48 protein-coding genes and 3 tRNA genes (1 of these 51 only partly in view) are annotated in these 56,724 nt (G+C 72.8%); 23 read left to right on the plus strand and 28 right to left on the minus strand.

Features of this window, described 5'->3' with window-relative positions; all coding sequences use genetic code 11:
- The 3 genes from ACWDGI_RS10680 to ACWDGI_RS10690 form a co-directional block, all read right to left on the minus strand.
- On the minus strand, positions 1–3,806 hold a 3,806-nt coding region (locus ACWDGI_RS10680), incomplete at its 3' end, for an amino acid adenylation domain-containing protein (protein ID WP_450757504.1).
- 265 nt (positions 3,807–4,071) lie between these two features.
- Positions 4,072–5,373 carry an MFS transporter gene (locus ACWDGI_RS10685; RefSeq protein ID WP_450757506.1) on the minus strand — a complete coding sequence of 434 codons (1,302 nt, stop codon included), beginning with the start codon at positions 5,371–5,373 and terminating at the stop codon, positions 4,072–4,074.
- Positions 5,374–6,033: 660 nt separating this feature from the next.
- The gene (locus ACWDGI_RS10690; protein WP_450757508.1) at positions 6,034–6,429 is read right to left on the minus strand and encodes a nuclear transport factor 2 family protein; all 396 of its coding nucleotides are present in this window, start codon (positions 6,427–6,429) and stop codon (positions 6,034–6,036) included.
- Positions 6,430–6,482: 53 nt separating this feature from the next.
- Between ACWDGI_RS10690 and ACWDGI_RS10695 the strand changes: the two genes are divergently transcribed.
- Positions 6,483–7,061 carry a PadR family transcriptional regulator gene (locus ACWDGI_RS10695; protein ID WP_450757510.1) on the plus strand — a complete coding sequence of 193 codons (579 nt, stop codon included), beginning with the start codon at positions 6,483–6,485 and terminating at the stop codon, positions 7,059–7,061.
- 51 nt (positions 7,062–7,112) lie between these two features.
- On the opposite strand, the gene ACWDGI_RS10700 is transcribed toward ACWDGI_RS10695, so the two are convergent.
- The 4 genes from ACWDGI_RS10700 to ACWDGI_RS10715 form a co-directional block, all read right to left on the minus strand.
- A complete protein-coding gene (locus ACWDGI_RS10700; RefSeq protein WP_450757512.1) occupies positions 7,113–8,261 on the minus strand; it encodes a C40 family peptidase in 1,149 nt (382 codons plus the stop codon).
- A gap of 105 nt (positions 8,262–8,366) precedes the next feature.
- Positions 8,367–8,849, minus strand: coding sequence for an RNA polymerase sigma factor (locus ACWDGI_RS10705; protein WP_450758453.1), 483 nt, complete (start codon positions 8,847–8,849; stop codon positions 8,367–8,369).
- A gap of 177 nt (positions 8,850–9,026) precedes the next feature.
- Positions 9,027–9,692, minus strand: coding sequence for a M15 family metallopeptidase (locus ACWDGI_RS10710; RefSeq protein ID WP_450757514.1), 666 nt, complete (start codon positions 9,690–9,692; stop codon positions 9,027–9,029).
- Positions 9,693–9,777: 85 nt separating this feature from the next.
- On the minus strand, positions 9,778–12,819 hold the full coding sequence (locus ACWDGI_RS10715) for an AfsR/SARP family transcriptional regulator (protein ID WP_450757516.1): 3,042 nt from the start codon (positions 12,817–12,819) through the stop codon (positions 9,778–9,780).
- Positions 12,820–13,214: 395 nt separating this feature from the next.
- On the opposite strand from ACWDGI_RS10715, the gene ACWDGI_RS10720 reads away from it, so the two are divergent.
- From ACWDGI_RS10720 to ACWDGI_RS10735, 4 genes are all read left to right on the plus strand, one after another.
- A complete protein-coding gene (locus ACWDGI_RS10720) occupies positions 13,215–14,150 on the plus strand; it encodes a hypothetical protein (protein ID WP_450757518.1) in 936 nt (311 codons plus the stop codon).
- Positions 14,151–14,346: 196 nt separating this feature from the next.
- Entirely contained in the window at positions 14,347–14,808 is a 462-nt protein-coding gene (locus tag ACWDGI_RS10725) for a hypothetical protein (protein WP_450757520.1), read from the plus strand.
- A gap of 199 nt (positions 14,809–15,007) precedes the next feature.
- Positions 15,008–17,056 carry a phosphocholine-specific phospholipase C gene (locus ACWDGI_RS10730; RefSeq protein ID WP_450757522.1) on the plus strand — a complete coding sequence of 683 codons (2,049 nt, stop codon included), beginning with the start codon at positions 15,008–15,010 and terminating at the stop codon, positions 17,054–17,056.
- A gap of 67 nt (positions 17,057–17,123) precedes the next feature.
- Complete coding sequence (locus ACWDGI_RS10735) at positions 17,124–17,780, plus strand: LURP-one-related/scramblase family protein (protein ID WP_450757524.1); 657 nt, start codon at positions 17,124–17,126, stop codon at positions 17,778–17,780.
- A 158-nt stretch (positions 17,781–17,938) separates the two neighbouring features.
- Here ACWDGI_RS10735 and ACWDGI_RS10740 read toward each other — a convergent pair whose 3' ends face one another.
- Positions 17,939–18,898 (minus strand): hypothetical protein, encoded by a 960-nt coding sequence (locus tag ACWDGI_RS10740; protein WP_450757526.1) that lies wholly within the window; start codon positions 18,896–18,898, stop codon positions 17,939–17,941.
- Positions 18,895–19,692, minus strand: a complete 798-nt coding sequence (locus ACWDGI_RS10745; protein ID WP_450757528.1) for a phosphatase PAP2 family protein — start codon at positions 19,690–19,692, stop codon at positions 18,895–18,897. Before ACWDGI_RS10745 ends, ACWDGI_RS10740 begins: the two co-directional genes overlap by 4 nt.
- A 250-nt stretch (positions 19,693–19,942) precedes the next feature.
- Between ACWDGI_RS10745 and ACWDGI_RS10750 the strand changes: the two genes are divergently transcribed.
- The gene (locus tag ACWDGI_RS10750) at positions 19,943–20,557 is read left to right on the plus strand and encodes a TetR/AcrR family transcriptional regulator C-terminal ligand-binding domain-containing protein (protein ID WP_450757530.1); all 615 of its coding nucleotides are present in this window, start codon (positions 19,943–19,945) and stop codon (positions 20,555–20,557) included.
- Between the two features lie 150 nt (positions 20,558–20,707).
- On the opposite strand, the gene ACWDGI_RS10755 is transcribed toward ACWDGI_RS10750, so the two are convergent.
- The 3 genes from ACWDGI_RS10755 to ACWDGI_RS10765 form a co-directional block, all read right to left on the minus strand.
- Entirely contained in the window at positions 20,708–21,766 is a 1,059-nt protein-coding gene (locus ACWDGI_RS10755; RefSeq protein WP_450757532.1) for a DUF2510 domain-containing protein, read from the minus strand.
- A gap of 344 nt (positions 21,767–22,110) precedes the next feature.
- Complete coding sequence (locus ACWDGI_RS10760) at positions 22,111–23,253, minus strand: anhydro-N-acetylmuramic acid kinase (RefSeq protein WP_450757534.1); 1,143 nt, start codon at positions 23,251–23,253, stop codon at positions 22,111–22,113.
- A 3-nt stretch (positions 23,254–23,256) separates the two neighbouring features.
- Entirely contained in the window at positions 23,257–24,543 is a 1,287-nt protein-coding gene (locus ACWDGI_RS10765) for an MFS transporter (RefSeq protein WP_450757536.1), read from the minus strand.
- A 181-nt stretch (positions 24,544–24,724) separates the two neighbouring features.
- On the opposite strand from ACWDGI_RS10765, the gene ACWDGI_RS10770 reads away from it, so the two are divergent.
- On the plus strand, positions 24,725–27,406 hold the full coding sequence (locus tag ACWDGI_RS10770; RefSeq protein WP_450757538.1) for an ATP-binding protein: 2,682 nt from the start codon (positions 24,725–24,727) through the stop codon (positions 27,404–27,406).
- A 97-nt stretch (positions 27,407–27,503) separates the two neighbouring features.
- Here the strand turns inward: ACWDGI_RS10770 and ACWDGI_RS10775 are convergent, their stop codons facing one another.
- From ACWDGI_RS10775 to pcaH, 5 genes are all read right to left on the minus strand, one after another.
- Positions 27,504–28,295, minus strand: a complete 792-nt coding sequence (locus ACWDGI_RS10775) for an SDR family NAD(P)-dependent oxidoreductase (RefSeq protein ID WP_450757540.1) — start codon at positions 28,293–28,295, stop codon at positions 27,504–27,506.
- Between the two features lie 64 nt (positions 28,296–28,359).
- A complete protein-coding gene (gene pcaDC, locus ACWDGI_RS10780) occupies positions 28,360–29,493 on the minus strand; it encodes a bifunctional 3-oxoadipate enol-lactonase/4-carboxymuconolactone decarboxylase PcaDC (RefSeq protein ID WP_450757542.1) in 1,134 nt (377 codons plus the stop codon).
- A complete protein-coding gene (pcaB, locus tag ACWDGI_RS10785) occupies positions 29,490–30,827 on the minus strand; it encodes a 3-carboxy-cis,cis-muconate cycloisomerase (protein ID WP_450757544.1) in 1,338 nt (445 codons plus the stop codon). Before pcaB ends, pcaDC begins: the two co-directional genes overlap by 4 nt.
- On the minus strand, positions 30,824–31,426 hold the full coding sequence (gene pcaG, locus ACWDGI_RS10790; RefSeq protein WP_450757546.1) for a protocatechuate 3,4-dioxygenase subunit alpha: 603 nt from the start codon (positions 31,424–31,426) through the stop codon (positions 30,824–30,826). Before pcaG ends, pcaB begins: the two co-directional genes overlap by 4 nt.
- A 6-nt stretch (positions 31,427–31,432) precedes the next feature.
- Positions 31,433–32,206 carry a protocatechuate 3,4-dioxygenase subunit beta gene (pcaH, locus tag ACWDGI_RS10795; RefSeq protein WP_450757548.1) on the minus strand — a complete coding sequence of 258 codons (774 nt, stop codon included), beginning with the start codon at positions 32,204–32,206 and terminating at the stop codon, positions 31,433–31,435.
- A gap of 284 nt (positions 32,207–32,490) precedes the next feature.
- On the opposite strand from pcaH, the gene ACWDGI_RS10800 reads away from it, so the two are divergent.
- Positions 32,491–32,955 (plus strand): MarR family winged helix-turn-helix transcriptional regulator, encoded by a 465-nt coding sequence (locus tag ACWDGI_RS10800; protein ID WP_450757549.1) that lies wholly within the window; start codon positions 32,491–32,493, stop codon positions 32,953–32,955.
- On the opposite strand, the gene ACWDGI_RS10805 is transcribed toward ACWDGI_RS10800, so the two are convergent.
- Both ACWDGI_RS10805 and ACWDGI_RS10810 read right to left on the minus strand, forming a co-directional pair.
- A complete protein-coding gene (locus ACWDGI_RS10805) occupies positions 32,952–33,929 on the minus strand; it encodes a DUF3048 domain-containing protein (RefSeq protein ID WP_450757551.1) in 978 nt (325 codons plus the stop codon). The two genes, ACWDGI_RS10800 and ACWDGI_RS10805, sit on opposite strands and share 4 nt — an antisense overlap.
- Positions 33,930–34,049: 120 nt before the next feature.
- Positions 34,050–35,114 (minus strand): ATP-dependent DNA ligase, encoded by a 1,065-nt coding sequence (locus tag ACWDGI_RS10810; protein ID WP_450757553.1) that lies wholly within the window; start codon positions 35,112–35,114, stop codon positions 34,050–34,052.
- A 154-nt stretch (positions 35,115–35,268) separates the two neighbouring features.
- On the opposite strand from ACWDGI_RS10810, the gene ACWDGI_RS10815 reads away from it, so the two are divergent.
- The 3 genes from ACWDGI_RS10815 (at position 35,269) to ACWDGI_RS10825 (ending at position 38,167) form a co-directional block, all read left to right on the plus strand.
- Positions 35,269–35,826, plus strand: a complete 558-nt coding sequence (locus ACWDGI_RS10815; protein WP_450757555.1) for a hypothetical protein — start codon at positions 35,269–35,271, stop codon at positions 35,824–35,826.
- Between the two features lie 164 nt (positions 35,827–35,990).
- The gene (gene ligD / locus ACWDGI_RS10820; RefSeq protein ID WP_450757557.1) at positions 35,991–37,010 is read left to right on the plus strand and encodes a non-homologous end-joining DNA ligase; all 1,020 of its coding nucleotides are present in this window, start codon (positions 35,991–35,993) and stop codon (positions 37,008–37,010) included.
- A 119-nt stretch (positions 37,011–37,129) separates the two neighbouring features.
- Entirely contained in the window at positions 37,130–38,167 is a 1,038-nt protein-coding gene (locus tag ACWDGI_RS10825; protein ID WP_450757559.1) for a LacI family DNA-binding transcriptional regulator, read from the plus strand.
- Between the two features lie 12 nt (positions 38,168–38,179).
- Here the strand turns inward: ACWDGI_RS10825 and ACWDGI_RS10830 are convergent, their stop codons facing one another.
- A complete protein-coding gene (locus tag ACWDGI_RS10830; protein WP_450757561.1) occupies positions 38,180–38,968 on the minus strand; it encodes a VOC family protein in 789 nt (262 codons plus the stop codon).
- Positions 38,969–39,188: 220 nt separating this feature from the next.
- On the opposite strand from ACWDGI_RS10830, the gene ACWDGI_RS10835 reads away from it, so the two are divergent.
- From ACWDGI_RS10835 to ACWDGI_RS10855, 5 genes are all read left to right on the plus strand, one after another.
- Positions 39,189–39,482 (plus strand): WhiB family transcriptional regulator, encoded by a 294-nt coding sequence (locus tag ACWDGI_RS10835; RefSeq protein ID WP_450757563.1) that lies wholly within the window; start codon positions 39,189–39,191, stop codon positions 39,480–39,482.
- A 220-nt stretch (positions 39,483–39,702) separates the two neighbouring features.
- A tRNA-Gly gene (locus ACWDGI_RS10840) sits at positions 39,703–39,774 on the plus strand.
- Between the two features lie 11 nt (positions 39,775–39,785).
- Positions 39,786–39,857, plus strand: a tRNA-Glu gene (locus tag ACWDGI_RS10845).
- A 30-nt stretch (positions 39,858–39,887) separates the two neighbouring features.
- On the plus strand, positions 39,888–41,216 hold the full coding sequence (locus ACWDGI_RS10850; protein ID WP_450757565.1) for an SDR family NAD(P)-dependent oxidoreductase: 1,329 nt from the start codon (positions 39,888–39,890) through the stop codon (positions 41,214–41,216).
- Entirely contained in the window at positions 41,213–42,385 is a 1,173-nt protein-coding gene (locus ACWDGI_RS10855; RefSeq protein WP_450757567.1) for a ribonuclease inhibitor, read from the plus strand. Before ACWDGI_RS10850 ends, ACWDGI_RS10855 begins: the two co-directional genes overlap by 4 nt.
- 3 nt (positions 42,386–42,388) lie before the next feature.
- On the opposite strand, the gene ACWDGI_RS10860 is transcribed toward ACWDGI_RS10855, so the two are convergent.
- Positions 42,389–44,203 carry an AAA family ATPase gene (locus ACWDGI_RS10860; protein ID WP_450757569.1) on the minus strand — a complete coding sequence of 605 codons (1,815 nt, stop codon included), beginning with the start codon at positions 44,201–44,203 and terminating at the stop codon, positions 42,389–42,391.
- Complete coding sequence (locus ACWDGI_RS10865) at positions 44,204–45,607, minus strand: DUF2201 family putative metallopeptidase (protein ID WP_450758455.1); 1,404 nt, start codon at positions 45,605–45,607, stop codon at positions 44,204–44,206. It lies immediately after the preceding gene.
- Between the two features lie 90 nt (positions 45,608–45,697).
- On the opposite strand from ACWDGI_RS10865, the gene ACWDGI_RS10870 reads away from it, so the two are divergent.
- Both ACWDGI_RS10870 and ACWDGI_RS10875 read left to right on the plus strand, forming a co-directional pair.
- A tRNA-Trp gene (locus tag ACWDGI_RS10870) sits at positions 45,698–45,773 on the plus strand.
- Between the two features lie 272 nt (positions 45,774–46,045).
- Complete coding sequence (locus ACWDGI_RS10875; RefSeq protein ID WP_450757572.1) at positions 46,046–46,669, plus strand: hypothetical protein; 624 nt, start codon at positions 46,046–46,048, stop codon at positions 46,667–46,669.
- Here ACWDGI_RS10875 and ACWDGI_RS10880 read toward each other — a convergent pair.
- From ACWDGI_RS10880 to ACWDGI_RS10900, 5 genes are all read right to left on the minus strand, one after another.
- Entirely contained in the window at positions 46,666–47,511 is an 846-nt protein-coding gene (locus ACWDGI_RS10880) for a hypothetical protein (protein WP_450757574.1), read from the minus strand. The genes ACWDGI_RS10875 and ACWDGI_RS10880 overlap by 4 nt on opposite strands.
- Positions 47,512–47,578: 67 nt before the next feature.
- Positions 47,579–48,553 carry an acyl-ACP desaturase gene (locus tag ACWDGI_RS10885; protein WP_450757576.1) on the minus strand — a complete coding sequence of 325 codons (975 nt, stop codon included), beginning with the start codon at positions 48,551–48,553 and terminating at the stop codon, positions 47,579–47,581.
- Positions 48,554–48,781: 228 nt separating this feature from the next.
- Entirely contained in the window at positions 48,782–49,558 is a 777-nt protein-coding gene (gene ddaH, locus ACWDGI_RS10890) for a dimethylargininase (RefSeq protein WP_450757578.1), read from the minus strand.
- A gap of 98 nt (positions 49,559–49,656) precedes the next feature.
- Complete coding sequence (locus tag ACWDGI_RS10895; RefSeq protein ID WP_450757580.1) at positions 49,657–51,294, minus strand: ABC-F family ATP-binding cassette domain-containing protein; 1,638 nt, start codon at positions 51,292–51,294, stop codon at positions 49,657–49,659.
- 295 nt (positions 51,295–51,589) lie between these two features.
- Positions 51,590–52,006, minus strand: coding sequence for an SsgA family sporulation/cell division regulator (locus tag ACWDGI_RS10900; protein WP_450757582.1), 417 nt, complete (start codon positions 52,004–52,006; stop codon positions 51,590–51,592).
- 203 nt (positions 52,007–52,209) lie between these two features.
- Here ACWDGI_RS10900 and ACWDGI_RS10905 point away from each other — a divergent pair, with 203 nt between their 5' ends.
- From ACWDGI_RS10905 to mmpA, 4 genes are all read left to right on the plus strand, one after another.
- On the plus strand, positions 52,210–53,313 hold the full coding sequence (locus tag ACWDGI_RS10905) for a WD40/YVTN/BNR-like repeat-containing protein (protein ID WP_450757584.1): 1,104 nt from the start codon (positions 52,210–52,212) through the stop codon (positions 53,311–53,313).
- 54 nt (positions 53,314–53,367) lie between these two features.
- The gene (locus ACWDGI_RS10910; RefSeq protein ID WP_450757586.1) at positions 53,368–53,700 is read left to right on the plus strand and encodes a plasmid stabilization protein; all 333 of its coding nucleotides are present in this window, start codon (positions 53,368–53,370) and stop codon (positions 53,698–53,700) included.
- Between the two features lie 168 nt (positions 53,701–53,868).
- The gene (locus ACWDGI_RS10915) at positions 53,869–54,558 is read left to right on the plus strand and encodes an endonuclease V (RefSeq protein WP_450757588.1); all 690 of its coding nucleotides are present in this window, start codon (positions 53,869–53,871) and stop codon (positions 54,556–54,558) included.
- Positions 54,559–54,618: 60 nt separating this feature from the next.
- Entirely contained in the window at positions 54,619–54,765 is a 147-nt protein-coding gene (gene mmpA / locus ACWDGI_RS10920) for a morphogenic membrane protein MmpA (protein ID WP_384474676.1), read from the plus strand.
- A gap of 4 nt (positions 54,766–54,769) precedes the next feature.
- On the opposite strand, the gene ACWDGI_RS10925 is transcribed toward mmpA, so the two are convergent.
- A complete protein-coding gene (locus ACWDGI_RS10925) occupies positions 54,770–55,948 on the minus strand; it encodes a saccharopine dehydrogenase family protein (protein ID WP_450757590.1) in 1,179 nt (392 codons plus the stop codon).
- A gap of 179 nt (positions 55,949–56,127) precedes the next feature.
- Between ACWDGI_RS10925 and ACWDGI_RS10930 the strand changes: the two genes are divergently transcribed.
- Positions 56,128–56,724 carry the 5' portion of a CaiB/BaiF CoA transferase family protein gene (locus tag ACWDGI_RS10930; protein WP_450757592.1) on the plus strand. The gene runs 552 nt beyond the window's last position, so 597 of the gene's 1,149 nt are visible here — the first part of the coding sequence; the start codon lies at positions 56,128–56,130; the stop codon falls past the right edge of the window.

The following is a 56,724-nucleotide window of genomic DNA, read 5'->3' on the forward strand; positions in this document are numbered from 1 at the left end:
GCGATGAGGGGCCAGAGGATTTCGACGGCGGAGTCGTCGAAGCTGAGGACGGTTTTGTGCAGGACGGTGTCGCCGGGGTGGAGGGGGTACTGGGTCTGCATCCATTGGATGCGGTTGGTCCAGCCGGTGTGGGTGGAGGCGACGCCCTTGGGGGTGCCGGTGGAGCCGGAGGTGTAGTACACCGACACCAGGTGATCCCCGGTGACACCGTTGTCCGGAGCCGTGGGCGCGGACTCGGTCAGCGTTCCCGGACCGCAGTCCAGGACCGCGAGCGTGCCGCCCGCGAGTGACTCGGCCCGCTGTCCGTCCACACAGATCAGGGGCGCCCCCGCGTCCGCGAGGAGGGTCACGACACGGCCCACCGGAAGGTCGGGGTCCAGCGGCAGGAACGCACCGCCCGCCTTCATGATCGCCAGAAGCGTCACGACCATCTCGGCGGACCGGTCCATCCAGAGGCCGACCGGTGTGTCCGCCGTAACCCCCGCCGCCCGCAGCCGCCCGGCCAGGTGGTTCGCGCGCCCCGTCAACTCGGCGTAGGACAGGGTGCCTTCGGAGTCGGTGACGGCCGGCGCGTGCGGGGTGCCCGCGGCCACGGCGTCCACCAGATCGGTCAGCAGCCCGCCGGAGAAGTCGACGCGCTCGCCCAGCCCGCCGCCGAGCGCCGGGCGCTCGCGGTCCGCCGCGTCCCCGGACACCAGCCCGATCCGGTCCATCGGCCGGTCCGGCTCGGCGACCGCCGACCGCAGCAGGGTGATGTACTGGTCCACCATCCGCCGCATCGTCGCCTCGTCGAACAGCGACGAGGCGTACTCCCAGATCAGCGTGATCCGGTCGCGGTCCGGGTGGTCCGCGCGCCCGGCGCGCTGCTGGGCCCGCGGCACCACCACGATGTTCATGTCCATCTTGGACGAGCCGTTGTGACGCTCCAGGACGGTGCCCCGCACACCCCCGAACTCCAGGTCCGGCACGATGGCGTTGTGGAAGCTGAACATCACCTGGAACAGCGGGTTGATGGACGGCACCCGGGGCGGCGCCACGGCCTCCACCAGCCGGTCCAGCGGTACGTCCTGCCAGTCCGAGGTCTCCACCAGCACCTGGTTCACCCGCTGCCGCAGCCCGTCGAAGCCCGGGGAACCCGAGGTGTCCAGCCGCAGCGGCAGGGTGTTCACCACCATGCCCAGCATCCGCTCGGTCTCCGCGAGCCGGCGGTTGGCGGCACCCGTGCCCACCACCAGGTCGCGCTGCCCCGAGTAGCGGCTCAGCAGGGCGGCGAAGCCCGACAGCATGGAGGCGAACAGCGTCACTCCCGAGCGCTCGCTGGACTCCCTGAGCGCACGGCTCAGTTCGGCCGGCAGCTCCACTCGCAGGGCCGCGCCCTCGAAGGAGGGGACCCGCGGTCGCGGCCGGTCCGTCGGCAGGTCCAGGACCAGCGGGGCGTCCTTCAGGTGCCCCTTCCAGTAGTCCAGATGACGGTCCAGCACCTCGTCGCGCATCCAGGCGCGCTGCCAGGCGGCGAAGTCGGCGTACTGGATGGGCGGTTCGGGCAGCGGGGAGGGCCGGCCCGCCGCCAGCTCCGGGTAGATCGCCCGGATCTCGTCGAGCAGCACGCCGAACGACCAGCCGTCGTGCACGAAGTGGTGCTCCACCTGGACCAGGGTGTGGTCGTCGGGCGCGTGCCGGATCAGCAGCCAGCGGGCCAGCGGCGGATCCGTCAGCTCGAAGGGCCGGCGGATCGTGTCCCTGACGACCTCCTCGGTACGGCGCTCCAGGTCCTCCTCCGGCACGTCCTCGAGGTCGACGACGGGCAGCCGTACCGCCATCGGCGGGCGGACCTCCTGCACCGGGACGCCGTCGACCGTCGAGAACGCCGTGCGGAAGATCTCGTGCCGGCGGACCACCTCGGTGATCGTGTCGCGCAGCGCGGACGCGTCCAGCGGGCCCCGCAGCCGGATGGTGGCCTGCGCGTTGTAGGCGAGGTTGCCGGGGGAGAGCTGCTCCAGGAACCAGATCCGCTCCTGCGGGAACGACAGCGGCAGCGGACGGTCCCGGGGGACCCGCACCACCGGCGGCAGCGGCGGCGCGCTGCGGCCCAGCCGGTCCAGCTCGGCGGCCATCCGGGCCACCGTGCGCTCCTCGTAGATGCTCGATATCGGCAGCTCGGTCCCGAACTCCGAACGCACCCGCGCCGCGAGGCGGCCCGCGAGCAGTGAGTGCCCGCCCAGCAGGAAGAAGTCGTCGTCGACGCCGACACCGTCGATGCCGAGGAACTCGGCGGCGATCTCCGCCAGCCGGCGCTCGGTCTCGGTCGCGGCCTGCGCCCCGCCCTCGCCCAGACCCAGCGACGCGCGGTCCAGGGCGGGCAGCGCGGCCCGGTCGAGCTTGCCGTTCGGCAGCAGCGGCAGCCGGTCGATCACCGCGATCGACGGCACCATGAAGTGCGGCAGCCGTTCCGCTGCGAACCCGCGCAGCTCCAGGGGCCCGGCCGACGGCGCCACGACATAGCCGACCAGCCGGTCCTCGTCGCCGACCCGGCCCACCACGACGGCGACGTCCTGGACGGCGGGGTGCTCGCGCAGCACCGCGGCGATCTCGTCCGGCTCGATGCGGAAGCCGTTCAGCTTGACCTGCTGGTCGATGCGGCCGAGGAAGTCCAGCTCCCCGTCCGGCGTCATCCGCACCAGGTCCCCGGTGCGGTAGGCCCGCTCGCCCGGGGCGTCCGGGTCGGGCACGAAACGGTCGGTGGTCAGCGCCGGGCGCCCGATGTACCCGAGGGCCACTCCCTCGCCGCCGACGACCAGTTCACCCGGCTCACCGGGCGGCACCGGACGCAGCGACTCGTCCAGGACGTAGAGGCGGACGCCGTCGATGGCCCGGCCGATGACCGGCTTGCCGCCGCCCGGCTCGGTCCGGGACACCGAGGCCCACACGGTGGTCTCGGTCGGGCCGTACGCGTTGAACATGGCACGGCCCGGCGCCCACCGGTCGACGAGCTGCTGGGGCAGCGCCTCCCCGGCGCAGACGATCGTCTCCAGGTACGGCAGCTCCTGCTCCGGCACCATGGCGAGCACGCTCGGGGGCAGCGTGATGTGGGTGATCCGGGTGTCGGCCAGGAAGTCGCCGAGCCCCGGACCGTACAGGACGTCCCGGCGCGGCGGCAGCACCAGCGTGGCGCCCGAGCACAGCGCCATGGTCAGCTCGAACACGGACGCGTCGAAGCTGGGCGAGGCGAACTGGAGGACCCGGTGGCCCGGGTGCACCGTGAAGGCGGTCTGCTGGGCGTCGGCCAGGTTGGCGAGTCCGCGCTGGGTGAGCGTCACGCCCTTGGGGCGGCCGGTGGACCCCGAGGTGTAGATGACGTACGCCGGGGACTCCGGGCGCAGCCGGGGCAGCGGGACGGGCTCGGCGGCCGGGGTGTCGTCCGCGGGGTCCGCCAGGGGCACGCCCAGACCGCGCAGCCACTCGGGGGCGGCCGCGTCGGCGACGACCAGTGCGGCGCCCGAGTCACGGATCATGTACGACAGCCGGTCGGCCGGGTACGAGGGGTCCAGCGGCAGCCAGGCGGCACCGGCGCGGGCGACGGCCAGGACGGAGGCCACGAGGTCGAGGGACGGCTCCAGGAACACGCCGGCCGTCGCCCCGGGACCCACACCGAGGGTCCGCAGCCGGGCGGCCAGTTCGGCGGCGCGGGCGTCGAGTTCGGCGTACGTCAGGTGCCGGTCGCCGAGTTCTGCCGCGGGCCGGTCGGGGGTCGCGGCGACTTGCCGGAGGAACTTGTCGAGGAAGTGTCCGGAATCTGCTGGTGTCACGGAAGTCTCCATGAGGGCTTTGACGGACGGGCGGTGGCCGGACGGCGGGGCGGCGCCCGCGCCCGGCCCGGGGGCCGGCCGCGGGCGCCGCCCCGCCGTCCCGGTCGCCTTGGTTCGGCGGATGCGGGCAGACGCGGGCGGACATCCGGGGGGTGTGTGCGACGGCGATCATCGATCGGTGAAACCACGCTAGGCGCGCCGCGACGCCCGAAACGGCACTGTCACAGGCACTCTGAGCGGCACTTCCCCATGCCGGTTGTGCCGCTCACGCCTCCTGGCCGGCCGGAGGAGGGGTCCTGCGGGACAGCGGCGAGGGCAGGATCCACAGACCGGCGGTGAGCGCGCCGGCCGCGGCGATCCACAACGTGGTCCGCAGCCCGAGCGGACCGGCGACGGCCCCGGCGATCAGCGCGGCGAGCGGCCGCATCCCGAGGTTCACCCCCTGGTAGGCGCCGAACACACTCGACCGCATGGCGTCCGGGACCAGCGAGGTCAGCAGGGTGGCCGCGGTGATGTCGATCCAGATGACGCCCAGGGCCGAGCCGAACTGGGCGCCGACGAGCATGACCAGGACCGCCGGCCCGGACCCGTGTGCCGCCGGGATCAGCAGCAGCGGCGCCGGTGTCGTCAGGCACCCGAGCAGGAACGTCCGGCCCACCCCGAGGCGCCGGGTCAGCGGGGTCGCGCACACGGCCCCCACCACGGCGCCGACGGCCCCCGCGCCCAGCACCGTGCCGAGCAGCCCCGCGCCGAGGCCCAGGGTCGTGGTGGCGTACAGGACGAAGAGGGTCGTCGTCACGAAGCAGAAGAAGTTGACCGTCGCCGTGGCGGCCAGCGCCGCCCGGATGGCCGGGGACCGGAGGATGAACCGACCGGCCGCCCGCAGCCGGACGCGGTCCTCGGACGGTGGTGCCTCCTCGGGTGCGATACGGGCCAGGAGGACCGCCGACACGAGGTACGACAGCGCGTCCACCAGCAGGGCGAACGGCGCCGAGAACAACTGCACCAGGAAGCCGCCCGCACTGGGCCCGACGACCTTCGCCATGGCCCGGCTGCCGCTGCCGAGCGCGTTGCCCGCCACGTAACCGCCCGGCGGCACCAGCGCCTTGAACAGCGGCGGGTTGCACACCTCGAAGAGCACCGAGAGCAGCCCGACGCCGAACGCCACCGTGAACAGACCGGTGAAGGTCAGCGTGGAGAGGGCATGGACGACCGGGAGGCTGACGAGCAGGGCGAAGCGGCCCAGGTCGGCGGCGATCATGACGCGGCGGCGGTGCCGGCGGCGGTCCGCCCACAGCCCGGCGTACGGTCCGAACAGCAGGTGCGGCAGCCAGACCGCGGCGGCGAGATAGCCCATCTGGGCCGCGCCGGCGTGCACGACGGTGACGGCGATGAGGGGGATGGCGAGTGCGGACACCTGGTCCCCGAGGTACGACACCGTCTGCGCCGTCCAGTAGCGGCGGAACGCGGTGTCGTACAGCAGGCCGGGGATCCAGGACAGGGCGCGGGAGCGCGCCGGTGGCCGGGTCGTGGGGGCGGCGGTGTCGTCAGGGGCTGTTGTGCGCACGGAAGCGGGCCTTCCTGAGGTCGTCGGGCATGACGTGCGGCGGGATGCCCGTGGACGCACGGCACGCCGACGACCGGAGGGACCGGCCGGCGCGTGCCGGCGGCGGTCCGCTCCACGGCGTGGCACGCGGCCACGACCGTTCGATGACCCTGATCGCCCGGGAGCCGGGGCCGGACCGCTCCGCACGGGAACGCGGCGCGACGACGCCACCGGAGGTGATCCACTCCCTCGGCCGGCGCGTGACTCCACCCGGCCGCGCGGAGCGCGCGACCCGGCCGGTGTGTGGTGTGGACCGCCCGTCCCACCTGTCGCACCCGACCGGTCGAACCCTCACGATAGCGCGGGCACACCGCCGCCCGCTGCCCCGCAACGGGCCATCGCCCGGCCGGGGTTCGCGCCGGCCCCGCGCCGACCGGTGGTCGGCCCGGGCCGGCTCCGACCGGCGCGCCGGTGCCGCAGCCGGTGCCGGGGACGCCCGCACCGGCACCCGGGGTCCGGCGGCCCGGTCCGGCACCGCAGGGAAGATCAGCTGCCGAGACCCGGGCGAGCCCCGGAGACGGTTCGACGGTCGTCACGGCCCTGGTCCGGTGCGCGCTGCCCGGCTCCCACCAGGCCCTCGATCGGGCGACGGCGGAAGCCGGGACGGTGCTCAGGCCCGGGTCACCGCGCCGCGGCGGCCTCCTCGGCGATCGCCTCGAACCGGGCGTTCATGGCCTCGGCCAGTGCGTGGGCGGCGGAGAGCGGGCGCACCATCACCGTGAGGTCGTCGATCCTCCCGTTCTCGTCGACGTGCAGGAAGTCGCAGCCCTGGAGTTCCTTGCCGGCCACCGTCGCCGTGAAGACGAGGGCGTGGTCCCGGCCGTCGGGGCTCGCCATCTCCCGCACGTAGGTGAAGTCCTCGAAGACCTGGGACACCGCGCGCAGGATCGCCGCGGTGATCGCCTTGCCGGCGTACGGCTTGAAGGCGACCGGGCTGGTGAAGACGACGTCGTCGGCCAGCAGGGCGGCCACGGCGTCCAGGTCGTCGTTCTCGACGGCCTTGCGGAAGGGATGCATGGGTCCACCTCACCTAGTCAATAAATTGAGTAGGTGCATGCTAGCGTGCACCCATGGCTCTGCGGAACGCGCTGATGGCCGCCCTCTTGGAGGGCGAGGCCTCCGGGTACGACCTCGCGAAGGGGTTCGACGCGACGGTCGCCAACTTCTGGACGGCCACGCCCCAGCAGCTCTACCGGGAACTGGACCGCATGGAGGCCGAGGAACTGGTCACCGCACGCGTCGTCGAACAGGAACGCCGGCCCAACAAGCGGCTGTTCTCGTTGACGGCGGCGGGCCGCGAGGCGGTGCGCGCGTACACCGCCGAGCCTCCGGCCCGGCCCGCGGTGGTCCGCGACGAACTGCTGGTCAAGGTGCAGTGCGCGGACGCCGGCGACATCGCGGCGGTCCGTGCCGCCGTCGCCGAGCGAATGGACTGGGCCACCGCCAAACTGGCCCGCTACGAACGGATCCGGCGGCGCCTGCTCGCCGGGCGCTCGGAGGAGGCCTACTTCGCGGAGGCCGAGCGCATCGGCCCGTACCTCACCCTGCTGCGCGGGATGTCCTTCGAGCGGGAGAACCTGCGCTGGGGCGAGCTGGCGTTGCGCAGACTCGAGGAGCGGGCGGCCGTTCATGCTCAACAAAGTGATTAGGGACACGGACGGGGCGCCCGACGAGTCGGGCGCCCCGCGGCCGGGCTCGGATCAGCAGGTGGCAACCCCCGGCAGCCACGCCGGGCCCTTGATGTAGATGTTCGTCATCCACGCGCCGTTGGTCAGCTTGGACCAGGCGTCGTTGGTGTAGCCCTCGGCCGTGACCGTCTGGGCGTGGGACTGGCAGACCACGTTGACCGTGGTGGGCTGCGGGAAGTAGTCGACGACGCCGGCGTTCACATTGGGCTCGCTGTGCGTGCGCACGCCCGTGCCCCAGGTCTGGAACGCCGTGCTGCCCCCGCCGGGCGGCGGCGGGGTGTCACCGCCGCAGTCCGGGATGCCGGGCAGTTCGGCCGGGCCCTTGATGTAGATGTTGGTCAGCCAGGAGCCGTCGGCCAGCTTGGACCAGATGTCGTTGGTGTAGCCCTCGGCGGTCACCGTCTCCGCATGCTCCTGGCACTGGACCGAGACCTGGGTCGGCCCGGCGAAGGTGTCCACGACGGAGGCACGCACGCTCGGCGTGGAGTGTGTGCGCACTCCGGTGCCCCAGGTCTCGAACGTCGTCCCGCCGTTGGCCGGCGGTGGCACCGGCGTGCCCGACGGGTTGATGCGGATCGCGCCGGCGTAGTCGCCGCCCGTGCGCACCGGCGCGACCCGGATGTGGGTGCCGGACTCGTACGCCTCGACCATCTGCCCGGCGCCCAGGTACATGGCGACGTGGTGGATGTGCCCGCTGCCCCAGAACATCAGGTCACCGGGGACCAGGGGAGCGGTGCCCTGGGAGGCCGAGAAGCGGGCCGTGGCCTGCGAGCTGTGGTACTGGTCGTCGGCGGTGCCGTTGAGCAGGTCGCGGCCGGTCGCCCGGTAGTAGGCGTACCGCATCAGGCCCGAACAGTCGAAGCCCTTGCGCTCGTTGTCGTGCAGGCTGTCGGGGTCGGAGCCGTCGTAGTAGCCGTACGTGGCCCCGGGGGTGGCGCCGTGCCCGCCGCCCCAGCTGTACCAGACACCGATCTGCGAGCAGGCCGCGCCGACCGCGGCCTGCGCGGTGGCCGAGGCGCCGGAGGCCAGCACCCCGCAGGTCGCGTCCTGGGCGGCGCGCGGGGCGGCCGCGTGTGCGGTGGCGGGGAGGAAGGCGATCAGTGCGATCGCGGCCGCGGCGGCGGTCGCCCGGCCCGGCGTGGTGAGTTCGGAGAGTCTCAAGGTGTACATCCTTAGTCGACGTGGAGCCGTGTACGGAGGTGTACGGGGGTCCGGTGACCTGCCGGGTGCCGCGTCCCACCCCCGTCGGGACGCGGCACCCGGTGCTCAACCGGCGAGCGCGGCGCGCATCTTGGCCAGCGCCCGCATCCGGTTGCGCTGGACGGTGCCACGATGGGCGCCGAGCCGTTCCCCGGCCGTGTCGTGGGTGAGACCCTCCAGATCGACGAGGATCACCGCGGCCGCCTCCTTCGGCGAGAGCACGCTCAGCAGTGCGAGGGCGGTGGCCGAGGCCTCGTACGAGGCGAGCCCGCCGTCCCAGCCCGCCTCGGGCAGCCGGTCGGTGGTGCGCTCACGGCGGGAGGGGTGCAGCCAGGAGTCGCGCAACAGGTTCAGCGCGACCGTGCAGGTGTAGGCGTAAGGATGCTGCTGGTGCGTCAGGTTCCGGGCACGGGCCCGCCGGGACAGCCGCAGATACGTCTCCTGCAACAGGTCGTCGGCGTCGTGCGGATTGCCGGTCAGAGCCAGCAGCCGTCTGCGCAGTCTGGGCATGTCGGCGGTGAAGGAGGCGTCGAAGTCCCCTGGAGTCATGGGCACTTGACCCCCCTCGTGCGCTCCCCGCGCGGGTTCGCGCGGGCTGGGTACGGCTTTGCGCGGGGCCTGCGTACATGTGCCGCCGTGGCCTTCCATGGTCGTCCCCCGTCGTTCGTGTGCTTCGTGTGTCCGTGGTCTACGTGGTGCGTGCGAGGAGAAGGTTCGGTCCGCTGGTCAGACGGCCCGGACGGAGGTGGCGGCGGGGCCGTAGCGGGCGGCCGGCGCGCCGCTCAGCAGGGCCCAGTACCGGTCGCCGTAGGACCAGTGCCACCACTCCGTGGGGTAGTTGACGAAGCCGGCCGTGCCCAGTGCCCGTGCCATCAGCGTCCGGTTGGCACGCGCCTCGGCGCCGATGTTCGCGGCCCCGGTACGGCAGGCGCCCGCGCTCTCCTCCGGGGTGGCGTTGACCACCGTGCCCAGCGGCAGCTCGGCGCCGTCCGCGGTGCACAGGGTCAGGTCCACCGCCCCGCCGCTGACATGGGGAGCCACCTCCGGCGGGGAGATGTAGGCGCTGGCCAGCTCGCGGATCCGGTCCGGCGGGGCGTCGGGATGGGCCGCACGCAGCGTCGCCGCGTACTGCTCGAAGTAGCGGAGCTGCAGATCGGGCGGCCGGTAACCCTCCACCACCAGGAACCTGATCCCGGCGGGCAGCAGTGACTGCGCGTCCAGGAGCCGGCCGAGCGCCCCGGAGCGCAGGTGCGCGTAACTTCCGTCCGTGTCGGCCTGGCGGGAGTCGATCAGCAGGCCGGGAGTCCCGCGCAGATCGACCAGCGGTTCGCCGCAGTCCTGCTCGACGACCGCCGCGACCCGGGAGTCGGAGAGCGTGATGATGTCCGTCACGCAGACAACAGTGCCCGGTGGCCCTGCAATTGCCCTGCAGGTTCCCTGCAAGCGTGTCACCAGGGCTTCTACAGCCCCGATCCGGTCACGACGGCTCGTCGTCCCCGCGCTCCCGGGCCTCCCGTCCCCCCACCGACCGGAACACCGCCAGCGCCTCGGCCCGGGCCGCCCGCGCGGTCTCCGGGTCGCCGTCCGCCGCCCACACCTCGGCCAGGTCCCAGACCGTCCGCGCCCGCCACAGCGACAGCCCCAGCTCCGCCCAGAGGGCCGCCGCGTGCTCCAGCGGCTCCCGGGCGCCGTCGGTGTCCCCGGCCGCCAGCCGCACCTCCCCGAGCGTGCGCAGCACCAGAGCCTCGCCGAACCGGTCCTGCCGCTCCCGGGCCACCGCCAGGCAGCGCACCAGCCGCCGCCGCGCCTCCTCCGTACGGCCGGTGCGCAACTCCACCTTGGCCAGGGACTGTTCGGTGTACATCGCGCCGAAGGTGTCGTGCAGGTCCGTGAAGATCCGCAGAGCGTCGTGCAGCAGCCGTTCGGCCTCCGGGTACCGGCCCTCGGCCCGGTCGCACAGCGCCAGTGAGCGCAGGGTGAGCCCCTCGCCGTGCAGGTCCGCGGCGGCCCGGTAGAGGCCGAGGGCGCGGGTCAGCGCCTCCCGGGCCGGGGCGCCGCGGCCCTGCTCGCGGTGCACGTACCCGATGCCGTACAGCACACGTGCCCGGGTACCCTCGTCGCCGTGGTCGCCGCTCCGCTCCAGCGCGCTCTCCAGCAGGTCCAGCGCCTCGGCGTAACGGGCCTGTTCGCGGCGGACGGTGCCCATCCCGGCCAGTGCCACCGCCGAACCCTCGGCCGAGCGTTCCTCGAACAGCCGCAGCGCGTCCGCGAAGTAGGCGTACGACTCCTCGAACCGGTCCTGCTCATAACGGAGTTGGCCGAGTCCGGCCAGCAGCCAGGCCTCGCCCTCGACGTCTCCGCCGCGGCGCACCGCCGCCATCGCCGCGGTGTGCGAGCGGGACCACGCGTCGAACTGGTTGTACAGCGCCGCCGAACTCGCTATCAGCGCCCCGGCGAGATCCCGGGCGGCGCGCGCCATGCCGTGGTCGGCGCAGTGCGTCACGGCGGCCAGCAGCCCGGCCTGCTCGGCGGCGAACCAGGCCGCGGGCCGGGCGAGCAGCGCCTCCTCGGTCTCCGGGTCGAGCGGGCGTACGGCGGCCGGCTCCGGGAAATGCCGTACCGCACCACCGGGACCGCGGGCGGCCGCCTTGCGGGCCAGGTCCAGCCAGCAGCCGACCAGGCGCCGCACCGCGCCGGCGCGCTCCTCGGCGCTCTCCTCGGAGAGACAGCGCTCGCGGGCGTGTTCGCGCGCGAGGTCATGGATGCGGTAGCGGGCCAGGCCGGTGCCGTCCACGCCGATCACATCGATGAAGTGGCAGTCCACCAGCCGCTCGACGGCCTCCTCGGCCTCCTCGGTCCCGATGCCGAGCAGCGGCGCGGCGATCCAGGCCGCGAAGTCCGGCAGGTCCAGCAGGGCCAGGCGGCGCAGAGCCCGGCGCTCCTGCGGCGCGAGGTCGGCGTAGCCGAGTTCCAGGCTGGTGCGCAACTCCAGGTCCCCGGCGCTGAGTTCGCTGAGCCGGCGCTGTTCGTCGCGCAGCCGTCCGGCGAGCCGGGCGGGCGCCCAGTGCGGGCGGGCGGCCAGCCGGGCCCCGGCGATGCGCACCGCGAGCGGCAGCCGTCCGCACAGGGCGACGATCTCGGCGGCCCGCTCCGGCTCCGCCCCCGTCCGTCTCTCGCCGGCCACCCGGCGGAACAGGTCGAGGGCCTCGGCCTCGTCCGGGACGGCGAGGTCCAGATGGGCGGCGCCCTCCAGGGCCACCAGCCGGCGGCGGCTGGTGATCAGCACCGCGGAGCCGGGGCCGGGCGGCAGCAGTGGCCGGACGTCCGCCTCACCGGCCGCGTTGTCCAGGACGATCAGTACCCGCCGGTGCCCGATGTGGGTGCGGTACAGGCCGGTGAGCTCCTCGACGCCGGAGGACACCGTGTCCGGGTCCACCCCCATCGCGCGCAGCAGCCGGGCGAGGGCGTCGGCGGGCTCCAGCGGGGTGGTGTCGGCGGCCCTCAGGTCCACGAACAGGCGGCCGTCGGGGAAGAGTTCGGCGGTGCGGTGGCCGACGTGCACGGCTAGGGCGGTCTTGCCCATGCCGGAGCGCCCGGAGATCACCCCGATCGGGGGCGCGGTCCGGCCGGGGTCGCCGACGCTCCGCAGCAGCTCGGTGGCCCATTCGACCTGTTCGCCGCGGCCGACGAAGTCGGCGATGTCGGGCGGGAGATGGGAGGGCGCCGGTTCTGCACTCCGGGGGGCGGGCACCGTGCGGGCCGGTGCTCCGGTACCCAACACGGCCGTGTCGCCGGTCAGTACGGCCTGGTGGACGGCGCGCAGCTGCGGGCCCGGGTCGATGCCCAGCTCGTCGCGGAGGACCGTACGGCCCTCCTGGAAGACGCGCAGCGCGTCGGAGACCCGGCCGGTGCGGAACAGGGCGGTCATCAGCTGGCCGCGCGGCCGCTCGCGCAGCGGGTGCGCGGCCACATGGGCGAGCAGCGGCGCGATCGCGCCGTCCGCGCGGCCCAGTTCCAGCGCCAGCCCGAAGGACTCCTCCTGGGCCACCAGCCGTAGCTCCCCGAGCCGGGCCGCCTCGATCCGGGCGAACGACTGGCCGAGGCCTTCCAGCGCATCCCGGCCCCGCCACAGCCCCAGCGCCTCGGCCAGCGCCTCGGCGGCCTCCTCCGGCCGCCCCGCGGTCCGCCCGGCGGCCAGGAGCTCCTCGAAACGGCGGGCGTCGACCCGGTCGGCGGCGAGGTCGGTGACATAGCCCGGGGGCCGGGTGCGGATCATCTCGGCGCTGCCGACCCGGGACAGTGCCCGGCGCACCGCGGAGACATGGGTGGCGACCAGGGCGCCCGCGGTGGCCGGCGCCTCCTCGTCCCAGACGAAGTCCACCAGGCGCTCGGTGGAGATCACCTCGCCCAGGTGCACGACGAGTGCGGCGAGGACGGCCAGGGGTCTGGAACCGCCGAGCGGGGCCCGCCGGCCCCCTTCCCAGACCTCCACCGGGCCGAGCAGACGTACTTCGAACATCGGTCCCCGATCGCTCCTGGCGGATGCCGACAACGATATCGGCGGGCGCCGTCCGAGCAGGGCGAAGACCGGGCCGTCGTGACCGGATCCGTGCTGTCCGATCGGTGGTACGGAACCCTCCGCGACGCCCGGTACGCCGAACGGGGGCGGGGCCGACCAGGCCCGGGGGAGAGGGCTCCCTACCGGCGCGGTTGGCTGGTTTCTGTGGGTGGCCACAGCGGTCCCTGTGCGTCAGACGGTTGGCGGGCGGCCCTCGTATGACCGCGCTCCCGGATCGGCCACGAAATCCGTCGCGCCGGAAATTCCTCGCGGTCGCATGTCATACGAACGCCCCGTCGGCACCGTCAACGGCCCGAAAGCACCGAGCCGTTCGCCGCAGCCCAGGGAGTTGCCCGATGAAGCGCCCCGCCCTCCGTCGCAAGGTCGCGTACCTGAGCGCCGTCGCCACCGTGGCCGTGCTCGCCCTCACCGGCTGCTCCCAGGAGTCCGGCGGCGGCCCGGCACCGGTCGGCGCGGCCGAGGCGCGCGAGCTGACCTACGCCGAGGACCTCCGGGTCTCGGACGCCGAACAACGCCTGATCACCCAGTGCATGGCCCGGCACGGCTTCCGCTACTGGTCCGACGGCTCCCTGTCCCTGGCGGAGAGCCGGCCGCTCGGCTACGTCCAGGACGACGTCCGGTGGGCCCGGACCTACGGCTACGGCAGCCGGATCGCCGCCAAGGAGGACCGCGCCCGGCTGCACAACCCCAACATCGCCTACCGCAAGGGACTTTCGACCGACCGCAGGGCCGCCTACGACACCGCGCTGGACGGCGGACGGAAGACGGAGCTGCTGCGTACCGCGGTCCCCGGCGGCGGCTCGGTCAGCAAGCAGTCCGGCGGCTGCGACGCGGCGGCCGAGCACACGCTGTACGGCGACGCGGCCACCTGGTTCCGGCTGGACACCACCGCGAGCAACCTGCGCCCGCTGTACGTCGGCAAGTTGCTGCACGACCGGCGGTTCACCGCCGCCGTGCGGGACTGGGCGAGCTGCATGAAGCGGGCCGGCCACCCCTACCCGGACCCGGACGCGGCCCGGCAGGCCACCCGGGAGCACCCCGCCGTCCGGAGCCGGGCCGAGGAGGCCCGGGGCTTCGCCGCCGAGACCCGGATCGCGGTCGCCGACGCCACCTGCGCCCGCGAGGTCTCCCTCAAGTCCGTCGGCCAGGACCGGGAGGCCCACTACCTGGCCCAGCTGAACGGGAAGTACGGCGCCCAGCTGGACGCCTACCGGCAGCTGCGGCTGCAGGCGCTGGCACGCGCCGAGCGGCTCGTGCCCGCCCGCACCTGACCAGGCGGACGGGGCCGTTCCCCGCCCGCGCCTGACCCGGCAGACAGGCCGTTCCCCGCCCGCGCCTGACCCGGCACACGCGGCCGGCCCCCACCCCCGCCCGACACCGCCGGGCGACCCACGAACTCCGCGGCACCCCGCCGCGGCCCTCACCCACACCCACCGCCTCCGACGACGAGGCAGAACGGAATCCGTCATGCGCAAACTGACCCTCGCCATCGCCACCCTGGGCCTCGCGGCCCTCGGGCTCGCCGTGCCGGCGAACGCCCACGCGGTCTCCGGCTGCAACGCGAAGTGGCCGGGCCGGGACGGCAACGTGCGGGCCTGGCGAGACTGGGACTGCCAGGGCGAGCTGCTCGGTGTGACCCCGGGCAACGACCCCGACTGGGGCGACGCGGCCGGTCCCTTCCAGGGCAGCGACGTCAACGCCGCCTCCTCCGTGATGAACAGCGGCTTCGTTGGCGGCAAGGACGTCGTCGCCTTCTACTACCTGACCAACTACCCGTCCTCCGCGTACGGCTGCCTCAAGCCGGGCGAGCTGTACGTGGACAACCTCACCCGCGACACCTTCACCAACGGCGCGAACATGAACGACAACATCATGTCCCACGTGTGGGTGGCGTCCAGCGCCTGCGCCCCGGGCTCCTTCATCAGTTGAGGCGGCACGCCGGCCACGGCCGTCCCGGGCCGTGGCCGGTCCCGCCTCCTTACCGACTACCCACCTCCCGTACCGCCGAGATTCACATCCGCGCCACCGGACCCTTCCCTGACGTTCGATGCCCTTGGAACACTCGCAGCCGCGCACAATCCGCCCTGTTCCGGCCATCCCGTACGCCAGGATGAGAGGTCGCACACCCATGACCGAAGTAAACCGGCGCCGTTTCCTCCAACTCGCAGGCGCCACCACGGCGTTCACCGCGCTGTCCAGCAGCATCCAGCGGGCCGCCGCGCTGCCCGCGAACCACCGCACCGGTTCCATCGAGGATGTCGAGCACATCGTCGTCCTGATGCAGGAGAACCGTTCGTTCGACCACTACTTCGGCACCCTCAGAGGCGTCCGCGGTTTCGGCGACCCGCGTCCGGTCACCCAGAACGACAAGTCGGTGTGGCACCAGTCGAACGGCACCAAGGACATCCTGCCGTTCCACCCGGACGCCGACGACCTGGGCCTCGCCTTCATCCAGGACCTCCCGCACGGCTGGGCCGACACGCACACCGCCGTCAACAACGGCAAGTACGACAAGTGGGTGCCGGCCAAGGGCTCCACGACCATGGCGTACCTGAACCGGGACGACATACCGTTCCACTACGCGCTCGCCGACGCCTTCACCATCTGCGACGCCTACCACTGCTCGTTCATGGGCTCCACCGACCCGAACCGCTACTACCTGTGGACGGGGTACACGGGCAACGACGGCCAGGGCGGCGGCCCGGTCCTCGGCAACGACGAGGCCGGCTACTCCTGGACGACGTACCCCGAGCGCCTGGAGAAGGCGGGTGTCTCCTGGAAGATCTACCAGGACGTCGGCGACGGCCTGGACGCGGCCGGCGGCTGGGGCTGGATCCAGGACGCCTACCGGGGCAACTACGGCGACAACTCGCTGCTCTACTTCAAGCAGTACCAGAACGCCCAGCCCGGCGACCCGCTGTACGACAAGGCCCGCACCGGCACCGACGCCACCAAGGGCGAGGGCTTCTTCGACCGGCTGAAGGCCGACGTCAAGACCGGCAAGCTGCCGCAGATCTCCTGGGTGGTCGCCCCCGAGGCCTTCACCGAGCACCCCAACTGGCCCGCCAACTACGGTGCCTGGTACATCTCCCAGGTCCTCGACGCGCTCACCGCCGACCCGGAGGTCTGGGCCAAGACGGCCCTGTTCATCACGTACGACGAGAACGACGGCTTCTTCGACCACGTCATCCCGCCGTTCCCGGCGGCCTCCGCCGCCCAGGGCAAGTCCACGGTCGACCCGGCCCTGGACCTCTTCAAGGGCGACGCGAGCCACGCCGCCGGCGCCTACGGCCTCGGTCAGCGGGTGCCGATGATCGTGGTCTCCCCGTGGAGCAAGGGCGGTTACGTCTGCTCCGAGACGCTCGACCACACCTCGGTCATCCGGTTCATGGAGAACCGCTTCGGCGTCCACGAGCCGAACATCTCGCCCTGGCGGCGCGCCGTCACCGGCGACCTGACCGCCGCGTTCGACTTCTCCCGCAAGGACACCAAGCCGGTCGCGCTGCCCTCGACCGACGGCTACCGGCCGCCGGACAACAACCGCCACCCCGACTACGTGCCCACCCCGCCCGCCAACCCGGCCCTGCCCAAGCAGGAGCGCGGCTCGCGGCCCACCCGGCCGCTCAGGTACGCCCCGCTGGTGGACGGTTCGCTGGACGCGGCGGCCGGCAAGCTCACGCTGACCTTCGCCTCGGGCGCGCAGGCCGGCGCCGCCTTCCTGGTCACCTCCAACAACCGCACCGACGGCCCCTGGAGCTACACCACCGAGGCCGGCAAGTCCGTCTCCGACACCTGGAACTCGGTGTACTCGGGCGGCTCGTACGACCTGACCGTGCACGGCCCGAACGGGTTCCTGCGCGGTTTCCAGGGACGCGGCAAGGTGGCGGGACCCGAGGTCACCGCCCGGCCGCACGGCGACGACATCGAGCTGACCTTCACCAACAGGGGCAGCGGCACGGTGAAGCTGGAGGTGGCCGACGGGTACGGCGGCCGGGGCCGCACGTTCACGGTGCGTGCCGGGGCCACCGTCAAGCACATCGCCCACCTCAACCACAGTGACCAGTGGTACGACCTGACGGTCACCTCCGAGGGCGACGCGGCCTTTGTGCGGCGGTTCGCGGGGCATGTGGAGAACGGGCGGCCCGGGGTCAGCGACCCGGCGATCAGCACCGTGTGACAAGGGGCTGAGGACCGCATCGTGCGGAACTGATCAGGTACGGGTCATGTCGGGATAGTGTGCCCCGGTGACCACGCAATCGAACACTCCCGCAGACTCGTACCGCGATCCGCACGGTGCGTCCCCGACACTCTTCACCGAGCCGGTACTGGTGGTGAACCAGAAGGCCAAGCTGATCGAGCTGACCAACGAGTACAAGGTCATGGACCAGCACGGCCGGGAAATAGGTTCGGTGGCCGAGGTCGGCCAGAGTGCGCTGAAGAAGATCCTGCGCTTCGTCTCCAGCCTCGACCAGTACATGACCCACCGGCTGGAGATCCGCGACGCGTCCGGGCAGCCGCAGCTGGTGCTGACCCGGCCCGCGAAGATCTTCAAGTCCCGGGTGATCGTGACCCGCCCGGACGGGTCGCAGGTCGGTGAGATCGTCCAGCAGAACATGATCGGGAAGATCAACTTCGCGATGATGGTGGGTGATCAGAAGGTCGGTGCGATCAAGGCGGAGAACTGGCGCGCGTGGAACTTCGCGATCGTCGACCAGGCCGAGACGGAGGTGGCCCGGATCACGAAGACGTGGGAGGGGCTCGCCAAGACGATGTTCACGACCGCCGACAACTACGTGCTGCAGATCCACCACCAGTTGCCGGAGCCGCTGCGGAGCCTGGTGGTGGCGACGGCGCTGACCGTGGACACCGCGCTGAAGCAGGACTCGCGGGGGCTGGGCTGAGGGTCGTCCGCGGCCGGGTGTCGCTCGGCCCGGTCCGTTGGGGGTGCGGTCGGTTGTCGCGCGGCTGGGGGGCCGTGGGGACTGGTCGCGCCCCCGCGGCGGAGCCGCACATCGGTACGGCCCCGCGCCCCTGACGGGCACTTCGGTCCGGGCGCCGCTCAGAGTGCCGTGAGGTGCTCGGTCTCCGGCTTCTGCCGGGGGAGCAGCGCCTGCTCCGCCGCCACTCTCGCCTCCTCCAGGGCCAGCACCGCGGCCACCGGGTGTTCCTCGTCCGGTTCGAGTTCGACCACCCGCGTCGCCGGGGTCACCCGGGTCAGCAGGACCACGCCCCAGGAGGCGAGCCCGGCGCCCGCCAGGGCGAGCAGGATGCCCGCCGCCCCGCCCTGCAGGCCCTGCCCCAGCAGGGTCAGGCCGATGACCGCCGCCGCCATCGGGTTGGACAGGGTGACCACCGCGAGGGGGGCACCCAGGCCGCCACGGTAGGCCGTCTGGGAGAGCAGCAGGCCGCCCACCGCGAACGCGGCCACCAGGAGCGCCACCACGATCACCTGGACGCTCAGCACCGGACCGGAGCGGTCCGTCGCCGCCACCGTCACCGTCTGGGTGAGGGCCGAGGCGACACCCGAGGCGAAGCCGGACGCGGTGGCGTGCCGGAGGCCCGGGCGGGTGCCGGGGCGGGACAGGGCGCCGATCAGGGCGGCGGTCGTACCGGCCACCGCGAGGGCTTCGGTGAGGCTCAGCACCCGATGGGGTGCGGGGCCGGAGGCCGTGACCAGCAGAGCGCCGAGGCCCAGCAGGGTCAGGGCCGTGCCCCGCCACTCCGTCGCGCTGACCCGGCGCCCGGCCACCCGCGCCCCCATCGGCACGGCCGCGACCAGGGTGAGCGCGCCCAGCGGCTGGACGAGGGTGAGCGGGCCGTACTTGAGGGCCACGACGTGCAGGAGCGCGGCGCCCGCGTTGAGGCCGACCGCCGCCCACCAGGCACCGGAGCCGAGCAGTCGTACCAGACCGGCGCCGGCGGTCTTCGACGCGAGCCGTTCCTGGGCGACGGCGGCGGCCGCGTAGGCGACGGCCGAGACCAGGGAGAGGAGAACGGCGATCAGGGTCGCGGTGCTCATCGGGCCGCTCCTACCAGCGCGGGCTCCTCGGACACGAACTCGCGGGTGCGAAGCGAGGTGGGGGTCCCCACGGACGAGGTCTGGGGGCGGATCAGGGCCAGGGCGGCGCCGAGCATCGCGGTGGCGACGATCGCGTCCAGCCAGTAGTGGTTCGCGGTGCCCACGATCACCAGCAGGGTGATCGCCGGGTGCAGCAGCCACAGCATGCGCCACCGGGAGCGGGTCGCGACGATCAGGCCGATCGCCACCATCAGGGCCCAGCCGAAGTGCAGCGAGGGCATCGCCGCGAACTGGTTGGAGAGGTGGTCGCTGGCCGGCGGGCCGTAGACGGAGGGGCCGTAGACCCGGCCCGTGTCGACGAGGCCGGTGGCGGCCAGCATCCGCGGCGGTGCCAGCGGGAACGTGAAGGGGAGTACCAGGGCGGCGGCGGTGACCACGGCGAGGACCCGGCGGGCCCAGACGTAGTGCGCGGGCCGCTTCAGGTAGAGCCAGACCAGAAAGGCCAGCGTGGCCGGGAAATGAACCGTGGCGTAGTAGGTGTTGGCCAGGTGGACGAGGGTGTCGCCGTGCAGCAGCGCCGACTGCACGTCGATCTCCGAGGGCAGATGCAGCGTCCGTTCGAGGTCCCAGATCCGGTGGGCGTTGTGCAGTGCCTCGGCGGTGTGGCCGGTGGCCAGCTGCCGCCCGAACTTGTAGACGAGGAAGAGCCCTGCGACTAGCAGGAGCTCACGGACCAGCGGTGGCCGGGCTATCTCCCCCGGCTCCGCTGCTGCCGACTCGGACTGGGATCTCATCCCAGGCCCCCTCACTGACGGTGGTGCTGTGCCGAGTCCGGGCGGTGGCCCGAACTCACCGATACTCATCGATACGACAGCGTACCGATACGCGGCTGTACCGATACGCCACTGTACCGATACGGCCGTGTACCGGTACAGTGGCGTATCGATAGACGTAGGCCACACTGGTTGTAGGTTTCCGCCCGGGCCGAACGGGGGGCGGGGACCAGGTGATCCGTAAGTGATGCGCGAGTGAGGAGCAGGGCACATGACGTCGCAGGCCGCGGACGAACCGGAGACGGTTGCCGCCTCGCGCCGCTCCAAGATCACGCCGGAGCGTGAGCGGGAGTTCTTCGATGCCGTGCTCGAACAGATCCGCGAATGCGGCTACGACTCGGTGACCATGGAAGGGGTCGCCTCCAGCACCCGGTGCAGCAAGTCCACGCTCTACCGGCAGTGGAAGACCAAGCCGCAGTTCGTCGCGGCCGCGCTGCGGGCCAGCCGCGAGGTACGCTTCGGCGGCGTCGACACCGGGTCACTCGCCGAGGACCTGCGCGAGGTAGCGCGGGCCGCGGGCGCCTGGACCCGCAAGGACACCAAGCTGCTCCAGGCGCTGGGGCACGCGATGCACTCGGACGAGGAACTGGCGCAGGCGCTGCGCGAGGCGCTCGTCGAACCCGAGATCGCCGCGCTCCAGGAGATCCTGCTCCGCGGTGTCGAGCGCGGCGAGGTGCCCGAGGGCCACCCCGCGCTGGACTACGTGCCCGCCATGATGTTCGGCGTTCTGCGGGTACGGCCCGTGCTCACCGGCGAGTACGCCGACGCCGACTATCTCGTCCGTTTCGTGGAGGCCGTGGCGCTGCCCGCACTCGGACTGACCTAGACCCAGGCCGCCGTCCTCGGGATGACTGGACGGTGACCTGCTCGCGCCGCACCGTGGGGACGGGGGCGGCGCGCACCCCCCGGCCGGGTGGGGCTCCCCTTTGAGCGGAGGGGCGCTCCACCCGGCCGATCGGCGTTCTGGGCGGGCGGGTCAGACGGTCTGGCCGTCGCCGCCGCCGGAGGACACCTTGATGCCCTTGGTGATGTCGTCGATCACGGACTGGCTCTGGCCGACGTCGACACCGAACCGGACCACCACGATCTGCTGGGCGTTGGAGGGTGACGGGAAGGCCAGCGACTCGACATAACCGTCGGCGCCCTTGCTGGTCACCGCCTTCCAGCGGACCAGATAACCCTTCTGCCCGGCCACGGTGACGGCCTTGGAGGCCAGCACCTCGTGCGAGGTGATCGAGCCGTAGGTCTTGCCGCCGTACGACTCCGTGGCGTTGGCCGAGATGTCCGCCTTGGCGACCTCCTCGGCGGTGTCCCCCTTGGTGCCCAGCACCAGCGCGGGCGCCGAGTAGGCGCCGCCGGCGGTGCAGGTCTGGGAGGTGTCGCCGGGGCATTTGTAGGAGTCGTCGGACGTGATCTGGGCGCCGACGTTGATCGCCTGCCCGGTCCAGCCCTTCGGCACCGGGATGCCGATGGCGTTGATGGAGTCCGACACCGTTCCGCCGCCCTGGACCTTCGGAGCCTCGGACTGGCCGGGCGACGGCGACGCGCCGCCGTCGGAACCGCCCGAGCCCGAGCCGCCGCCGGACCCCGAGCCGCCCGACCCGCCGAACGGGAAGCCCTGCCCGCCGTTCTGCCCCTCGGGCCCGCCCTGGCCGGAACCGCCGCTCCGGCCGCCCTGCTGCGAGGCCTGTCCGCCGCCGTCGGCGCTGCCGTTGCCGGTGAGCGCCCACGCGCTCACCCCGATGACGGCGAGGACCGCCACGGCGACACCGACGGCCACCCCGGTGCGCAGCCCGCGCTTCCCGGTGGCCGGCGGCGCCGGATACCCCGGATGACCCGGATAGGCCGGGTAGGCCGGGTAGGCCTGGTAGGGCCCCTCGGCCGGCGATTGCGGCGGGGGACCCCAGTCGGCACCCGACCCGGCGGGGCGGGTCTGCTCCGTCCACGCCTTGCCGTCCCACCAGCGCTCAGTGGCCGGACCGTCACTTGTCTGCCCGGGGTCGGGGTACCACCCGGGGGGAGTCACCTGCGTCATGCCCCCACCGTAAGAGGCGTCGGTGAAAGTCGGATGAGAGGATCCGGCGACTTTTGATGAACCGACCCCGGGCACTCCGCTCGACCCGCAGCCGAGCCGCAGCCGAACCGCCTATGGAGCCGTCGGACTCCGTTCGACCCACAGCGGAGCCGCCGTACCGAGCCCTCGGATGCCGATCGTCCCGCAGCGGAGCCGCCGTACCGAGCCGTCGGACTCCGTTCGACCCACAGCGGAGCCGCCCTACCGAGCCCTCGGATGCCGATCGTCCCGCAGCGGAGCCGCCGTACCGAGCCCTCGGAGTCCGTTCAGCCCGCACACGAGCCGCCGCGACAAGTCGTCGCACTTCACTCGATCCGCAGCCGTACCGGCGGGTTCGGGGCCTGCGGTGGCAGCCGCAGGCCGTGCCGACCCGGGGTCAGGGAGCCCAGGACGCTCGGGTGGCGGGCGCCGGTGGCGGTCGGGGCGGTGCCCGGCAGACCGTGTGCGGTGAGGAAACCGAGGACCGCGAAGGCGTACGCCTCCTTCGCCGCCGAGGGCAGACCGAGTTCGTCCGAGGCGCGGACGGGGGTCTTCGGGAGCAGGGCGCGAAGCAGCCGCATCAGCACCGGGTTGCGGGTGCCGCCGCCCGAGGCGATCACCTCGGTGGCTCCCACGCCGCGTACCGCGTCCGCCACCGTCCGGGCCGTCAGCTCGGTGAGCGTCGCCAGCGCGTCCTCGGCCGCCAGGTCCTGTGGTGCCCGCCAGTACCCGGCGTGGAACAGCTCCTTGCCGGTCGTCTTCGGCGCGGGCAGCGCGTAGTACGGGTCCGCCAGCAGCCGGTCCAGCAGGGGGCGATGGGGCCGGCCGCGCGCCGCCAGCGCCCCGTCCACGTCGTACGTCAGCCGCCCGCCGGTGAACTCCCGGGCCGCGGCGTCCATCAGCGCGCACCCCGGCCCGGTGTCGAAGGCCGTGCCGTCCGGCGCGGTGAGGTTGGCGATCCCCCCGATGTTCAGCGCCACCGGCGTGCCCGGCCGGCCGCGCAGCCACAGCAGGTCGACCAGGCTCACCAGCGGCGCGCCCTGGCCACCGGCGGCCACGTCCCGCGGCCGGAAGTCGGCGACCACCGGCAGCCCCGTCGCCTCCGCGATCCAGGCCGACTGCCCGAGCTGCAGTGTCCCGTGCACCCGGCCGCCGTCCACCCAGTGATAGACGGTCTGCCCGTGCGAGGCCACCAACTCGGCCCGTCCGCCGCACAGCTCACGATTCGCCCGGCAGGCCGCCGCCGCGAACGCCTGCCCGATCCGGGTGTCCAGCAGACACACCCGCGCCAGCGGCACGGCCGCCGGCGGCAGCGCGCCCGCGAGGGCCTCGCGCAACTCGTCGTCGTAGGGCGTGCTCACCAGCCCCAGCGGCTTCAGCAGCAGCGTGTCACCGGCCAGGCGCAGCTCGGCGGCCGCCGCGTCGACCGCGTCGTACGACGTCCCGGACATCAGACCGATCACCAGCACCGCTCAGCCCGCCTTCGTCTCCCGTGGCCTCGCCAGCGCGAGCACGCTGACCGCGCAGGTCGCCGCCGCGTAGTAGCCGGGAACGTCCAGGTTCCCGGTGCGCTTGACCGCCTCCGTGATGATGAGGCCCGCACAGCCCGAGAAGACGGCATTGGACAGGGCGTAGGCGAGTCCCAGCCCCGTGCAGCGGGCGCGCGCCGGGAACATCTCTGCCAGCAGCGCGGGCCCCGGCCCGGCCATCAGCCCCACCACCGCGCCGGCACCGCACAGGGCCGCGCCCTTCACCCCGGCGGGCACCCCGCCGTCCTGGAGGAGGTCGAGCAGCGGCAGGGCCAGCACGACCACGAGACCGGCGCCCGTCAGCATCACCGGCCGCCGCCCCACCCGGTCGCTGAGCAGCCCCGCCGGGAGGATCGCCGCCGCGAAACCCAGGTTCGCCAGCACGGTCGCCAGCAGCGCCGCACGGAAGCCGGTGTGCAGCGCGGTCTGGAGGTAGGACGGCAGCACGACCAGGAAGGTGTACCCGGCCGCCGACCAGCCCATCACCCGCCCGACGGCCAGCGCGACCGCCCCGGCCGACACCCGCGCCGCCCGTACCTCCGGCTCCCGCACCTCCGGCTCCCGGAACTCCGGTGTCTCGTCCAGCCCCACCCGCAGCCACAGCGCCAGCGCGCCCAGCGGCAGCGCCAGCAGGAACGGCAACCGCCAGCCCCATGAACCCAGCTGATTTTCCGTCAGAACGGAGGCGAGCCCGGCCGCCAGGCCCGCCCCGCCCAGCAGCCCCAGCGCCACGGTGAACGACTGCCACGCCCCGTACAGCCCCCGCCGCCCCGGCGGCGCGAACTCCGTCAGCATCGCCACCGCGCCACCGAACTCCCCTCCAGCGGACAGTCCCTGAACGGCCCTCAGGAGCGTCAGCAGCCAGGGCGCGAGCGCACCGGCCTGCGCATACGTCGGCAGCAGGCCGATGAGCGCCGTGGCACCCGTCATCAGCGCGACCACGAGAATCAGCACCGGCCGCCGGCCGAGCCGGTCGGCCAGCCTGCCGAACAGGGCCGCGCCCAGCGGTCGGAAGAAGAACGCCAGCCCGAACGAGGCATAGGTGCGCACCAGCCCCTCGGCCGCGCTGCCGCCCATCGGGGTGAAGAACCGCTCGGCGACAACGGTCGCGAAATAGCCGTAGACACCGAACTCGTACCACTCGATGAAGTTGCCCACCGAGCCCGCCGCCAGCGCCCGCAGCGGACGATTCCGTTCCCGAACTGCCCGATCTTCGAAACTCAGCTTCATTTCCACGCCTGTTGACGGTCCGTTCGCTCGACAGCGGCAGGTCGGGGCCGTCACGCGTCGTCCCGCCGCACCCGCTGTCACCCGTCACGGCAACAGCTGCCCGGACCCGCCTCCGGACAGCCAACAGGACGGCTACGCTCGTGGTCTGTACGTCGTTCGGGCGACTTGGGGAGGCAACGGGATGACGGAGGAACTACCCCTGGAGGGCTCCTCTGCTCCCCTCTGGGAGCGCGACGCGGAGATCACCGCCATCACCGAGGCGCTCGACCTCCTCTGCGCCGACCGGTCCAGCTCCGGGAACCTGCTGGTCCTGCGCGGCGAGGCCGGACTCGGCAAGACCGCGCTGCTGGCCGAGACCCGCCGGATCGCCCAGCGCCGCGGCTGCACCGTCTGGTCCACCCGCGGCGGCGAGACCCTGCGCAGCGTTCCCTTCAACGTGGTACGGCAGCTGCTCCAGCCGGCCCTGGTCTCCCTGCACCCCGACGAGGCCCGGGAGTACCTCGGCGACTGGTACGACATCGCCGGCCCCGCCCTCGGCATCACCGACCCGGGCGAGCGCCAGGCAGACCCGCAGGGCGTCTGCGACGGCCTGGTCGCCGCCGTCCGCCGGCTGGCCAAACGCGACTGGCCGCTGGTGCTGCTGATCGACGACGCGCACTGGGCCGACCAGGAGACCCTGGCCTGGCTCGCCGCCTTCGCGGAGCGCCTCGACGACCTGCCCGTGCTCGTCCTGGTCGCCCGCCGCCCCGGCGAGGTCAGCGGCGACAGCGCCCGCTACCTCGACATCGTGGCCGCCGCGGCCGTGAACCCCGTGCACAACCTCAGCGCCCTCACCCCGGACGCCACCGCCGGACTGACCCTCGCCACCCTCGGCGCACACGCCGACGCCCCGTTCTGCCGCGAGGTCTGGGCCGTCACCGGCGGCAACCCCTACGAGACCGTCGAGCTCCTCGCCAAGGTCCAGGACAGCGAGGTCGAACCCGTCGAGGCCCGGGCCGGCGAACTGCGCGCGCTCAACCGGTCGGCCCGCGGTGGCGGACTCGTCACCCGCCTCGAAGGCCTCGGCATCGACGCCACCCGGTTCGCCTGGGCCGCCGCCATCCTCGGCACCGGCATCTCCGTCGACCTGGTCGCCCAGCTCGCCACCATGACCGTGGAGGACGCCGGGCGCTGCGCCGAACTGCTGCGCAGCGCCCGTATCCTCACCGCACCCGACCCGGCCGGCTCCCGCTCCCACGCCGGCGACCTGGAGTTCGTCCATCCGCTGATCGCCAGCGCCGTCTACAACTCCATCCCGCCGGCGATGTGCACCGCCATGCACGGCATCGCCGCCCAGATCGTCATCGACGACGGCCGGGGCATCGCCGAGGCCTCCCGCCATCTGCTGAAGGTGCATCCGGACGACGACGAGGAACTCGTCCAGCAGCTGCGGGACGCGGCCAAGGAACACCTCGCCGTCGGCGCCCCGGACGCGGCGCGCCGCTGCCTCGAACGCGCCCTGCTGGAACCGCCCGTACCCGAGGTCCACGCGCGCGTGCTCTACGAACTGGGCTGCGCCACCCTGCTCACCAAGCCCGCGGTCACCATCGGCCATCTGCGGAGCGCGCTCGGCATGCCCGGCCTCGGCGGCGCCGAACGCGTCGACGCCGTCTTCCGCCTCTCCCAGGCCCTCCTCCACAACGACCAGCTGGAGGAGGCCGTCCGCACGGTCGAGGCGGAGGCCGCCCGGCACGAGGAGGGCCCCGCCAGACTCCGGCTCCAGGCCGTCCAGTTCATGTGGGAGGGCATCGCCGGCGAGGCGGTCTCCCCGCGCCGCTCCGAACGCCTCGGCGAGCTCGCCGACACCTGCACCGGCCGGGACAACTCCGAACGTGCCCTGCTGATGCTGCGCGGCTTCGACCTCCTCATCCAGGGGGAGAGCGCCGAAGAGGTCGTGGAGCTGTGCGACCGCGCCCTCGTCAACGGCCGGCTCGCTCCCGGACTCGGCTGGACCGACACCGAGTGGGGCATCGAGCTGCTGCTGATGCTCGCCAACGCCTACGTCTACACCGACCGCCTCGACCGCGCGGAGAGCCTCTACAACGAGGCCCTGCGCGCCTACGAGTCCGCCGGCTGGAGCGGCGGCCATCTCGCCCTCGCCCACGCCTACGTGGGCCTCGCCCACCGCAGGCGCGGCCGGCTCCGGGACGCGGAGATATCCCTGCGGGAGTCCTTGCGGATCGCCGAGCGGGTCGGCCGCAGACTCCCGCTGTACTGGACCGCCACCTGCAACCTGGTCGACACGCTGCTCGCCCGCGGCCATGTCCAGCAGGCCTGGGAGACGGCCGAGCAGTACGGTTTCGCACCGCCGTACCCCTCCACGATCGTGATGCCGGACCCGCGGTCCGTGCGCGGCCGGCTGCTGCTGGCCGTCGGCCGGACGAAGGAGGCCGTCAACGAACTGGAGGCCGCCGAGAAGGCGGCCGCCGCACGCGGTCACTTCAATCCGGTGGTGGTGCCCTGGGCGCTCGACCTCGCCCGGGCCCTCGCGGGCGAGGACCCGGCGCGGGCGGCACAACTGACGGCGGACGCACGGCGGCAGGCCGAGCGGTTCGGCACGGACACGGCGATCGGTGAGGCCCTGAGGTGCGCTGCCGCGCTGGAGACCGGGCAGCGGCAGGTGCGGCTCGCCTCGCAGGCGGTCGCCTATCTGGAGGCGTCGCCCTGCCAGTACGAGCACGCGGCGGCGCGGGTGGAGTACGGGATCGCCGCGCGGTCGGTGGCCGAGCTGAACCGGGGGCTGGCGCTGGCCAGGTTGTGCGGGGCGGACGGGTTGGTCGCTCAGGCGCGGGAGGTTCTCGGTACGGGAAGGGGGTTGCGTTGACCGGTGCGTCGCGGGCTGCGGGCGCGTGGGGGCTTGTCGTGCCCGCCCGGCGGTAGCCGCAAGTCGATACGGCCCCGCGCCGCCAAAAGAAGGGGTGCTACAGGGACAGGAGTTGATCGGTGACTGCTGAGAGACGTTTCTGTACATCCCTGTCGTACGCCCCCGCGTGCGCCCTGTCGGGATTCGTGCCGTCGAAGTAACCCCCCGTCCCCAAGTCCCCCGTTGCCAGGGCGAGGACGCCCGGCGCGCCGTCCGCCACCGTGTTCCACGGCGCCACCCCGCCCTCCCGCACCATCGCCGTGTCCATGAAAGTCGCGGGGTGCAGGACGTTCACCGAGACCCCCGTGCCCGCCAGCTCCTCCGCCAGGGTGAAGGTGTGCGCCGCCAGGGCGAACTTGGCCCGGCAATAGGCCGCGAAGCCCTGGTAGCCGCGGGTGAACTCGGGGTCGTCGAAGTCCAGGGGCTCCTGGCCTGCCGAGCCCACGTTGACGATCCGGGCCGGGGTGCGGGCGCGCAGGACCGGCAGCAGGGCGTGGGTCAGGGCCACCGGGGCCAGGTAGTTGACGGCCAGCCGCAGTTCGTGGCCGTCGGCGCTCAGCTCGCGCCCGGCGCCGGGCGTACCGGCGCCGACGCCCGCGTTGTTGATCAGCACGTCCAGGTCGGGACGCGCCTCGGCGACCCGCGCGCCCAGCTCGCGGACCTGTGCCAGCGAGGCCAGGTCCGCGACGAAGCCCTCCGCGTCGCCCTCGGTGCGCAGCTCCCGGACCAGTGCGTCGGTACGGCCCGGATCCCGGCCGTGCGCGAGGACGACATGGCCGGAGCGGACCAGCTCGAAGGCGACGTACCGGCCGAGCCCGGAGGTGGCACCGGTGATCAGAATGGTGGACATGCTGCCAGCGTAGGCACGCGCCACCGCCGGTTGCTTGATACTGCTGGGGCTACGACTGCCAGGGTCACCCTTCGTCCTCCTCCGCCGGCTCCTCCGCCAGCACCCGCTGGGCCGCCGCGAACGCCGAGTTCGCCGCCGGGACCCCGCAGTACACGGCCGTCTGCAGCAGCACCGCGCCGATCTCCTCCGGGGTGAGCCCGTTGCGCCGGGCGGCCCGCACATGCATGGCCAGCTCGTCGTAGTGGCCGTGCGCGACCAGCGCGGTGAGGGTGATCATGCTGCGTTCGCGCCGGGAGAGGGTCGGGTCGGTCCAGATCTCGCCCCAGGCGTAGCGCGAGATGAAGTCCTGGAAGCGGGCCGTGAACGGCGTCTGGCGGGCCTGCGCCCGGTCGACGTGGGCGTCGCCCAGCACCTCCCGGCGCACCGCCATGCCCCGCTTGGCGCCACCGCCGAGGTGCGAGCGGAGCGCGGTGAGGACGGCCTCGGGACACTGCGCGGGCGCCAGGTGCGAGGCGCCCGGCAGCTCGACCAGCGTGGATGCCGCAACCGCGTCCGCGATCTCCCGCAGATGCGGCGGCGGGGTCGCCGGATCCCGACGGCCCGCGATCAGCAGGGTGCGTACGGCGATCTCGCCGAGCCGGTCCCGCAGGTCGAAGGCGGCCAGCGCGTCGCAGCAGGCGGCGTACGCCTCCGGGTCCACCGTCCGCTGGTCCTCGACGAGGCGCGGCACGGTGAAGCCGGGCGTGAACCAGCGGCTGCCCGCGTTCTCCGCGAGCCACTCCACGCCCTCCCGGCGGACCCGCTCGGCCCGTTCCTCCCAGGGCCCGGACCCGTTGAAGTGGGCGGAGGAGCAGATCACGGCGAGGCTCTCCAGCCGGTCCGGGTGGTGGACGGCCAGGTGCAGGCCGACCGCGCCGCCCAGCGACACCCCGGCATACGCGAACCGCTCGATGCCGAGCGAGTCGGCGAGCGTGAGCACCAGGCCCGCGAGGTCACCGACGGTCGCTCCCGCCTTGACCAGACCGGGTGCCGAACCGCCGTGCCCCGGCAGGTCCCAGCGCACCACCCGGTGGCCGGTGGACAGTTCGGGCGCCACCGCGTCCCACAGCGCGTACGAGGTGCCGAGCGACGGTCCGAGCAGCAGCGGGGGAGCGGAATCGGGGCCTTCGGCACGGTGGTTGAGGAGGTTCTCGGTCAACGTCGCTCCAGTGCACGGTCGGTGAGGGCGCCGGCGGAGCCGGTGTAGCGGGCCGGGTCGGTCAGGTCGTCGAGGTCGATGTCCTTCAGTCCGGGCTCCTCGGCGAGGAGTTCACGCAGCGGGCGCTGCTCGGCGTGGGTACGGCGGGCGAGTTCGGTGAGCAGCTCCTTCGCGCGCGCCCGGCCGAGCACGGGGGCCAGCGCGGCGGACAGCCGCTCGGAGACGATCAGCCCACGGGTGAGATCCAGGTTCCGGCGCATCGCCCCCGGGTGCACGCGCAGCCCCTCCGTCAGCTCCGCGGTGTCCCGGGCCGCGCCCCCGACCGCGCGCAGCAGATCCCGCAACGGCTCCCACTCGGCGTGCCAGGCACCGGCCGGCCGCTCGTCCTCCGCGACCAGGGAGCCGTACAGGACGGCCGCGAGCTGCGGGGCCCGCCGGGCGGCGGCCGTGACGAGCGTGGACCGCACGGGGTTCGCCTTGTGCGGCATCGCCGACGAACCACCCCCGCTGCCCTCCGAGAGCTCGCCGATCTCGGTACGGGACAGCGTCAGCACATCCACGGCGAGCTTGCCCAGCGCGCCGGCCGTGACGGCGAGACACCCGGCGAGATCGGCGACCGGCGTACGCAGCGTGTGCCACGGCAACAGCGGCACGGCGAGCCGGAGTTCATGAGCGTACGCCGCGGGCAGCTCTTCGACGGCTTCCGCGCCGTATGCTCCGAAGGCCGCCAACGTGCCCGCCGCGCCGCCGAGTTGCACGGGCAGTGACTCCCGGACCCGCACCACGCGGTCCCGGGCGTCCAGGACCAGCGAACGCCAGCCGGCCGCCTTCAGCCCGAAGGTCGTCGGTACGGCGTGCTGCGTGAGCGTACGGCCCGGCATCGGCGTGTCACGGTGCTCGGCGGCCGTCCGGGCCAGCGCCTGCTCGATACGCCCGAGGTCGGCGAGGACCAGGTCCAGGGTACGGGCGGCGATCAGCATCGTCGCCGTGTCCATGATGTCCTGGCTGGTGGCGCCCCGGTGCACATAGGGCCCGTACTCCGTGCCGACCGCCTTCGTCAGATCGGCGACCAGCGGGATGACCGGGTTGCCGCCGGCACGGGCGCGCTCCGCGAGCGAGCCGACGTCGAAGCGGTCGGCGCCGGCCGCCTCCGTCACGGCCGCCGCGGCCTCGGCCGGGGCCAGCCCCAGGGCGGCCTGGGCGCGGGTGAGGGCCGCCTCCGCGTCGAGGAGCGCCCGCAGCCAGGCGGCGTCTCCGGTGGCGGACGCGGCGGCGGACTCGGCCCACCCGGGACCGAGCAGCCCGACGTCGCCGCCGTGACCCGCTGTCGTCACCGGAACTCCAGGAAGACCGTCTCGCCCTCGCCCTGAAGGCGGATGTCGAAACGGTAGGTCCCCCGGCCCTCGTCGCCCGCGATCAGCGTGTCCCGTCGCTCGCCCACCCGGGTGAGCAGCGGGTCGGCGCCGAGCGCGGTGTCGTCGCCCGGCAGATAGATCCGGGTGAACAGGTGCATCAGCAGCCCGCGGGCGAAGACGCACACGCTGAGGTAGGGCGCGCTGTCGCCGCGGGCACCCGGCCGCAGCGTCCGCGCGTACCAGTGCCCGCCGGCGTCCGTCTGCATCCGCCCCCAGCCGGTGAACTCCACGCCGTTGCGGCCGAGGTGGTCACCGGACGCCGGGTCGCGGCGAAGCGAACCGTCGGTGGTGGAGACGTTCCCTTCGGGGTCCGCACCCCACAGCTCCACGAACGCGTCGGGCAGCGGGTTGCCCTCGCCGTCGAGGATGTATCCGTGGACCGTGATCGTGTCCGGGTGGCCGAGGGGTGCGATCTCCTCGCCGCCGCGGAACGGCAGCGCGTAGCCGTAGAACGGTCCGACCGTGTGCGACGGGGTGGGCGGCACCTGCTCCGGGCTACTTGTGTCGGTCTTCGTCATGGCAGCTCAGCGCCCTTCTTCGAGCCAGGTGGCGTGCGGGCCGTCCAGCACGATGTCCCAGTGGTAGCCCATCGAGAACTCCGGCACGGACAGGCTGTGGTCGTAGGTCGCGACCAGGCGCTGCCGGGCCGCGTCGTCCGTCACCGACTGGATGATCGGGTCGTACGGGAACAGCGGGTCGCTCGGAAAGTACATCTGCGTGACGAGCCGCTGGGTGAACGCCGTGCCGAACATCGAGAAGTGGATGTGGGCCGGACGCCACGCGTTGAGGTGGTTGCGCCAGGGGTAGGGGCCAGGCTGGACGGTGGTGAAGCGGTAGCCGCCGTCGGCGTCGGTGATCGTACGCCCGACACCCGTGAAGTTCGGGTCGAGCGGGGCATCGTGCTGCTCGCGCTGGTGGGCGTAGCGCCCCGCCGAGTTGGCCTGCCAGATCTCGATCAGCTGGCCCCGGACCGGCCGGCCGTCCCGGTCCAGCAGCCGCCCGGAGACGGTGATCCGCTCACCGACGGGCTCGCCGGTGTGCTGGCGGGTCAGATCACTGTCCATCCCGGTGATGTCCCGCTCCCCGAACGCGGGGGAGTGCAGCTCCACCAGCTCCGGATCCCTGCTGGTGTCGATGGCGACCAGGGGTTGTTTCGGATGCCGGAGAACGGAGGACCGGTAGGGGGCGTAGTCCCGGCGGGGGTGATGCTCGACGGGACCGCCTTCGGCCACCCGCTTCTCGTAGGCGGAGTGTTCGGCGGCGATCTCGACGTCGATGTCGGCTTGGGTGAGAGTCATGAGAAGTCCTTGAGTGAAGCGCCCTGTCTTCAGGGGCGCGGGGCTGTATCGATCCATCGGCCACCGCCTCCCCCGGCGGTGGCGACCACCTCGTCCATCCGTGAAGCCCATCTTGATCAAGGAATTAGTCAGGGCACTGAGTATTTCAGCAAGACCTCATTCACGCTGCCACTGGCATCGCCGCCCGTCAAGGCCTCGGGCAATGGCAGACGGGTGTACAGACAGGATGCGGTGACTGCGAGTATCGTTCAGTGCACCAACCAATTCTGAACTTGGGGGCACATATGGCCGCGGTGGACCTCACCACCCACCCCGGGCACCTGGCCCGGCGGCTTCAGCAGGCTCACTACCTGCTGTGGAACACGATGGTCTCGGAGGAGATCACCTCGCCGCAGTTCGCCGTCCTGAACACGCTCGTCGCCGAGCCGGGGCTGGACCAGCGCACGGTGGGGGAGCGGGTGGGCCTGGACCGGTCGACCATCGCCGAGGTCATCAGCCGGCTCGGGCGGCGCGGGCTGGTCGACAAGGTGCGCGACCCCCATGACGGCCGCCGCTCTCTGCTGCGCCTCACCGACGACGGAGTGCGCACCCACCGCAAGCTCACCGTGCGCACCGCCCGGATGAACCAGGTGTTCCTGGCCCCGCTCTCGGCCGAGGAGCAGACCCAGTTCTTCGATCTGATCCGCCGGGTCTCGGACGCGGCGGAGGGGCTGCGCAATCCCGCGGAGCCGCTCGTCCCGCAGGCCTAGGACTTCGCGAACACCACCCAGACCTGCCCCTCGGCGAAGTCCACCGGACCGCCGTCCGCCCCGGTGAACGTCGTACCGTCGCCGGCCTCCCGCCGGGTCCAGGTGGTCTCGAACGAACGCCCGTCCCGCAGCACTTCGGCCTTCCCCGTCCCCACCGTCTCGGTGAACGGCGTGTAGTTGCCGAGCACGTCGTGAAACGTGGACGTGCGTACCCGCACGTGTTGCACCACGACCGTCGCGGCCGCCACCCGTTTCCCGGCCGTGGTCCGGGCCGGGGTGCCGTCCATCGAAACCAGCCAGCGCTTCTCGCCGGCGGACCAGGTGAAGGTGAAGCGGGCCGCCGGATACCGCACGGTGCGGGTGGCGGTGGCCGTGCCGCCGGCCGGGGCCGGGCCGTAGCGGAAGCCGGTGGTGAGCGCCGCCCTGCCGGGTGCGCCGCCGGCCATCAGTTTCGGCGGGCGCAGATACAGGTTGTGCGGGGCCGGCTTGTCGCTGCCCCGGTAGTAGGCGTCGGACGCCGCTTCGGGGGTCTTCGGCCGCAGCGGTGCCCGGTCGATGAGCGGGAGCAGCTTGCGCTGGGCACCGGAGAAGGCGAGCGTCGGCCGGTCGAACTGGCGCAGCAGTTCCAGATCGGACTCGCGAGCGCTGCGCACCGGGCCGATGACCTCGGGGAGCTTGGTGGCGTCCACCGCCATCAGCCGGCTGAGGCCGCCCTCCACCTGCTCCGCGTACACCACGTCCGCCGAGTCCAGTCCGGTCTGCGGACGGGCCGCGGCGACGTTGTCGATCTTCACGGCCAGTACGGAGCCGGTGCCGGCGGTGTGCTGCCCGTCCGGAGCCTGGCTGCCGTGCGGCGCCCGGCCGTCGTCCGAGGTGCCGTGCCGGGTGCAGCCGGCCGTGAGGGAGGCCGTGAGCACGGCCGCGGCCAGTGCGGCCGTCAGCGCGGTCCGGCGCGTCGGCGCTATGTGTCGCATGCCCACCGTTGCCACCCCGTTCGTCCCCTTGATTGTGTGCTCATCGGCTCACCGGTGGCCATACCCGGTCGAAACCGATCACGCACCGCCGGGTGACCCGCCCGGGCAGGGGCGTTCGGACTACGACCCCAGGATCTCCGAGAGGTCGTACCGCACCGGTTCCTCCAGCTGGGCGTAGGTGCAGCTGTCCGGTGTGCGGTCCGGGCGCCAGCGGCGGAAGCGGGCCGTGTGGCGGAACCGGGCGCCGTTCTCCATGTGGTCGTACGCCACCTCGGCCACCCGCTCGGGCCGCAGCGGCACCCAGGACAGGTCCTTCTTGCCCGACCAGCGGCTCGGCGCGCCGGGCAGCCGGGCCGACTCGTGGGCGGCCTCCTCCGCCCAGGCCGCCCAGGGGTGCCCGGAGGCGTCGTCCATGCGCAGCGGCGCCAGTTCCTCGATCAGCTCGGCCCGCCGCTTCATCGGGAACGCGGCCGAGACGCCCACATGCTGGAGGGCGCCCCGGTCGTCGTACAGGCCCAGCAGCAGCGAGCCGACCACCGGGCCGCTCTTGTGCAGGCGGTAGCCCGCCACCACGACGTCGGCGGTCCGCTCGTGCTTCACCTTGAACATGGCACGCTCGTCCTGGAGATAGCGCAGGGTGGGCGGCTTGGCGATGATCCCGTCGAGGCCGGCGCCCTCGTACTGCTCGAACCACTGCCGGGCCACGTCCACATCGGTCGTCGCCGGCGCCAGGTGCACGGGCGGGGTGACTCCGGCCAGCGCCGTGGTGAGCAGGGCGCGGCGGTCGGTCAGCGGAACGTCCAGCAGGGACTCGTCGGCGAGCGCCAGCAGGTCGAAGGCGACGAAGGAGGCGGGCGTCCGCTCCGCCAGGGTGCGCACCCGGGAGTCCGCCGGATGGATCCGCTCGGTCAGCGCGTCGAAGTCCAGCCGGCCCTCCCGTGCGATCACGATCTCGCCGTCCAGCACGCACCGCTCGGGCACCCGCTCCGTCAGTGCCGCCACCAGCTCGGGAAAGTACCTGGTCAACGGCTTCCCGGTACGGCTGCCGAGCTCCACCTCGGCGCCGTCGCGGAACACGATCGCGCGAAAGCCGTCCCACTTCGCCTCGTACTGCATGTCCGGCGGGATCGACGCCACCGACTTGGCGAGCATCGGCTTCACGGGTGGCATCACCGGCAGATCCATGCCCACGACTCTACGAGCGGACCCCGGGCTCCGCTCGTCACGTGCACGCCCGGGAACGGCACTTGTTGATCACAACCTGGACACGGTGTCCGCACAACGCCCGCACAGGCAGCATGATGCTCATTCGGTACACACGCTCCACGGGGGAACATTCATGCGTATCCGCACGGCCGTCACCGCTGTCCTGCTGCTGGCCGCGACCGCGACGGCCTGCACCGGCGGCGGCGCCGACCCGGCCGGCGCCGCGGCGCCCCGCGCGTCGGCCGCCACCAAGGCCCTCACGCTCGGCTCCGGCCGGCACTGGAAGGACATCGACGGCGACGGCAGTTACATCAGCGCCACCACGACCGCCGTCAGTTACACCCAGCCCGTCAAGGGCGTGCACCTTCCCACCAGCCTCGCCGACTTCCCCGACCCCGAGTGGGCCGTGCTGGAGGTGAAGACGTGCGCCGACGCCGACAGCACCAACGTCATCGTCGCGCAGTCCCCGTGGACCCTCCGGCTCAAGGACGGCACCGAGGTCAAGCCGCTCGGGCTCAGCGGGTACGGCGTACCGGCCCCGACCTATCCCGTCTCGGCGGCCACCGTGCGACCGGGCAGCTGTCTGCGCGGGAAGATCACGTTCGGCATGGGCAAGGGCAGCCGTCCCGACCGGATCGTCTACGACGTCCGGCGCAGGCCCGCCGTCACCTGGTCCGTGCCCCGGGCCTAGCCGATGTGCCTGCCCGGACCCGGCGGATGCGCCTGCCCCGGTTCCGGCCGATCCGTGCGGATCGGTGCCGACCGAACCGATCCGTGCGGATCGGTGCCGACCGAAGTGTGCGGGGCGGGCCCGGCCGATATGCGCGGGGCGGGTGGTGCGCCTACCGTGGCCGCATGGGTGATGCGGTGGAACTGGAGGTGGCCGGCCGGACCGTACGGCTGTCCAGCCCCGGCAAGGTGTTCTTCCCGGAGCGCGGTTTCACCAAGCTGGACGTCGCCCGCTACTACGCGGCCGTGGCCCCCGGCATCCTGCGCGCCCTGCGCGACCGCCCCACCACTCTCCAGCGCTACCCCGACGGCGTCGAGGGCGAGTGGTTCTACCAGAAGCGCGCGCCCAAGGGCATGCCCGACTGGATCCCCACCGCCCACATCACCTTCCCCAGCGGCCGCACCGCCGACGAGATGTGCCCCACGGAGGAGGCCGCCGTGGTGTGGGCCGCCCAGTACGGCACCCTCACCTTCCACCCCTGGCCGGTGCGCCGCGCCGACGTGGACAGCCCCGACGAACTGCGCGTCGACCTCGATCCGCAGCCCGGCACCGACTTCGCCGACGCCGTCCGCGCCGCCCACGAACTGCGGGCCGTCCTCGACGAGTTCGGCGGGCTGCGGGGCTGGCCCAAGACCTCCGGCGGCCGGGGGCTGCATGTCTTCGTGCCCATCGAACCCCGCTGGACCTTCACCCAGGTACGGCGCGCGGCGATCGCCCTGGGCCGTGAGCTGGAGCGCCGGATGCCCGAGCAGGTGACGATCAAGTGGTGGAAGGAGGAGCGCGGCGAACGCATCTTCGTCGACTACAACCAGACCGCCCGGGACCGCACCATCGCCTCCGCCTACTCCCTGCGGCCCCGTCCGAACGCCCCGGTCTCCGCACCCCTGCGCTGGGAGGAGGTCGACGACGTGCGGCCGGGCGACTTCGACCTCGTCACGATGCCGGACCGCTTCGCCGAAGTCGGCGATGTGCACGCCGACATGGACGACCACGCCTACTCCCTGGACGCGCTCCTCGAACTCGCCCGCCGCGACGAACACGAGCACGGTCTCGGCGACCTGCCGTATCCGCCCGAGTACCCGAAGATGCCGGGCGAGCCCAAACGCGTCCAGCCGAGCCGCGCGCGGCCCGAACAGTCCTCCTGACGAAGGCACTTGGGTTCGGATCCCGGTGCCCCGGCGGGCTGTCACGCCCCGGCGGCACTCCCGTCCGCCCGCCCGGCCGGGGCTATGCTGATCGTCAGCCGCCGATGAGGAGGGCCGAGGTGTCCGAGGCAGTGTCGCGCCCCACACTGGAGGCGGTGGCCGCGCGGGCCGGGGTGTCCCGGGCCACCGTGTCACGGGTGGTCAACGGCGGGGACGGGGTGCGCGAACCCCTCGTCGAGCGGGTCCGGAAAGCGGTCGAGGAACTCGGTTACGTCCCCAACCAGGCGGCCCGCAGCCTGGTCACCAAACGGCACGACGCGATCGCCGTCGTCATCGCCGAACCCGAGACCCGGATCTTCACCGACCCCTTCTTCGCTCTCCAGCTGCGCGGCATCAGCAAGGAGTTGACCGCCCACGACAACCAGCTCGTGCTGCTGCTCACCGAGGGGCGGGACGACCACGCACGGGTGGCCCGCTATCTCGCCGGCGGCCATGTCGACGGCGCGCTCGTCTTCTCGCTCCACCTCGACGACCCGCTGCCCGGGCTGATCGAGGGTGCCGGCGTCCCCACCGTGTTCGGCGGCCGGCCCGGCTGGAGCGACGGCACCGACAGCGCCGTGTACGTCGACTGCGACAACCGGGGCGGCGCCCAGGACGCCGTACGCCATCTCGCCGGCCTCGGCCGGACCCGGATCGCCCACATCACCGGGCCCCTGGACCAGACGTCGGCCGCCGACCGCCTCCAGGGCTACCGGGACGTCATGAACGCCATGGGGGAGGCCGATCCGCGGCTGGTCGTGCCCAGCGACTTCACCCCGTCCGGCGGCGAGCGCGCCATGGGTGAACTCCTCGACCGCTGCCCGGATGTCGACGCCGTGTTCGCGGCCAACGACCTCACCGCACTCGGCGCCCTGCGAGTCCTGCGCGAGCGCGGCCACCGGGTGCCCGAGGACGTGGCCGTGATCGGCTTCGACGACGTGCTGCCCGTCACCGAACAGACCGAGCAGTCACTGACCACGGTCCGTCAGGACATCGAGGAAATGGGCCGGTTGATGGCCCGGCTCCTGCTGGCCTCCCTGACCCGGGGGAATGCGGCGACGGGCGCGCCGACCAGCGTCATACTGCCCACGACACTGGTACGGCGTGCCACCGCATAGGCGGTCTCCGCCTCAGCCCTGCTGCTCGCCCTTGATCACCGCGAACCGGGCGCCGTACGGGTCGGCCAGCTTGGCCATCCGGCCCACACCCTCCAGCGTGGTCGCCGGCATCCGCACCTTGCCACCGGTCTGCTGCGCCTTCTCCACCACCGCGTCCGGGTCCTCGACCTCGAAGTACGGCAGCCAGTACGCGCCGATCTGGGCCTCGGCAGGGTCCTCGGCCAGCGGGACCACCCCGCCGAACATGGAAGTGTCGTCGCCGTTCGCCGGGTTGACACAGGTGTAGGTGCCGCCGGGGAACGGCACTCCGGAGGTCTCCAGACCGAGCACCTTGTAGTAGAAGGCGGCGGCCGCCGCGATGTCCGGGGTGTACAGCTCGACCCAGCACAGCGAACCCGGATCGCCCGCCATCTCCACGCCCTTGGTCAGTCCGGGCTGCCAGATGCCGAAGGGCACCCCCGCCTGGTCGGCGAGGATCGCCAGGTGGCCCCGGCCCATCACGTCCATCGGCTGGGCGAGCACGCTGCCGTGCGCCTGCTCGGCGGTCTTGGCGGTGGCCTGCGCGTCCTCGCTCTGGAAGTACACGGTCCAGCTCGGCGGGCCCTGTTCGGGACTGGTCTGCATACCGCCGGCGACGGTCCTGCCGTCCAGTTGGAAGAATCCGTAACCGCCGGCGTCCGGACCCGCCGACTGGAACTGCCAGCCGAAGAGCCCGTTGTAGAAGGAGACGGCGCCGTCGATCTCGGGGGTGCCGAGGTCGATCCAGTTGGGAGCGCCGTTGACGAACTGGGTGGTGAGCATCTTCGCCCTCCTCGGAAGGGTCCCGTGCATTGCAGAGCCGAGTCTTCCACCGCCCACTGACAATCGCTGCCGGAGCGCGCCCACCGGCATCCGGTTACCGTGGGTCACTTGACGCACTCGCCGGGTTTTGATTCCGTTGCGCGCGCCGCCGTGCGCAGGCGTGGCGCCGTCGCGCATCATCGAGGCTGCTGTGGTCCGTCGCGCCCTCGTTGAGCGGGCGTTGATCGAACGTTTTTCCGCGCACGGCACGATCCTGGCCATGCACTTCGACACCACCATCCCACCCCGCACGCCCGTCCCGGTCTGGCACGCGCAGGCGCTGTGCGCGCAGACCGGGGCGGACTTCTTCTTCCCCGAGCCCGGCAGCTCGGTACGCGAGGCGAAGCGCATCTGCGGTATGTGCGAGATGCGTTCGGCCTGCCTGGAGTACGCGCTGGACAACGACGAACGCTTCGGCGTCTGGGGCGGCCTGTCCGAGAAGGAGCGACTGGAACTCCGGCGCGCCTCCCGCTGACCCACGACCGCCCTGGAAAAGCCGACCCACGACCGCCCTGGAAAAGCCGACCCGCGACCGCCCTGGAAGACCCGACCCGCGACCGCTTCGGAAGAGCCGACCCACGGCCGGACGCCCCGGAAAATGCCCGACCATGACCACCCCGGAAGAGCCGGACCACGGCCGCCGCGGAAAATGTGTACGGTCCCTCGCCGCGCCCGGTTACGATCCCGGGACGCGGCCGGACGTAGCGCAGAGGCAGACGCACCGCCTTGCCCAGGCGAACACGCCGGTTCGAATCCGGTCGTCCGGACCGCGTGACGAGGTCCTGTAGAGCAGAGGCAGACTCGCCACCCTCTCAAGGTGGATACGCCGGTTCGAATCCGGCCGGGACCGCGGTACGACGGACACGGGGCGGCGGGACGGATGAGCGAGGCGATCACCGAGGCGGAACTGGCCGCTTTCCACGACGTGGTGGGGAAGCTGCGGGCACTGCCCGTCGACGACCCGGTGCGGCTGCGCGCCGAGCAGGTCGCCGCCTCCTTCGCCCGCGACGGACGGCTGCGCCGCCGCAGGACCCGCGGCACCGAACTGTCCTCCGCGGACGCCGCGGTGATGGCCGCGACCGCGACCGGCGCCCTGGACCGCCGTGAGGACGCGCCGCTGGCCGTGTCCGGTGCCGGGGGTGTCTTCCGCAGGCCACGCACCTGCTACGTCTGCAAGTCGCCCTACCGACAGGTCGACACCTTCTACCACCGGCTCTGCCCCGACTGCGCCGCCGACAACACCGCCCGCCGCGCCCTGAGCACCGACCTGAGCGGCCGCCGGGTGCTGCTCACCGGAGGCCGGGTGAAGATCGGCTTCCAGCTGGCGCTGATGATGCTGCGCGACGGCGCCGAAGTCCTGGTCACCTCCCGCTTCCCGCACGACACCGTGCGCCGGTTCGAAGCGGCCCCGGGCAGCGCGAAATGGCGGGACCGGCTGGCCGTGCTCGCGGTCGACCTGCGCGATCCCCGTCAGGTGCTCGGCCTGTGCGAGGAGTTGCGGCGGGAGGGCGAGCCGCTGGACATCCTCGTCAACAACGCGGCCCAGACCGTGCGCAGACCACCCGAGTCCTACGCCCTGCTGGCCTCCGGCGAACGCGCGGCGCTGCCGCCGGGCGCCCGACCGGCCCCAGGGTTCACACCGCTTCGGATGCAGGCGAAGGGAGCCGCTTCCCTGCCCGTCGCCCTCCGGGAGGCCGACGAGGCCGGGTTGCTGCCCGACCCCTCGCCGGAGAACTCCTGGTCGGCCCGGCTCGGCGACCTGGACCCGGCCGAGGTCCTGGAGACCCAGCTGGTCAACGCCCTTGCCCCGGCCCTGCTCTGCGACCGGCTGCTGCCACTGCTGCTGGCCTCGCCCAACCCGCGCCGGTACGTGGTCAACGTGACCGCGGTCGAGGGCCGGTTCGCCGTCCGCAACAAGATGGCGGGCCATCCGCACACCAACATGGCCAAGGCCGCCCTCAACATGCTCACCCGCACCAGCGCCGCCGGACTCGCCGAGCGGGGCGTCCACATGTGCGCGGTGGACACCGGCTGGATCACCGACGAGAACCCGGCCCCCAAGAAGGCCCGGATGGCGGGCGCGGGCTTCCGCACCCCGCTCGACATCGTCGACGGGGCGGCCCGCGTCTACGACCCGATCGTGCGCGGCGAGGCCGGCGACCCGGTGTCCGGGGTGTTCCTGAAGGACTACCGGGAGGCGGCGTGGTGAGCGAGGAGCCGACGTTCGCCGGGGTGCCGCACGTCGTGCCGCGCCCGGCCGCCGAACTCGCCCCGCTGCTGCACTGGTTGCGGGCCGGACGCCCGGCCGGGGAGCGGCTGGACTTCACGGCCGGCACCGTGCTGCCGGACGGCCGTCTCGACCTGTGCAAGCAGGGCGTCGGCGCGACGGGCGCCGCCCTGATCGCCGAGGCCCTGGCCGAAGGCCCCACCCCGGTACGGCATCTGCTGCTCGGCACCGACGCGCTCGGCGACGAGGGCGCCGCCGCGGTCGCCGGATCCGGTGCCGAGGTCGAGACGCTCTACCTCGGCTGCAACGGCATCACGGCGGGCGGCGCCTGCCGGATCGCCGACCAGCTGCGCGCCTCGCCCCAGGTCGTCACCGGCGTCTGGCTGAAGCGGAACCCGCTGGGCAGCGGCGGCGGACGGGCCGCCGCCGAACTCGTCGAGTCCGCCCGCTCCCTGCGCACCCTCGACCTCGTCCAGACCGGACTCGACCCGGCCGGCGCGGCGGTGCTGGCCGACGCGCTGCTGGTGGCCGCGGACGGCGGCCGCCGGATCGAGCGGCTCTTCGCCGGCGGCAACCCGCTGGGCGAGGCCGGTGCCCGGGCGCTGGCCGCCGTCGTCGCCGACGGCGCGGTCGACGAACTGTACGTGTCCGCGGCCCGGTTGGGCGACGCGGGTGCGCTGCTGCTGGCCGACGCCCTGGACCGGGCCCCGTACGGGCGCCTGGCCCGCCTCTCCGTCGCCAGCAACGGCATCGGTCCCTCGGCCGCCGCCCGTCTGGTGACGGCGGCCGCCTCGGCCGGGGTCACCCTGCTCGACCTCGGGCGGGTCCGTGCGGCCGCCGTGCTCGCGGCGCGGGACAACCGGCTGGACCTGGCCGCGGCCGACACCATCGGGCACGCCCTCGCCGGCGCCGGGCACCGCCTCGCCCACCTCGTGCTGACCCACACCGGCATGCGCAGCCGCGAAGCCCACTGCCTCCTCGACCACGCGGCCCACGCCGGCACGGCCACCCGCTACCGCCTCGGCGCCGGCATCGCGGTCAGCGTCAAACGCCGGCTGGACGACCTCAGCGCCCACCTCCCGGCCCCGACGGTCCCGGCCGACGTGGCCGCCGTACGCAGTGTGCACCGCACGGCACCGCAGGAGGGCTGACCCTCAGCTCCCGCGCATCAGCCGGAACACCTCCATCCAGTACCGCTGCTGCCGCTCCGACGCACCCACCAGGTAGGTCGCGCGCAGCTTCGCCGGGAGCAGGGCCACCAGCCGCACCACCACCGCCCGGTCCCGCTTCAGCTGGGACAGCTCCGCGTTGGCGAGGATCTGGTGGACCACGTCGCTGTCGTCGCCGCCCTCGTCGGAGAGCCCGGCGGCCCGCCGCAGCCGGGCCTCCCAGGCCTCGACGTCCCGGGCCAGCTCGCGCAGGCCGGTGACCGGGCGCCCCCGGAAACGGTCGACCAGGGCCGTCAGCGGCACCGGCGCGTACTCGCCGTCGCCGAGGTAGACCGTGCCCATCTCCAGCGGCAGCCCCCGCCGGTGCAGCTTGATCAGCCGCTCCAGCGTCCGCTTGGTGATCCAGGCCCGCCCCTCGTCGTCGATGTCGTGCTTCCACCACTCCAGGACCGTCTCGGCGTCCCGGCCGTAGCGCGCGAGCAGCCACTCGTTGGCCGGGATGTCCTCGGGCTCGACCATGAGCGAGGCGGTGAAACGGGTCGCCTGGGCGATGTTGTTCCGTGCCACGAGGAGCTTGCGGCCCAGGTGGTACGGCGGGTTCTGCACGGCTATCTGCGCGCGCAGGTTCTCGATCCGCCGCCCGGCCAGCGACCACTCCTGGGTGACCTCCATCAGCTTGGCGAACGCGGCCTTGTCCTTGGGCCGGTTGTACTCGTCCCAGACGATCGCCTTGGGCTCCGGACCCGTGAACGGCGCGGCCAGGAGGTTGTCCAGCGTGCCGTCCGGGGAAGGGACGGGCGCGCACAGGTCCTCGACGTTCGTCACCGGCAGCGAGAAGTACAGGGCGTCCCGGCCGAGCCCCTCGCGCACGGTCTCCCGCACCAGCTCCGTCTTGCCGCAGCCCGGCGGCCCCTGGAGCAGCACCGTCCAGCGGTTGCGCAGCGCGGCCCGCACCACCTGCCGTACCGGGTCCGCGATCGTCGCCGGGTTGGCCACGCCCACGCTCGCGGCGATCCGGTCGAGGATCTCGGCCGTCCGGTTCTGCCCGGGGCGGCCGTCCGGGCCGGGCTCGGCCAGCCGCAGCCGCTCGCCGTCGACCAGGGGCAGGCCCCAGCGCAGCGGGAAGCCCTCGCGCGCGTTGGCCAGCACATGGTCGAGGGTGCGCGGGGAGAGCAGCTCGCGCAGTGCGGGGGAGAGCGACGCCCACAGGGAGAACACCGGACGCAGGTCCCACGGCCGGTACCCGGCCGCGAGATGCCGCCGCCACGAGGTGTCGTTCGCCGTGATCCGCAGCGTCACCATGCGGTCGAGGAGCGCCAGGTCACCACGGCGGGCCGAGGTCTCCGTCAGCGACTCGTTGTCGGTGAGGAACACACCGACACAGCCCAGGGCACGCAGATCGTGCTCGCCCAGCGACCAGTCGCAGGCGATCTGCATCAGCTGCGACTGGATCGTGGCGCCCGCCTGCAGCGAGTCGTCGATGAGCAGCACGAACGGCCGGCCCGGCCTGAGCTGGCTCATCACCAGCTGGCGCAGGACCAGTTCGCCCGTGTGCGGGTCCCGGACCGGTGCGTTGACCAGCAGATCGTCCGGGGTCAGATTCGCCGCCGGCACATACACCAGCGTGGTGTCCGGGTGGGCGCGGGCGAGGTGCGAGAAGAACGTCGCCGTCTTGCCGATGCCGTGCTCGCCGAAGATCTGCCCGGTCTGCCGCATGTCGATCATCGCGTCGATGAAGGTCTCCAGCCGGGACGGCTCCGTGGTCCGTTGCTTCTCCGTGGTCTTCGTCCGTGTGCTCATCTACCGCGATCCCGTGGTGACGCGATGGCAGTCCATCGCGGGTGTGTGCCTCTCGGGCCAGTCGTCGCCGCCCTCCGTGATCAGCCAGATCCACTTCTCCGGCTCGGCCGGGGTGACCGGCGGCGCGTATCCGTCGGTCAGCACGACCACCGCGTCCGGGGTCACCTCGCAGCGCCGGCCCGCCACTTCGGTGCGGCCCTCCACATAGTCGGCGACCACCTGGAAGCTGGTGCCGCCACCGCCGTAGACGCGCTCGCCGGGTGCGAACGGCATCACCACGGCGTCGAAGGAAAGCCAGTGCGCCGCCACCCCGTCGATCCGGCCGACGAGCCGGGTGAGCCAGTCGATCACCTGGTGGGGCATCGAGCCCGAGGTGTCGTAGGCGATGACGAGCACCTTGTCGCGGACCGGGCCGCGCCGGGCGAGCACCGGGTCCTGGCCGAGGGCGGCGAGCAGGGCGCCGCGCTTCTTCGGGTACACCAGCCGCTCGCCGTCGCGCAGCCGGGAGCCCAGGACGTCGACCAGCCAGCGCTGCCACCAGTCGACGGTCCGGGTGCGGCCGGTCTCGCCGCGCAGCATGCCCGCGCCCAGGTTCCCCCAGAGCTTCGCGGCCCGCGCCGACCCCTCCTCCGTACGGTTCATGAGGTCGAGCAGTTCGCGCTCCGCGCCCGCGTGGCCGCGCCGGGCCGCCAGCAGCGCGTTGAGCAGCGCGGACGAGGTCACCGCGTCGACGGTCTCCTGGTCGGCGGGGACCAGACCGGCCACCAGATGCGGGCACAGCGGCGGCGGCACCGGCGGCTCGCACATCCGTTTCAGCTCGCCGTAGATCCGCATGTCGGTCTCGACGAACCGCTCGTACACCAGCGGCTCCAGGCCGTGGGCCGTCAGGTCCACCCGGTAGGCCTCGTACACCGTGCGCGGATCGACCCCCGTCGGACGGCCGTCCAGCAGCGGCAGTTCGTCGCGGCCGAGGCGCACCAGGGCCACATGGTTGACGGCGACCTCGGCGGCGAGCGTGAACACCGGATCCTCACGCAGCTCCGGGTCGGCCAGCAGGTGACGGTGCACCAGGTGCCGGGCCTCGTGGAACAGCACGAACTTCACGCCGTCCAGGCCGAGTCCGACGAAGAAGTCAGGGTTGTAGAGCAGCAGGCAGGTGCCGTCGCCGGAGGCGACCACGGCCGCCGTGCCGATCGCCGTCGTCGGGATCTGGTGCGAGCACTTCGAGTACAGCCACGACGCCACCGCCGACTCGGTCAGCCCGAAGTCCAGCAGGGCGGCCTCCTTGAGCCGCCGCGCCCGTGCGACCGTCTCCGGATCCGCCGGCCGGTAGGCCTCGAGTGCCCTGCGGTCGGCCAGATCGACCACCGGCGGGCGTGGCCGCCCCCGCTCCCCGTACGTCATGTGCAGCCCCCCGCCGCGCAGTTCCCCCCGATGCTCCATTGGTACCAGCCGCCACCGACATCGGGCCAAGGCATTACGATCGGCCGCAAGGCGGGGCCGTAGCGCAGAGGCAGGCGCACCGGTCTCCAGAACCAGAACACGCCGGTTCGAATCCGGCCGCCCCGCCCCCCTGGAACGGCGTCCAGCCGGTCGACGGCCCGCCGTTCGAAGAGCGCTGTCCGAAGACGGCGCGGCCCAGCGGCTCACCATGCAGATGCGCGCCCTCCGCCGCCGTGAAGCGCCCCGGCCGCCGCGGGCCCGGACCGTGCGTCGTACGCCAGGGACCCCGGGCCGGCGCGCACACCGCCCCGGGCCGGCGGCGCACACCGGAGAGCATGCGGACGGCCCGCCCGCGCGGCACGCTGGTAGGAGAGCCAGGTGGCGATGGGAGGAGCTCCCATGGGACACACGGAACAGCGGCCGGCCGTCCGGACCCGGGCCGCGAAGCCCGCCGGTACCGGGAGCGTCTTCCTCTCCTTCGCCCCGTGGATCATCTTCGGCGTCGTCGCGAGCCCCAGCACCTGGGAGTACGCGGCGCTGGCGGCACTGGTCGCCGCGGTCGTGCTGTCCGGCAAGGACATGCTCCGGGGCCGGTTCTTCCTGCTGGACATGGTCGCCATCGTGTTCTTCGCGGTGCTCTGCGTCCTCGCCCTCGCCCTGGACCGCCACGAGCTGATCTGGCTGGAGACGTACGCCCAGGTCATCTCCAGCGCGGTGGTGGCCGTCGTGGCGCTCGGCTCCCTGCTGGCCGACCCCTTCACCGCGCAGTACGCCCGCCACTCGGTGCCGCGCGAGTACTGGGGCTCGCCCGTCTTCACCCACGTCAACATGGTGCTGACCGCGGCCTGGGGCGTGGTCTTCACGCTGATGGCCCTGTCCACCTGGCTCGCCATCCGACTGCCCGGGCAGAGCGACTGGTTCAACTGGGTCGTCCCCGTCGCCCTGCTGGTCTGGGCGGTGAAGTTCACCGAACGCTACCCCGACCGGTACAGGGAGCGGGCGGCGGCGCAGGGCCTGTCCTAGGCGATGGCCCCGGCGGTCACGATCAGTTCCTCGGTCGTGCCGTGGAAGGTGCCGAGCAGCTGGGCCAGGACCGCCCAGGCCTCCTCGTGGTCGCCCAGGTGGTCGCGGACGAGCGGGCGCAGCGCGTCCTCGGCCTCGGCGATCCGGCGCGGGAACATCACGTGTCCGAGGGAGAGCACCTTGAGCGCGTCCAGCGCGGGGCCATGGCCCACGGCGTACTCGGCGGGGCCCGTCGTGATCCCGGCCTGCCGGACGCGGAAGTCGAACTTGCGATGCGCGCCGAACTGGGCGCGCAGCGGCGGCGGGCAGTCCGGGCGTACGGCCAGGGCCCACCGGACGTAGCCGGGAAGGGGGTTCTCGCGGTCCGCCGCCGCGACCGTCTGCCAGTGCTCGGGCCGGTACACCATGGAGGTGGCCTCCCGCGCGGCGGCCATGGAGGTCGACTCGCGCAGGGCCGGGACCAGTCCGAGGCGGGCGACCCGGTCCGGGACCGGCGGCGGCTCGTAGTTGTCGCGCAGGATCGGGGCGACCTCCACCGTGAGAGGGCGGCCCGGGCCGAACGGCACCCCGTTGAGGACGGCCCGCCGCAGCGCGGTGTCCCGGTCCGTGAGGAGGCGCCAGACGACGGCGTTGAGCTCGGGGTCGTCCTCCTGGAGCATCCACAGCAGCACCGAGGAAGGCAGCGCCGGCAGCCCCGACGGGAGCCGCCGCCGGGCCTCCCGGAGGTCCTCCGGCGCCGGCCGGGGCAGCCCGACACGCGCGCGTATCCGGTCGGCGTCCCCGGAGCCGATCAGGTCCAGCAGGAAGCCGACCGTCCGGCGGGAGGTGATGTCAGCAGGCATGCGCGCATGATGCCGCAGGCCACCGGCAGGGCGCACCGGGAAATCCGCGCGCCCCTCCGTCGTGGGTTCACGCCCCGGCGCGCGCCGCCATCCGCGCCTTGCGCGCGGCCAGCTTCTCGTCGAACTTCATGGCCTCCGCGTCCAGCCCGCCCATGAACAGGCCGAGTTCCTCCTGCGCCCGCAGACCCTCCGGGCCGAGGCCGTCGATCTCCAGCACCTTCAGATGGCGCAGCACCGGCTGGATCACGTCGTCGTGGTGGATGCGCAGGTTGTAGACCTCGCCGATGGCCATCTGGGCGGCGGCCCGCTCGAAGCCGGGGATGCCGTGGCCGGGCATCCGGAAGTTGACCACGACGTCCCGCACCGCCTGCATGGTCAGGTCCGGGGCGATGTCGAAGGCCGCCTTGAGCAGGTTGCGGTAGAAGACCATGTGCAGGTTCTCGTCGGTCGCGATCCGGGCCAGCATGCGGTCGCAGACCGGGTCGCCGGACTGGTGGCCGGTGTTGCGGTGCGAGATGCGGGTCGCGAGCTCCTGGAAGGCCACGTAGGCGACCGAGTGCAGCATCGAGTGGCTGTTGTCCGACTCGAAGCCCTCGCTCATGTGCGACATCCGGAAAGCCTCCAGCTTGTCCGGGTCGACCGCGCGGGAGGCGAGCAGGTAGTCGCGCATCACGATGCCGTGCCGGCCCTCCTCGGCGGTCCAGCGGTGCACCCAGGTGCCCCAGGCGCCGTCCCGGCCGAACAGCGAGGCGATCTCGTGGTGGTAGCTGGGCAGGTTGTCCTCGGTGAGCAGGTTCACCACCAGGGCGATCCGGCCGATCTCGGTGACCTTGGACTGCTCCTTGCCCCAGGGCTCGCCGTCCTCGAAGAATCCGGGGAAGTTACGGGCGTCCGACCACGGCACGTACTCGTGCGGCATCCAGTCCTTGGCGACCTTCAGATGGCGGTTCAGCTCCTTCTCGACCACTTCCTCCAGGGCGTACAGCAGCCGCGCGTCGGTCCAGGCGGTCGAGCTGCCGAGATGGGGAGAAGTGATCGTCACGAGAACTCCAGGGGGACGCCGAACAAGAGCGAGTGAACGGGAGAGGACCGGCGAGCGGTGCCGGGAAACCTACGTGATCGTAGGCTACGAACCCGTAGGTTACGAAGCCGTAGGTTAAGCGCGCCGTAAAGACTGCTGATCAGGCGCGTGCCCAGGGCGAATCGGGACATGCCAAACCACCCGGGGACCCGCAGGTCCCAGGGCTGGAGGGGTGACTCGATCACCCGGTCAGACGTACAGCTCCCGCAGTCGCACCGAGAGGCACGTCACACACCCCTCGAGCTTCTCGAACTCGGAGATGTCCACCGTGACCACGTCGTGGCCGAGGTCGGTCAGCAGTTCCGTCGTCTTCGGGGCGCTCTCCGACATCAGCAGTTTGCCGCCGCCCAGCAGCACCACATGGGCGCCGGCCTCCTCGGGCACCGCCAGGAAACCCGGGAACAGCGAGGGCCGGTCCACGTTCGGGATGTGCCCCAGAATCGTTCCGTCGGGAAGCGCGGTCACCGCCGACTTCAGATGCAGCACCTTGCTCACCGGTACGGCGACGACACGCGCGCCCAGCGGCTCGAACACCGCCCGCAACTGCTGCACCCCGGCCGCGTTGGTCCGCCCGCCCCGGCCGACGTAGAGGGTGTCGCCGACCTTGAGGACGTCTCCGCCCTCCAGCGTGCCCGGCTCCCAGATCCAGTTCACCGAGCAGCCGAGGCGGGCCACCGCCTCCTCGACCCCGGCGGTCTCAGCGCGCCGGGACTCCGCGCCGGGCCGGGTGATCAGCGCCACGTTCTTGTACATGACGACCGTGTCCTCGACGAAGACCGAGTCCGGGCAGTCGTCCTCCGGGTCGACCTCGACGGTCTCCCAGCCGTGCGTGCGCAACGCCTCCGCGTACGCCTCCCATTGATCCTGGGCGAGCTCGACGTCGACCTTCTCCCGCTCGATGTGCGTCACCAGACCTTCGGCGAGGCGCGGGCTGGGACGGCGGATGAGGGCCTTCTTGCTGGGCACGACGGGTCTCCGGGGTCGGCGGTCGGGTCCGGCGCCCATTGTGGGGGTGCCGGACCGCCATCATGCAGCGCGGGTCCGTGTCGACAAAACCCTCGTTGTCAGGCTGTGCCCCTCCTGAGACGCGCCACCTCCTCCGGCGCGGTGCCCGTCAGCTCCCCGTCCGCCATCAGCAGCCAGCGGGTGATCCCGATCGACTCCAGGAAGGGAAGATCGTGACTGGCCACGATCAGAGCCCCCTGGTACGACTCCAGGGCCGTGGTGAGCTGCCGCACGCTCGCCATGTCGAGGTTGTTCGTCGGCTCGTCGAGCATCAGCAGCTGTGGGGCGGGCTCGGCCAGGAGCAGCGCGGCCAGCGCCGCCCGGAAGCGTTCGCCGCCGGAGAGCGTGGCCGCCCGCTGGTCGGCGCGGGCGCCCCGGAACAGGAAGCGGGCCAGCCGGGCCCGGATCCGGTTGTTGGTGGCGCCCGGCGCGAACCTGGCCACGTTCTCGGCCACGGTCAGCTCCCCGTCGAGCACGTCCAGCCGCTGCGGCAGGAAACGAAGCGGCACATGCGCGTGCGCCTCGCCCGCGACCGGCTCAAGCTCCCCGGCGATCGTGCGCAGCAGCGTCGTCTTGCCCGCGCCGTTGCGCCCGATCAGCGCGATCCGCTCGGGCCCGCGCAGATCGAGGATCCCCTTCACCCGCGAGCCGTGCGCGAGCTCCAGATTCTCCAGTGTCAGCACGTTCCGGCCCGGCGGTACGGCCGTGTACGGCAGTTCGACGCGGATCTCGTCGTCGTCCCGTACCGCTTCCACCGCCTCGTCCAGCCGCTCCTTCGCCTCGCTGAGCCGTTCCTCGTGCATGATGCGGTGCTTGCCCGCGGACTCCTGAGCGGCCCGCTTGCGGGCCCCCATGACGATCTTCGGCTCGCGTTTCTGCTCGAACATCTTCTGCCCGTACCGCTTGCGGCGGGCCAGTTTGACCTGGGCGTCGGACAGTTCGCGTTTCTGCTTGCGGACATCGGCCTCGGCGACCCGCACCATGCGCTCGGCCGCATCCTGTTCTACGGCGAGCGCCTCCTCGTACGCCGAGAAGTTGCCGCCGTACCAGGTGACCTCCCCCGCGCGCAGGTCGGCGATCTGGTCGACCAGGTCGAGGAGTTCACGGTCGTGGCTGACCACGATCAGCAGGCCCGGCCAGGACGCGACGGCCGCGTACAGCCGCTTGCGGGCGTACACGTCGAGGTTGTTGGTGGGCTCGTCGAGCAGCAGTACGTCCGGCCGGTCCAGGAGCAGCGCGGCCAGCCGCAGCAGCACCGACTCGCCGCCGGAGACCTCGCCGACGGTCCGGTCGAGTCCGATGTGGCCGAGTCCGAGCTCGCCGAGGGTGACCAGGGCGCGTTCCTCGACGTCCCAGTCGTCGCCGAGCGTCTCGAAGTGCGCCTCGGACGCGTCGCCCGCCTCGATGGCGTGCAGCGCGGCCCGCCGGGTGGCGATGCCGAGCGCCTCCTCGACGCGCAGCGCGGTGTCCAGGGTGACGTTCTGCGGGAGGTAACCGACGTCGCCGGCCACCTTCACGGTGCCGTCGGACGGGGTGAGCTCACCGGCGATGAGCTTGAGAAGCGTGGATTTCCCTGATCCGTTGACGCCGACGAGACCGGTCCGGCCGGGACCTACGGCGACGTCCAGGCCGCCGAGGACGCAGGAGCCGTCGGGCCAGGAGAAGGACAGGGAGGTGCAGGTGACAGATGCAGACATGGGCGCCTCGCGGTTGCTTGCGGTGTCGGGGACAGACGCGTGTCGAGACACCGCGGGACAGCAGCCGAGGGGCCAGGGGAGAGATGCCTGTGCCGGAGGACGGCTCGCACGCCGAGGTCGAACGCCACGGACACACCTCGCGGGTGTGACGCGGTGTCTCGAGTCCTCAGACGAGCAACGTCCTTCTCCTATCGACGGCAACAGAACCGTTGTACAAGTTAGAAGGGCCCCACCCGGGGTGTCAACGCAATTGATCGCGACCCCGTCCGGCGGCCGGCCGACGCCACCGGGTGGCTCAGCAGGCGTCCCGCATCAGTTCGGCCAGGTCGTGGTCGAGGTCCAGCCGGAGGTGTTCGAGGCCGGTGGGCACCAGGTCACCGGTCGCCTCCAGGAACCGCTCGATCTCGCCCGTGCGCACATGGATGACGGCGGTGCCCTCGGGGGCGTGGAACTCCAGGACGGTCCGGTCGTAGCCGTACGGTCGCACCCGGACGTCCCCCGCGCCCTCAGGGGCGTGCAGGCCGGCCGCGAGCAGCTCGCGGGAGAACGTCCAGCAGACGTCCACGCCCTCCAGGGTGGCCGGGGCCGGGAACGTCATACGGACGGCGAAGGGGTCCTCGCTGTCGTAACCGAGGCTGGCGGGAATGCTCGGCATGCGGGGGGACGCGGCGACCAGTCGGGCCTCCACGGGCTGCTCGATGACAGTGGACAAGGCCTTGCTCCCTAGTGACGGCTGGACGAATTTCCGGGCGTATAAGACCTGGCACTGGAAGAGACGACGGAAGTGGCCGATCCGTGCACGCGAAGTGCGAGTGACCTCTGTCACCGGGTTCATTCACACCCGGGGCTTACCTGGCCCACGGGACGGCCGGGCCCTCTGGACGGCACCGGGTCAGTGGGCTAACTTCGCGCGCCATGAGGCGCTTAAGGAGCACGCGGCGGTCAGGACGGACGGGACGTACGAGCCGAACGGTGGCGGTGGGGGTGGCGTGCGCGGCGGCGCTGGCCGCGCTGACCGCGGGTTCCGCGCGGGCGGCGACACCGGCACCGCACTGGGTGCTCAAGGACACCGGCACACCGGACGTGCGGTTCCGCGGTCTGGCCGCCGTCGACCGCCACACCGCGTGGCTGGCCGGAACGGCCGGCACCGTACTGCGCACCACCGACGGCGGGACGACCTGGCGGAACGTCTCTCCGCCGGGCGCGGGCGATCTCCAGTTCCGGGACGTCGAGGCGTTCGACGCGCGCCGCGCGGTGGTGCTGGCCATCGGCGAGGGGGAGGCGTCCCGCGTCTACCGCACCGACGACGGAGGGGCGACCTGGACCGAGTCGTTCCGCAACACCGACCCCGCCGCCTTCTACGACTGCATGACCTTCTTCGACCACCGCCACGGCCTCGCCATGAGCGATCCGGTGGAGGGGAGGTTCCGCATCCTGGCCACCGGCGACGGCGGCCGCTCCTGGCGGGTGCTGCCCAACACCGGGATGCCGGCCGCCCTGGACGGCGAGGCCGGCTTCGCCGCCAGTGGGCAGTGCCTGGTCGCCTCCGGACCGAAGGACGCCTGGCTGGCCACCGGCGGCGGCACGCACGCGCGCGTGCTGCACTCCACCGACCGCGGACTGACCTGGACCGCCACCGACACGCCCGTCCCGGCCGGCGATCCCGCCAAGGGCATCTTCGCCCTCGCCTTCCGCGACCGCACCCACGGCCTCGCGGTCGGCGACGACTACCGGCCCGACCAGCCCTCCCCGCGGGCGGCCGCGGTCACCCGCGACGGCGGCCGCACCTGGCAGCCCGCGGCGACACCGCCGCCCGCGTACCGCTCCGGCGCGGCCTGGCTCCCGCACAGCCGCACCACCGCCCTCGCCGTCGGCCCCACCGGCACCGACCTGACCACCGACGGCGGCCGCACCTGGCGGACCGTCGACACCGGCTCGTACGACACCGTCGACTGCACCCCGGACCTGAGCTGCTGGGCCGCCGGTGAGCAGGGCCGGGTGGCACGTCTGGAGCGCTGACGCGCGGGTACCCGGTGGCGGCGACACCGACGAAGGGACACGGAGGGAGTGGTCATGCCACGCGGATCCAGCCCCAAGCGGGAACGTCAGTACGAGCACATCAAGGACAGCGCGCTCGACCGGGGCGAGAGCGAACAGCGGGCCGAGGAGATCGCCGCGCGGACCGTCAACAAGGAACGCGCCCGCTCCGGCGAGTCCGAAACCGCCAGCCGGACGTCCCTCCAGGACATGTCCTCCGGCAGGCGCGGCGGCAAGCGCTCGCACAGCGGCGCCGCGGGCCCGACCTACGACCAGCTCTACGAAGAGGCCAAACAGCGCGGCATCGAGGGCCGCTCGGACATGAACAAGGCACAACTGCAACGCGCTCTGGACGCCAAGAAGAGCTGACCTGCCCCGCACGAGTGGGCCGGGCCGCACGCCGGGATTCCGCTTCGGCCGGCCGGCCGGCACGCGCGCGTGGGCAGCGTCCTGCGCCGGGTCCTGCGGACCGCAGGACGGACCTGATGCGACCCGTCGCCGCACGCGCGCGTGGCGCGCCGTACGCTCGTGGCCACCATGACGACCGTACGCGTACCCGCGGGCTGGCCCGCGACCGAGGAAGCGGCCCTGGCCGTGCAGGACGAGCTGCGGGGGCGGGTGGTTCTCGACGAGCCGGGACCGGCGCCCGGCGCGGTCCGTGTCACGGGTGTAGACGTGGCCTACGACGACGAACGGGACCTGGTCGCGGCGGCGGCCGTCGTACTGGACGCGGCGACCCTGGAGCCCGTGGCCGAGGCCACCGCCGTCGGCCGGGTCTCCTTCCCGTACGTGCCCGGCCTGCTCGCCTTCCGCGAGATTCCCACCGTACGGGCCGCCCTGGACGCCCTGCCCTGCCCGCCGGGCCTGGTCGTCTGCGACGGCTACGGCCTCGCCCACCCGCGCCGCTTCGGCCTCGCCAGCCACCTCGGCGTCCTCACCGGCCTGCCCACCGTCGGCGTCGCCAAGAACCCCTTCACCTTCGCGTACGACGACCCGGACGCCCCGCGCGGCAGCCACGCACCGCTCCTCGCCGGCACCGAGGAGGTCGGCCGCGCGCTGCGCACCCGGGACGGCGTCAAGCCCGTGTTCGTGTCAGTGGGCCACCGGGTGAGTCTGGACAACGCCTGCGCCCACGCTCTCGCGCTCACCCCCAAGTACCGGCTGCCGGAGACCACCCGCCGCGCGGACGCCCTGTGCCGGAGCGCGCTGCGTGAAGCTCAGGCCTGAGTAGCGATTCTGAGTACGAGTACGGATGCCGCCGTTACAGTCCGGCGGCAGGCTTGCCGCATGACCACACAGCATGTCTCCGAGTCCATTGCCGCCTCCGCCCAGCCCGTCGGGCGCACGGTGACGGCCGCCCTGGTCCTCGCCGTGGTGATGGGGTTCGGGTGGGCGGCCGGGATGCTCTACACCGTGATCCAGTGGCAGTCCTAGGGGTTCAGCGGGTCGCCGCCACCCGGAAGCCGATCCCGGCCGCCCGCAGCCGCTCGGTCAGCGCGTCGCCCATCGCCTGCGCGGTGGTGACCTGGCCGGCCGTCGCCGGCAGGTCGTCGAAGGCGAGGGAGAGCGCGGCCTCGGCGAACATCTTCGCCGTCTCGCCGTAGCCCGGATCGCCGCCCGAGACCTCCGTGAAGACCCGCCGTCCGCCGCCCTCGCCGACGAACCGGACCGTGAACCAGCTGCGGGCCCGCTTCTCCGCGCTGGGCCCCTCCCCGGGCCTGAGCCGGTCCGACAGCCAGCGCCGGGCGGGCGGCAGCTGGGCGGCCGCGGCGACCGCGCCCACGGCCGCCACCCCGCCGAGCGCCACCGGAAGATGTCTGACGGCCGCGTAGTGCCGGTAGCGGAAGTCCGGGCCGTAGCGGTCCAGGGCCTTCGCCGAACGGCGCACGATCTGGGCGTCGATGGTGGGCAGCGGCAGCGCCCAGGCGCCTATCTCCTTGGCGAACCGCGGTGGGCCGGCGGGCGCGGTCGCCCGGCGGTTCATCAGCCGGGGCTCGTACCGGGCGCGGTCCCGGGCGGCGGCGATCATCTGCCGGGGGCGCGCGAACTGGTCGAGGACGGAGGCGAAGGTGCCGCCCGAGAAGGTCGCGTCGGCGGTCACGAAGCCGTCCACGGTCAGCGGCACGCCCTCGGGCAGCTGGCGGACCGTGAAGTAGGCGCCCAGGTCGTGCGGGACCGAGTCGAAGCCGCAGGCGTGCACCAGGCGGGCCCCGGTCTCCTGCGCGCGTGCGTCGTGCCGCACGTACGTCAGGTCCACGAACTCGGGCTCCCCGCACAGGTCCAGATAGTCCGCGCCGGTGTCCGCGCAGGCCGCGACCAGGTCCTCGCCGTAACGGCCGTACGGGCCGACCGTGGTGGCCACCACGCGCGCGTGCTCGGCGAGGGCGCGGATCGTGGCGGGCTCGGCGACGTCGGCGCGCAGCAGCCCGACCTCCGTGCCGCCCGGCAGCCGCTCGCGCAGCGCCTCCAGCTTGCGCTCGTCGCGGGCCGCGACCGCCCACCGCAGGCCCAGGGGTGCGTGGGCGGCGAGGTAGTCGGCGGTGAGCTCGCCGACGAAGCCGGTGGCCCCGAAGAGCACGATGTCGTAGGGACGGTCTGTTGTCTTCAGCCTGCTCATGACACCTCTCGGTCGTGCAACCCGCGCCGTTGTCGGTGGCTGAGGCTAGCGTGAGAAGTGCGGACGCACCCCCACCGGGTATCTTGACTAAGCGCTTGCTCGTCCACCCTTGTGCCCAGTGGAACGTGTTCTTAGCATCATCGGTGTTACATCAGTTGTGTCACATGACTGGGGGCGGCATGACCACGGCAGGGACGCCAGGACACGGCCCGCTCTCCGGCGTGCGCGTGGTCGAGCTGGCAGGCATCGGACCGGGCCCGTTCGCCGCCATGCTCCTCGCCGACCTGGGCGCCGACGTGGTCCGCGTCGACCGGCCCGGCGGCCCCGGGCTCGCCATCGACCCCGCCTACGACGTCACCAACCGCAACAAGCGCTCGGTGCTGGTCGACCTGAAGGCCCCGGACGGACCGGCCCGCGTCCTCGACCTCGCCGAGCGCGCCGACGTCCTGATCGAGGGCAACCGGCCCGGAGTCGCCGAACGGCTCGGCGTCGGCCCGGAAGAGTGCCACGCCCGCAACCCCCGCCTGGTCTACGGCCGGATGACCGGCTGGGGCCAGGAGGGGCCGCTGGCCCACCGCGCGGGCCACGACATCGCCTACATCGCCCTCACCGGCGCCCTCGGCATGATCGGCCGCCCCGACGAACCCCCGGCGGTCCCCGCCAACCTGCTCGGCGACTACGCGGGCGGCTCCCTCTACCTCGTCGTCGGCGTCCTGGCCGCGCTGCACCACGCGCGCGCGACCGGCTCCGGCCAGGTCGTGGACGCCGCCATCGTG

The sequence above is a fragment of the Streptomyces sp. NPDC001220 genome, from assembly GCF_053597895.1.

Excerpts from the sequence above, each read along its gene's own strand:
- ACWDGI_RS10690 (WP_450757508.1), bottom strand. The coding sequence starts at position 6,429 with ATGCATCCCTTCCGCAAGGCCGTCGAGAACGACGACCTGGACGCCGTG.
- ACWDGI_RS10695 (WP_450757510.1), top strand. The coding sequence starts at position 6,483 with ATGGCTCTGCGGAACGCGCTGATGGCCGCCCTCTTGGAGGGCGAGGCC.
- ACWDGI_RS10705 (WP_450758453.1), bottom strand. The coding sequence starts at position 8,849 with ATGACTCCAGGGGACTTCGACGCCTCCTTCACCGCCGACATGCCCAGA.
- ACWDGI_RS10715 (WP_450757516.1), bottom strand. The coding sequence starts at position 12,819 with ATGTTCGAAGTACGTCTGCTCGGCCCGGTGGAGGTCTGGGAAGGGGGC.
- ACWDGI_RS10720 (WP_450757518.1), top strand. The coding sequence starts at position 13,215 with ATGAAGCGCCCCGCCCTCCGTCGCAAGGTCGCGTACCTGAGCGCCGTC.
- ACWDGI_RS10725 (WP_450757520.1), top strand. The coding sequence starts at position 14,347 with ATGCGCAAACTGACCCTCGCCATCGCCACCCTGGGCCTCGCGGCCCTC.
- ACWDGI_RS10730 (WP_450757522.1), top strand. The coding sequence starts at position 15,008 with ATGACCGAAGTAAACCGGCGCCGTTTCCTCCAACTCGCAGGCGCCACC.
- ACWDGI_RS10740 (WP_450757526.1), bottom strand. The coding sequence starts at position 18,898 with ATGAGCACCGCGACCCTGATCGCCGTTCTCCTCTCCCTGGTCTCGGCC.
- ACWDGI_RS10745 (WP_450757528.1), bottom strand. The coding sequence starts at position 19,692 with ATGAGATCCCAGTCCGAGTCGGCAGCAGCGGAGCCGGGGGAGATAGCC.
- ACWDGI_RS10750 (WP_450757530.1), top strand. The coding sequence starts at position 19,943 with ATGACGTCGCAGGCCGCGGACGAACCGGAGACGGTTGCCGCCTCGCGC.
- ACWDGI_RS10755 (WP_450757532.1), bottom strand. The coding sequence starts at position 21,766 with ATGACGCAGGTGACTCCCCCCGGGTGGTACCCCGACCCCGGGCAGACA.
- ACWDGI_RS10765 (WP_450757536.1), bottom strand. The coding sequence starts at position 24,543 with ATGAAGCTGAGTTTCGAAGATCGGGCAGTTCGGGAACGGAATCGTCCG.
- ACWDGI_RS10770 (WP_450757538.1), top strand. The coding sequence starts at position 24,725 with ATGACGGAGGAACTACCCCTGGAGGGCTCCTCTGCTCCCCTCTGGGAG.
- ACWDGI_RS10775 (WP_450757540.1), bottom strand. The coding sequence starts at position 28,295 with ATGTCCACCATTCTGATCACCGGTGCCACCTCCGGGCTCGGCCGGTAC.
- pcaG (WP_450757546.1), bottom strand. The coding sequence starts at position 31,426 with ATGACGAAGACCGACACAAGTAGCCCGGAGCAGGTGCCGCCCACCCCG.
- pcaH (WP_450757548.1), bottom strand. The coding sequence starts at position 32,206 with ATGACTCTCACCCAAGCCGACATCGACGTCGAGATCGCCGCCGAACAC.
- ACWDGI_RS10800 (WP_450757549.1), top strand. The coding sequence starts at position 32,491 with ATGGCCGCGGTGGACCTCACCACCCACCCCGGGCACCTGGCCCGGCGG.
- ACWDGI_RS10805 (WP_450757551.1), bottom strand. The coding sequence starts at position 33,929 with ATGCGACACATAGCGCCGACGCGCCGGACCGCGCTGACGGCCGCACTG.
- ACWDGI_RS10810 (WP_450757553.1), bottom strand. The coding sequence starts at position 35,114 with ATGGATCTGCCGGTGATGCCACCCGTGAAGCCGATGCTCGCCAAGTCG.
- ACWDGI_RS10815 (WP_450757555.1), top strand. The coding sequence starts at position 35,269 with ATGCGTATCCGCACGGCCGTCACCGCTGTCCTGCTGCTGGCCGCGACC.
- ligD (WP_450757557.1), top strand. The coding sequence starts at position 35,991 with ATGGGTGATGCGGTGGAACTGGAGGTGGCCGGCCGGACCGTACGGCTG.
- ACWDGI_RS10830 (WP_450757561.1), bottom strand. The coding sequence starts at position 38,968 with ATGCTCACCACCCAGTTCGTCAACGGCGCTCCCAACTGGATCGACCTC.
- ACWDGI_RS10850 (WP_450757565.1), top strand. The coding sequence starts at position 39,888 with ATGAGCGAGGCGATCACCGAGGCGGAACTGGCCGCTTTCCACGACGTG.
- ACWDGI_RS10860 (WP_450757569.1), bottom strand. The coding sequence starts at position 44,203 with ATGAGCACACGGACGAAGACCACGGAGAAGCAACGGACCACGGAGCCG.
- ACWDGI_RS10865 (WP_450758455.1), bottom strand. The coding sequence starts at position 45,607 with ATGACGTACGGGGAGCGGGGGCGGCCACGCCCGCCGGTGGTCGATCTG.
- ACWDGI_RS10875 (WP_450757572.1), top strand. The coding sequence starts at position 46,046 with ATGGGACACACGGAACAGCGGCCGGCCGTCCGGACCCGGGCCGCGAAG.
- ACWDGI_RS10880 (WP_450757574.1), bottom strand. The coding sequence starts at position 47,511 with ATGCCTGCTGACATCACCTCCCGCCGGACGGTCGGCTTCCTGCTGGAC.
- ACWDGI_RS10895 (WP_450757580.1), bottom strand. The coding sequence starts at position 51,294 with ATGTCTGCATCTGTCACCTGCACCTCCCTGTCCTTCTCCTGGCCCGAC.
- ACWDGI_RS10905 (WP_450757584.1), top strand. The coding sequence starts at position 52,210 with ATGAGGCGCTTAAGGAGCACGCGGCGGTCAGGACGGACGGGACGTACG.
- ACWDGI_RS10910 (WP_450757586.1), top strand. The coding sequence starts at position 53,368 with ATGCCACGCGGATCCAGCCCCAAGCGGGAACGTCAGTACGAGCACATC.
- ACWDGI_RS10915 (WP_450757588.1), top strand. The coding sequence starts at position 53,869 with ATGACGACCGTACGCGTACCCGCGGGCTGGCCCGCGACCGAGGAAGCG.
- mmpA (WP_384474676.1), top strand. The coding sequence starts at position 54,619 with ATGACCACACAGCATGTCTCCGAGTCCATTGCCGCCTCCGCCCAGCCC.
- ACWDGI_RS10925 (WP_450757590.1), bottom strand. The coding sequence starts at position 55,948 with ATGAGCAGGCTGAAGACAACAGACCGTCCCTACGACATCGTGCTCTTC.